At 68.5% G+C, this 56475-nt stretch carries 54 protein-coding genes and 1 tRNA gene (1 of these 55 only partly in view); 20 read left to right on the top strand and 35 right to left on the bottom strand.

Annotated features, from left to right (window positions below):
• Positions 1–940: the 5' portion of a M18 family aminopeptidase gene (locus NAM01S_RS29110; protein ID WP_067791331.1), read on the bottom strand. 344 nt of this gene lie to the left of the window's left edge; 940 of the gene's 1284 nt are visible here — the first part of the coding sequence; the start codon lies at positions 938–940; its stop codon lies off the left edge, out of view.
• A 133-nt stretch (positions 941–1073) separates the two neighbouring features.
• On the opposite strand from NAM01S_RS29110, the gene NAM01S_RS29105 reads away from it, so the two are divergent.
• Complete coding sequence (locus NAM01S_RS29105; protein WP_067791329.1) at positions 1074–2144, top strand: ABC transporter substrate-binding protein; 1071 nt, start codon at positions 1074–1076, stop codon at positions 2142–2144.
• Between the two features lie 60 nt (positions 2145–2204).
• On the opposite strand, the gene NAM01S_RS29100 is transcribed toward NAM01S_RS29105, so the two are convergent.
• Entirely contained in the window at positions 2205–2630 is a 426-nt protein-coding gene (locus NAM01S_RS29100; protein WP_067791327.1) for a MarR family winged helix-turn-helix transcriptional regulator, read from the bottom strand.
• A 53-nt stretch (positions 2631–2683) separates the two neighbouring features.
• On the opposite strand from NAM01S_RS29100, the gene NAM01S_RS29095 reads away from it, so the two are divergent.
• A complete protein-coding gene (locus NAM01S_RS29095) occupies positions 2684–3760 on the top strand; it encodes a substrate-binding domain-containing protein (protein ID WP_067791325.1) in 1077 nt (358 codons plus the stop codon).
• Between the two features lie 188 nt (positions 3761–3948).
• Here NAM01S_RS29095 and purQ read toward each other — a convergent pair whose 3' ends face one another.
• Positions 3949–4626: a phosphoribosylformylglycinamidine synthase subunit PurQ gene (gene purQ, locus NAM01S_RS29090; RefSeq protein WP_067791323.1), complete on the bottom strand. Its 678-nt coding sequence runs from the start codon at positions 4624–4626 to the stop codon at positions 3949–3951.
• A complete protein-coding gene (gene purS, locus NAM01S_RS29085; RefSeq protein WP_067791321.1) occupies positions 4623–4859 on the bottom strand; it encodes a phosphoribosylformylglycinamidine synthase subunit PurS in 237 nt (78 codons plus the stop codon). Before purS ends, purQ begins: the two co-directional genes overlap by 4 nt.
• 112 nt (positions 4860–4971) lie before the next feature.
• Between purS and NAM01S_RS29080 the strand changes: the two genes are divergently transcribed.
• Positions 4972–5616, top strand: coding sequence for an MBL fold metallo-hydrolase (locus NAM01S_RS29080; RefSeq protein WP_067791319.1), 645 nt, complete (start codon positions 4972–4974; stop codon positions 5614–5616).
• 54 nt (positions 5617–5670) lie between these two features.
• On the opposite strand, the gene NAM01S_RS29075 is transcribed toward NAM01S_RS29080, so the two are convergent.
• The gene (locus tag NAM01S_RS29075; protein WP_067791367.1) at positions 5671–7032 is read right to left on the bottom strand and encodes a dipeptidase; all 1362 of its coding nucleotides are present in this window, start codon (positions 7030–7032) and stop codon (positions 5671–5673) included.
• Between the two features lie 374 nt (positions 7033–7406).
• Here NAM01S_RS29075 and gad point away from each other — a divergent pair, with 374 nt between their 5' ends.
• The gene (gad, locus tag NAM01S_RS29070; RefSeq protein ID WP_067791317.1) at positions 7407–8801 is read left to right on the top strand and encodes a glutamate decarboxylase; all 1395 of its coding nucleotides are present in this window, start codon (positions 7407–7409) and stop codon (positions 8799–8801) included.
• Positions 8802–8888: 87 nt separating this feature from the next.
• Here gad and NAM01S_RS29065 read toward each other — a convergent pair whose 3' ends face one another.
• The 3 genes from NAM01S_RS29065 to NAM01S_RS29055 form a co-directional block, all read right to left on the bottom strand.
• Positions 8889–9590, bottom strand: a complete 702-nt coding sequence (locus tag NAM01S_RS29065; RefSeq protein ID WP_067791365.1) for a DUF2334 domain-containing protein — start codon at positions 9588–9590, stop codon at positions 8889–8891.
• Positions 9591–9692: 102 nt separating this feature from the next.
• On the bottom strand, positions 9693–11843 hold the full coding sequence (locus NAM01S_RS29060) for a S9 family peptidase (protein ID WP_067791362.1): 2151 nt from the start codon (positions 11841–11843) through the stop codon (positions 9693–9695).
• Between the two features lie 10 nt (positions 11844–11853).
• A complete protein-coding gene (locus NAM01S_RS29055; RefSeq protein ID WP_067791315.1) occupies positions 11854–12261 on the bottom strand; it encodes a MerR family transcriptional regulator in 408 nt (135 codons plus the stop codon).
• A 54-nt stretch (positions 12262–12315) separates the two neighbouring features.
• Between NAM01S_RS29055 and NAM01S_RS29050 the strand changes: the two genes are divergently transcribed.
• Complete coding sequence (locus NAM01S_RS29050; protein ID WP_067791313.1) at positions 12316–13404, top strand: alkene reductase; 1089 nt, start codon at positions 12316–12318, stop codon at positions 13402–13404.
• A gap of 15 nt (positions 13405–13419) precedes the next feature.
• Here the strand turns inward: NAM01S_RS29050 and NAM01S_RS29045 are convergent, their stop codons facing one another.
• From NAM01S_RS29045 to NAM01S_RS29020, 6 genes are all read right to left on the bottom strand, one after another.
• On the bottom strand, positions 13420–14379 hold the full coding sequence (locus tag NAM01S_RS29045; protein WP_067791311.1) for an alpha/beta hydrolase: 960 nt from the start codon (positions 14377–14379) through the stop codon (positions 13420–13422).
• A 134-nt stretch (positions 14380–14513) separates the two neighbouring features.
• On the bottom strand, positions 14514–14948 hold the full coding sequence (locus NAM01S_RS29040) for an HIT family protein (RefSeq protein ID WP_067791309.1): 435 nt from the start codon (positions 14946–14948) through the stop codon (positions 14514–14516).
• Positions 14949–15340: 392 nt separating this feature from the next.
• Positions 15341–15871, bottom strand: a complete 531-nt coding sequence (locus NAM01S_RS29035) for a hypothetical protein (RefSeq protein WP_067791307.1) — start codon at positions 15869–15871, stop codon at positions 15341–15343.
• Positions 15872–15934: 63 nt separating this feature from the next.
• On the bottom strand, positions 15935–17356 hold the full coding sequence (gene purB, locus NAM01S_RS29030; protein ID WP_067791305.1) for an adenylosuccinate lyase: 1422 nt from the start codon (positions 17354–17356) through the stop codon (positions 15935–15937).
• Between the two features lie 6 nt (positions 17357–17362).
• The gene (locus NAM01S_RS29025; RefSeq protein ID WP_067791303.1) at positions 17363–18001 is read right to left on the bottom strand and encodes a TetR/AcrR family transcriptional regulator; all 639 of its coding nucleotides are present in this window, start codon (positions 17999–18001) and stop codon (positions 17363–17365) included.
• A gap of 129 nt (positions 18002–18130) precedes the next feature.
• On the bottom strand, positions 18131–19300 hold the full coding sequence (locus NAM01S_RS29020; RefSeq protein WP_218018475.1) for a pyridoxal phosphate-dependent aminotransferase: 1170 nt from the start codon (positions 19298–19300) through the stop codon (positions 18131–18133).
• A gap of 128 nt (positions 19301–19428) precedes the next feature.
• Here NAM01S_RS29020 and NAM01S_RS29015 point away from each other — a divergent pair, with 128 nt between their 5' ends.
• Complete coding sequence (locus NAM01S_RS29015; protein WP_067791299.1) at positions 19429–20388, top strand: M23 family metallopeptidase; 960 nt, start codon at positions 19429–19431, stop codon at positions 20386–20388.
• Between the two features lie 197 nt (positions 20389–20585).
• Here the strand turns inward: NAM01S_RS29015 and purD are convergent, their stop codons facing one another.
• Complete coding sequence (gene purD / locus NAM01S_RS29010) at positions 20586–21863, bottom strand: phosphoribosylamine--glycine ligase (protein ID WP_067791360.1); 1278 nt, start codon at positions 21861–21863, stop codon at positions 20586–20588.
• A 225-nt stretch (positions 21864–22088) separates the two neighbouring features.
• On the opposite strand from purD, the gene NAM01S_RS29005 reads away from it, so the two are divergent.
• The 3 genes from NAM01S_RS29005 (at position 22089) to NAM01S_RS34450 (ending at position 25236) form a co-directional block, all read left to right on the top strand.
• The gene (locus NAM01S_RS29005; protein ID WP_067791298.1) at positions 22089–22466 is read left to right on the top strand and encodes a PH domain-containing protein; all 378 of its coding nucleotides are present in this window, start codon (positions 22089–22091) and stop codon (positions 22464–22466) included.
• A gap of 31 nt (positions 22467–22497) precedes the next feature.
• A complete protein-coding gene (locus NAM01S_RS29000; protein WP_067791296.1) occupies positions 22498–22923 on the top strand; it encodes an HIT family protein in 426 nt (141 codons plus the stop codon).
• Between the two features lie 573 nt (positions 22924–23496).
• The gene (locus tag NAM01S_RS34450) at positions 23497–25236 is read left to right on the top strand and encodes a glycoside hydrolase domain-containing protein (RefSeq protein ID WP_253798608.1); all 1740 of its coding nucleotides are present in this window, start codon (positions 23497–23499) and stop codon (positions 25234–25236) included.
• Positions 25237–25295: 59 nt separating this feature from the next.
• On the opposite strand, the gene NAM01S_RS28990 is transcribed toward NAM01S_RS34450, so the two are convergent.
• From NAM01S_RS28990 to NAM01S_RS28970, 5 genes are all read right to left on the bottom strand, one after another.
• The gene (locus NAM01S_RS28990) at positions 25296–26354 is read right to left on the bottom strand and encodes an XRE family transcriptional regulator (protein WP_372511642.1); all 1059 of its coding nucleotides are present in this window, start codon (positions 26352–26354) and stop codon (positions 25296–25298) included.
• Positions 26355–26391: 37 nt separating this feature from the next.
• Positions 26392–27114, bottom strand: coding sequence for a hypothetical protein (locus NAM01S_RS28985; protein WP_157107966.1), 723 nt, complete (start codon positions 27112–27114; stop codon positions 26392–26394).
• A 292-nt stretch (positions 27115–27406) separates the two neighbouring features.
• A tRNA-Thr gene (locus tag NAM01S_RS28980) sits at positions 27407–27478 on the bottom strand.
• A 111-nt stretch (positions 27479–27589) separates the two neighbouring features.
• The gene (locus NAM01S_RS28975; RefSeq protein WP_011207082.1) at positions 27590–27832 is read right to left on the bottom strand and encodes an MbtH family protein; all 243 of its coding nucleotides are present in this window, start codon (positions 27830–27832) and stop codon (positions 27590–27592) included.
• Between the two features lie 152 nt (positions 27833–27984).
• Entirely contained in the window at positions 27985–28818 is an 834-nt protein-coding gene (locus tag NAM01S_RS28970) for an alpha/beta fold hydrolase (protein WP_067791291.1), read from the bottom strand.
• A gap of 181 nt (positions 28819–28999) precedes the next feature.
• Here NAM01S_RS28970 and NAM01S_RS28965 point away from each other — a divergent pair, with 181 nt between their 5' ends.
• The 4 genes from NAM01S_RS28965 to NAM01S_RS28950 all read left to right on the top strand — a co-directional run bounded on the left by NAM01S_RS28965 (position 29000) and on the right by NAM01S_RS28950 (position 33466).
• Positions 29000–29191: a hypothetical protein gene (locus NAM01S_RS28965; protein ID WP_067791289.1), complete on the top strand. Its 192-nt coding sequence runs from the start codon at positions 29000–29002 to the stop codon at positions 29189–29191.
• Between the two features lie 171 nt (positions 29192–29362).
• Positions 29363–30943, top strand: a complete 1581-nt coding sequence (locus tag NAM01S_RS28960) for an alpha,alpha-trehalose-phosphate synthase (UDP-forming) (RefSeq protein ID WP_253785756.1) — start codon at positions 29363–29365, stop codon at positions 30941–30943.
• A gap of 64 nt (positions 30944–31007) precedes the next feature.
• The gene (locus tag NAM01S_RS28955; protein WP_067791288.1) at positions 31008–31742 is read left to right on the top strand and encodes a response regulator transcription factor; all 735 of its coding nucleotides are present in this window, start codon (positions 31008–31010) and stop codon (positions 31740–31742) included.
• Positions 31743–32011: 269 nt separating this feature from the next.
• Positions 32012–33466, top strand: coding sequence for a sensor histidine kinase (locus NAM01S_RS28950; RefSeq protein ID WP_067791353.1), 1455 nt, complete (start codon positions 32012–32014; stop codon positions 33464–33466).
• A gap of 34 nt (positions 33467–33500) precedes the next feature.
• On the opposite strand, the gene NAM01S_RS28945 is transcribed toward NAM01S_RS28950, so the two are convergent.
• The 12 genes from NAM01S_RS28945 to NAM01S_RS28890 form a co-directional block, all read right to left on the bottom strand.
• Entirely contained in the window at positions 33501–33989 is a 489-nt protein-coding gene (locus NAM01S_RS28945; protein ID WP_067791286.1) for an Rv1363c family protein, read from the bottom strand.
• Positions 33986–34903: an Rv1363c family protein gene (locus NAM01S_RS34445; protein ID WP_157107965.1), complete on the bottom strand. Its 918-nt coding sequence runs from the start codon at positions 34901–34903 to the stop codon at positions 33986–33988. Before NAM01S_RS34445 ends, NAM01S_RS28945 begins: the two co-directional genes overlap by 4 nt.
• Positions 34900–36318 (bottom strand): MCE family protein, encoded by a 1419-nt coding sequence (locus NAM01S_RS28935; RefSeq protein ID WP_067791284.1) that lies wholly within the window; start codon positions 36316–36318, stop codon positions 34900–34902. Before NAM01S_RS28935 ends, NAM01S_RS34445 begins: the two co-directional genes overlap by 4 nt.
• Positions 36315–37562 carry an MCE family protein gene (locus tag NAM01S_RS28930; protein ID WP_067791282.1) on the bottom strand — a complete coding sequence of 416 codons (1248 nt, stop codon included), beginning with the start codon at positions 37560–37562 and terminating at the stop codon, positions 36315–36317. The genes NAM01S_RS28935 and NAM01S_RS28930 overlap by 4 nt, the downstream gene beginning before the upstream one ends.
• Complete coding sequence (locus NAM01S_RS28925; protein ID WP_372511648.1) at positions 37562–38818, bottom strand: MCE family protein; 1257 nt, start codon at positions 38816–38818, stop codon at positions 37562–37564. Before NAM01S_RS28925 ends, NAM01S_RS28930 begins: the two co-directional genes overlap by 1 nt.
• A 2-nt stretch (positions 38819–38820) precedes the next feature.
• Complete coding sequence (locus NAM01S_RS28920; RefSeq protein WP_067791277.1) at positions 38821–39885, bottom strand: MCE family protein; 1065 nt, start codon at positions 39883–39885, stop codon at positions 38821–38823.
• The gene (locus NAM01S_RS28915) at positions 39882–40907 is read right to left on the bottom strand and encodes an MCE family protein (RefSeq protein WP_084483398.1); all 1026 of its coding nucleotides are present in this window, start codon (positions 40905–40907) and stop codon (positions 39882–39884) included. Before NAM01S_RS28915 ends, NAM01S_RS28920 begins: the two co-directional genes overlap by 4 nt.
• Positions 40904–42073: an MCE family protein gene (locus tag NAM01S_RS28910; protein ID WP_067791275.1), complete on the bottom strand. Its 1170-nt coding sequence runs from the start codon at positions 42071–42073 to the stop codon at positions 40904–40906. Before NAM01S_RS28910 ends, NAM01S_RS28915 begins: the two co-directional genes overlap by 4 nt.
• A gap of 6 nt (positions 42074–42079) precedes the next feature.
• A complete protein-coding gene (locus tag NAM01S_RS28905) occupies positions 42080–42931 on the bottom strand; it encodes an MlaE family ABC transporter permease (protein ID WP_067791274.1) in 852 nt (283 codons plus the stop codon).
• Between the two features lie 4 nt (positions 42932–42935).
• Complete coding sequence (locus NAM01S_RS28900) at positions 42936–43700, bottom strand: MlaE family ABC transporter permease (RefSeq protein ID WP_067791272.1); 765 nt, start codon at positions 43698–43700, stop codon at positions 42936–42938.
• A 298-nt stretch (positions 43701–43998) separates the two neighbouring features.
• Positions 43999–44904 carry a 3-oxoacyl-ACP reductase gene (locus NAM01S_RS28895; protein ID WP_067791270.1) on the bottom strand — a complete coding sequence of 302 codons (906 nt, stop codon included), beginning with the start codon at positions 44902–44904 and terminating at the stop codon, positions 43999–44001.
• Positions 44905–44948: 44 nt separating this feature from the next.
• Positions 44949–45137, bottom strand: coding sequence for a ferredoxin (locus tag NAM01S_RS28890; RefSeq protein ID WP_067791268.1), 189 nt, complete (start codon positions 45135–45137; stop codon positions 44949–44951).
• Positions 45138–45288: 151 nt separating this feature from the next.
• Between NAM01S_RS28890 and NAM01S_RS28885 the strand changes: the two genes are divergently transcribed.
• The 4 genes from NAM01S_RS28885 to NAM01S_RS28870 all read left to right on the top strand — a co-directional run bounded on the left by NAM01S_RS28885 (position 45289) and on the right by NAM01S_RS28870 (position 48546).
• Positions 45289–46482 carry an acyl-CoA dehydrogenase family protein gene (locus tag NAM01S_RS28885; RefSeq protein WP_067791266.1) on the top strand — a complete coding sequence of 398 codons (1194 nt, stop codon included), beginning with the start codon at positions 45289–45291 and terminating at the stop codon, positions 46480–46482.
• A 19-nt stretch (positions 46483–46501) separates the two neighbouring features.
• The gene (locus tag NAM01S_RS28880) at positions 46502–47605 is read left to right on the top strand and encodes an acyl-CoA dehydrogenase family protein (RefSeq protein WP_067791264.1); all 1104 of its coding nucleotides are present in this window, start codon (positions 46502–46504) and stop codon (positions 47603–47605) included.
• A gap of 126 nt (positions 47606–47731) precedes the next feature.
• On the top strand, positions 47732–48196 hold the full coding sequence (locus tag NAM01S_RS28875; RefSeq protein WP_067791262.1) for a hypothetical protein: 465 nt from the start codon (positions 47732–47734) through the stop codon (positions 48194–48196).
• Complete coding sequence (locus NAM01S_RS28870; RefSeq protein ID WP_067791260.1) at positions 48193–48546, top strand: hypothetical protein; 354 nt, start codon at positions 48193–48195, stop codon at positions 48544–48546. The genes NAM01S_RS28875 and NAM01S_RS28870 overlap by 4 nt, the downstream gene beginning before the upstream one ends.
• A 24-nt stretch (positions 48547–48570) precedes the next feature.
• Here the strand turns inward: NAM01S_RS28870 and NAM01S_RS28865 are convergent, their stop codons facing one another.
• Complete coding sequence (locus tag NAM01S_RS28865; RefSeq protein ID WP_067791258.1) at positions 48571–49158, bottom strand: TetR/AcrR family transcriptional regulator; 588 nt, start codon at positions 49156–49158, stop codon at positions 48571–48573.
• 101 nt (positions 49159–49259) lie between these two features.
• Between NAM01S_RS28865 and NAM01S_RS28860 the strand changes: the two genes are divergently transcribed.
• Positions 49260–50441: an FAD-dependent monooxygenase gene (locus NAM01S_RS28860; protein ID WP_067791256.1), complete on the top strand. Its 1182-nt coding sequence runs from the start codon at positions 49260–49262 to the stop codon at positions 50439–50441.
• Between the two features lie 139 nt (positions 50442–50580).
• Here the strand turns inward: NAM01S_RS28860 and NAM01S_RS28855 are convergent, their stop codons facing one another.
• Positions 50581–52230: an acyl-CoA synthetase gene (locus NAM01S_RS28855; protein WP_067791254.1), complete on the bottom strand. Its 1650-nt coding sequence runs from the start codon at positions 52228–52230 to the stop codon at positions 50581–50583.
• A gap of 60 nt (positions 52231–52290) precedes the next feature.
• Here NAM01S_RS28855 and NAM01S_RS28850 point away from each other — a divergent pair, with 60 nt between their 5' ends.
• Entirely contained in the window at positions 52291–53073 is a 783-nt protein-coding gene (locus NAM01S_RS28850) for a crotonase/enoyl-CoA hydratase family protein (RefSeq protein WP_067791252.1), read from the top strand.
• Positions 53074–53131: 58 nt separating this feature from the next.
• Here NAM01S_RS28850 and NAM01S_RS28845 read toward each other — a convergent pair whose 3' ends face one another.
• A complete protein-coding gene (locus NAM01S_RS28845) occupies positions 53132–53551 on the bottom strand; it encodes a VOC family protein (protein WP_067791250.1) in 420 nt (139 codons plus the stop codon).
• A 178-nt stretch (positions 53552–53729) separates the two neighbouring features.
• Here NAM01S_RS28845 and NAM01S_RS28840 point away from each other — a divergent pair, with 178 nt between their 5' ends.
• Positions 53730–54722: a sigma-70 family RNA polymerase sigma factor gene (locus NAM01S_RS28840; RefSeq protein WP_067791248.1), complete on the top strand. Its 993-nt coding sequence runs from the start codon at positions 53730–53732 to the stop codon at positions 54720–54722.
• Positions 54723–56475: the final 1753 nt, after the last annotated feature.

Genomic DNA, 56475 nt, shown 5'->3' with positions numbered 1-56475 from the left:
GGTGGGTGGCGTGCGCCATGTCGCCGGACGCGCAGACCGAACCGGCAAGGGCCGCAAGGTATTCGGCGCGACCGCCACCGCGGGCGAGCACGATCCGCTCCAGCACGGCGGGCAGCAGATCGGACTGGGCTCCGCGATCGGACTGGCTGCCGACCTCCTCGTGATCGAACATGGCGAGCACCGGGGTCGCCGCGCCGGGATCCTCCACCGCGGCGAGGAACGCGCGCAGTCCGGCGTAGCAGGTGCCCTGGTTGTCCAGCCGGGGCGCGCTGACCAGATCGCGGTCCCGTCCGACCAGCCTGCTCTGCTCGAGATCGTGCGTCATCAGCTCCCAGCCGAGCACCGCGGCCGGATCCACCGCCGCGCTCTCGGCGACGAAGGCGAGGAACGAGCGCGGCGTGTCACCGACGCCCCACACCGCGTTCACGTGCCGCTGCGGGTCGAGGGTGACGCCGCGCCGGTCCTCGGAGAGGTGGATGGCCAGCTGCGGCACCCGCAGGATCGGGTCGTCGACGCGAATCAGCTGCTCGCGCACCCTGTTTCCGTCTCGCACCGTCAGCCGGCCGGAGATGCCGAGCTCGCGGTCCAGCCACGAGTTCAGCCATGCGCCGCCGTAGGGCTCGAGCCCGACGAGCTGCCAGCCCGCGGAGGCCAGATCCGGGTGCTGCTTCACCCGCAGGTTCGGGCTGTCGGTGTGCGCGCCGACGACACGGAACGGGGCGTCTTGGCCGGTCCCCGACCAGGCGACCAGCGAACCGCCACGCACCACGTAGCGGCGTCCGATCGTCTCGTCGGGCCAGACCGACGCCTCCTCGAGCCGGGTGAAGCCGTGCAGGTCCAGTTCCCGCGCGACCGTGCGGACCACGTGGAACGGCGAGGGCGAATCATCGATGAACGCGCACAGACCATCGGCCGTGGCGGCGGTGGCGGAAACCGGCATGGACCGATCCTAGGGCCCGCACCGCCTCGGCCGCCGACATGGATAGGCGGCAACTTCCGCCGACGCCGCTAAACTAGCCCCCAGGCTGCGAACGAGAACATCCAGCAATCTCGCGTGAAGGGCAGGGGTTCGCATGACACTGCCGAGCGGGCGGCACGACGCCGTCGAGATCGTCAACATCGCACCCCTGCACGGCGCCGGCGCCATCATCGGGCCGTCCTGCGTGGCCGCCGCGAACCTGGCCGTGGCCGAAATCAACAGCGGCACCGGCATTCTCGGACGCGAGGTATGCGTGACCACGATCGACGGCGGCGGTCCGCCGCAGCGCGTCTACGACGAGGTCTCGGCCCTGCTGGCGACCGGCATGGTGCACGCCGTCACGGGCATCCCGATGCCGGAGAATCGCGCCGCGATCATGCGCGCGGCGGCCGGTCGCGCGCCGTGCCTGTTCGGTGTCGGCCACGACGGGCTCGCCGCAGAAGAACCGGGCGTCTTCATGATCGGCGAGCACCCCGGCATCCAGACGCTGGTCGCGGTCGACTGGCTCTACCGGGAGTTCGGCGCCCGGCGCTGGGCGGTGGTTGCCAGCGACTATCTCTGGTCGCGCCGGATCGCGCCCGCGCTGCGCGAGGTGCTCGCACCGCGGCACTCGGTGGTCGCCGAACACTTCGTGCCGATCGGCGCCGAGGACTTCGACGCCGTGCTCGACGATCCCCGGCTGGACGCGGCCGACGGGGTGATCCTGCTGCTGATCGGCGCCGACGCGGCCCGCTTCAACCGGGCCTTCACCGCGGCGGGACGCGCCGACCGCCAGTTCCGCACCGGCCCGACCATCGACGAAAACGTCCTGCTCGCAGGCGGACTCGACGTCAACCGCAATATCTACGTGCCCTCCAGCGTGATTCCCGATCGGCGCAGCGCGGGCCACCGCGATCTGCTCGACCGGTACCTGCGGCTGCACCACGGATTCGCCCCAGCCTTCAGCAGATTCGCCAACGGCGCCTACCGCTCGCTGCACGCGCTGCGGACCGCGGTCGACACCGCGGGCTCGTTCGAGACGGCGCGCATCCACCGCGCGCTGGCCGACCGTCCGGTGCTCGAAGGCCCGTCCGGCGAGTTCACCTTCCGCGGCGATCAGATCGTGCAGCCGACCTTCGTCGCGCGGGCGGCGGGCGTCGACTTCGAGACGCTCACCGTGGCGTGAGCAACCCCCCTTGACGTTTCTCCGTCGCGACGACCGTGCACGGGCGGACGACGGCGCCGACTACCCCTCGGCGACCAGCTCCAGCAGCCGCTTGAGCTCGGCATAGCGCCGCGCGCCGATCTTGTTCTGCAATTGACGCTCCGCGAGCTCCTCCTCGGCGCGCACCGACGCGACCAGCTCGGCCCCCAGCCTGCTCAGCCCGATCAGGATGCGCCGCCGATCCTCCTCCGCCGCCACCCGGAAGATCAGGCCGCGCTCGGCGAGGAAGTCGGCGTGCCTGGTCGCCGAGGACGGCGCCAATTGCGAGCGGTTGGCCAATTCGCTCATCGTGATGCCGTTTTCGGTCGACAGATTGCACAGCATCGACCACTGATCCGGCGAAAGCTGCCTCGCGCACAAAGCGGCATCGAGGTTGCGTAGCCAACGTCGTTCCGCGGCACGCAGCGCCCCATGCAGCGTGACATATCCGCTTAGAATGGTCGTCATTGATTTTCCCCGCCTGCTTTTGAATTCGTTCGAACCAGAAGAAGAGTACCCGAATGTCAGCGGTCGGCGAGAGCCCAGACGGCACGATAGAGATCCTGAACATAGTTCCCATGCAGGGGCCAGGCGGTATCTTCGCGCCTTCCTGCGATGCCGCCATTTCGCTGGCCACGTCCGAAATCAACCGGGGCGCCGGAATTCTGGGTCGCGAAATTCGTACCACGAATATCGATGGCGGCAGGCCGCCCGCGGAGGTAGCGACCGAGGTCGCCGCGCTGCTTGCCACCGGCATGGTGCACGCGATCACCGGCTGGCACACCTCCGCGGTGCGGCGGGCGGTGGCCAAGGCGAACGACGGTCGGGTGCCGTATCTGTTCGCGGTCAGTCACGAAGGTCTGCCCGACGAACTGCCCGGCGTGCTGCTGGTCGGTGAGCACCCGGCGGGCCACACCGTCGCCGCGGTGCGCTGGCTCGGCAGGGAACTCGGCGTGCGCCGCTGGGCCGTCATCGGCAACGACTACATCTGGCCGCGCGAGACGGCGAAAGCGGTGCGGCGCAGCCTGATCGACCCGGATGCCATCGTGCTGGAACGATTCGTCCCGCTCGGCACGCCGAGCTTCGGCGAATTCCTGCTGCACCCGGATCTGGACCGCGCCGAGGGCGTCATCATCCTGATGGTCGGCGCGGACGTCTCGCGGTTCAACCGCCAGTTCTGCGCCATGGGCCGGGCCGCCGACCAGGTGCGGGTCAGCCCGGCCGCCGACGAGAACGTGCTGCTCGCGGGCGGCGCGGGCGCCAACCACAATCTCTACGTGCCGTCCAGCTTCTTCCTGAACGAGAAGCTCACCGACGGCAGGGACCGCAAGGCCCGCTATCGCAGGATGCACGGCAGCTTCGCGCCCGCCCTCACCACCTTCAGCAACGCGACCTACGAGGCCATCCACGCGCTGCGCGGGTTGGCCGAGACCGTCGGATCGCTGGACGTGCCGAGCCTGCAACGCGCGCTCGCCGACGGCGTGCACTTCCAAACACCGGGCGGCCCACGGGGATTCGTCGGCAACCAAGCGATCCAGCCCGGCTATCTCGCAAGGGCCGACGGCGTCGAGTTCGACATCATCGACCGGATCTGGTGAGCCGCGGACCACCCGGACAGACCGGATCTGGTGAGCCGCGAACACGAACCACTCGGACAGCCCGGCTCCCGACGCGGAAAGCGAAACGGCGCCGGATCATCCGGCTGTGGGTGCCGAAACGCGAAACGGCCCGGATCGACCGGCTTCCCGATGCGGGAGCCTGGATCAACCCGGGCCGTAGTGTCGCGTCAGGCCGAGACCAGCGTGTCCAGCACCGAGAGGAACAGTCCGAGACCGTCGTCACTCGGGCCGGTCAGCGGCTCGGTGGCGTGCTCGGGGTGCGGCATGAGACCGACGACCCGGCCGTTGGCCGAGGCGATGCCCGCGATGCCGCGCTGCGAGCCGTTCGGGTTGTCGCCCGAGTAGCGGAAGACCACCCGGCCCTCGCCTTCGAGCTCGTCGAGCACGGCGGCCGAGGCCTGGTAGCGGCCCTCGCCGGACTTCAACGGGACAAGAATCTGCGCACCCGGCTCGTAGCGGGACGTCCACGCGGTGGAGACCGACTCGACGGTCAGCCACTCGTCGCGGCAGATGAAGTGCAGACCCTCGTTGCGGGTCAGCGCGCCGGGCAGCAGACCGGCCTCGCACAGCACCTGGAAGCCGTTGCAGATGCCGAGCACCGGCATGCCCTGGCCCGCGGCCTGCACGACCTTGCCCATCACCGGCGCGAACCTGGCGATGGCACCCGCGCGCAGGTAGTCGCCGTAGGAGAAGCCGCCTGGCACGACGACTGCGTCGACTTGCTTCAGATCGGCGTCGGCGTGCCACAGGTTGACCGCCTCGGCGCCGGCCAGACGCACCGCGCGCACGGCGTCGACGTCGTCGAGCGTGCCGGGAAAGGTGATGACCCCGATGCGCGCCGTCATGGGAGGCGAACCACCTTCCACTCCTCGATCACGGTGTTGGCGAGCAGGCCTTCGGCGATCTGCTCGAGCTCGGCGTCGCTGACGCTCTCGTCCACCTCGAGCTCGAATCGCTTGCCCTGCCGCACATCACCGATCCCGGCGAATCCCAGGCGCGGGAGCGCGCCGACAATGGCCTGCCCCTGCGGATCCAGGATTTCGGCCTTCGGCATCACCTCGACCACGACTCGTGCCACGCGTTGCTCCTCAGGTGGTGTGGGGGGTTACCTGAGCAGCCTAGTTGCTCAGGGTGGGCGAGCTACCTGCGGGGTCGGGTGAAAATCGACACGCTGCCAATAGCATGGCGGAATGCGTATAGCCCATTTCGGCCACTCCTGCATCCTCGTCGAGCTGCACGGCGCGAAGGTGCTCTTCGATCCGGGCACGTTCTCGCACGGCTTCGAGGGCATCACCGGCCTGGACGCCATCGCCGTCACCCACCAGCACCCCGATCACATCGACCCGAACCGCATCGACGCGCTGCTCGAGGCCAATCCACAGGCCAGGGTGCTGTCCGATCCGCAGACCGCGGCCCAGCGCGGCGGGCGGTGGGAGGCCGTGCACGCGGGCAACGTGCTTCGGCTCGGCGACCTGCAGATCACCGGAGGTGGCGGCAGGCACGCGGTGATCCATCCGGACATCCCGGTCATCGACAACACCGTCTTCCAGCTCGGCACCGCCGACGACCCCGCCCAGCTCGTGCACCCCGGGGACTCGCTCTGGGTGCCGCCGGTCCAGGTCGGCGTGCTCGCCATCCCCGCCGCCGCGCCGTGGATGCGGATCAGCGAGGCCGTCGACTACCTGCGCGCCGTCGCCCCGCGCACCGCACTACCCATCCACTACGGCATCATCCAGCCCGACGCCCGCGGCATCTACTTCGGCCGACTCGCCGAAATGGGTCCCGACGGAACCGAATTCACCGTCCTCGAACCGGAGAACCAGCGCGAATTCTGAACGACGGCCGACCGAAGGTCACCTCCAGCCCGTCACGCACGGTGCGGGCAACCTTCAGTCGCGACCGTAGCTGGTCAGGAAGATGGCTTCCGCCAGTGCCATGTGTTGGATTTCGGAGGGGTCCACACTTTCGTTGGGGGCGTGGATCAGGCACTTCGGCTCCTCGACGCCGATCAGCATGATCTCGGCGTCGGGGTAGGTGTCGGCGAAGACGTTGCACAGCGGGATCGAGCCGCCCTGGCCCTGGGTGGTGGTGGGCCGGCCGTAGGAGGCGGCCAGCGCGGCGTCCATGGCCGCGCGGGCTGGGCCGCCGCTCGCGGAGCGGAACGGCGCTCCTTCGCCCTCCAGCTCGATGGTGAGCTTCGCGTGCAGCGGAGTGTTCGCCTCCAGGTGGGCGACCAGGGCGCTGTGCGCGTGCTCGGGCGTGATGCCCGGCGGAATGCGCAGGTTCAACCGGGCGCGGGCGGCCGGCTGGATCGCCGCCGTCGAGCCGACCACCCGCGGCGCGTCGATCCCGAGCACGGTGAGAGCCGGTCGGGCCCAGAGCATTTCGGCGACGGTACCGTCGCCGGAGAGCTCGACGCCCGCGAGCACGCCCGCGTCGTTGCAGAAGCGCTCGGAATCGTATTGCACCCCGTCCCAGGTCTGCCGGTTGTCCAGCCCGGCGACGGTGGTGTTGCCGTCGACGTCGCGCAACGTGGCGAGCACCTGGATCAGCGCGGCGAGCGCGTCCGGCGCCGCGCCGCCGAACATGCCCGAATGTAGCGGTCCCGCAAGGGTTTCCACCGTGACGAGCACATTCACGTTGCCGCGCAGGGTTTCCGTGAAGGTCGGCACGCCCGCCGCGAAGTTGCCGCAATCGCCGATCACGATGGCGTCGGCGCGCAACAGATCCGGGTTGGCGACGACGAACTTCTCCAGACCACCGGTCCCCTGCTCCTCCGAGCCCTCGGCGACCAGGATGACGCCGACGGGTAGCTCGGAACCGATGGCACGCAGGGCCGTCAGGTGCATGACGATGTTGCCCTTGCAGTCCGCCGCGCCGCGCCCGTACCAGCGACCGTCCTTCTCGGTGAGCTCCCAGGCGGGCGTCCGCCACGCGGCCTCGTCCAGTGGCGGCTGCACGTCGTAGTGGCAGTAGAGGAGCACGGTCGGCGCACCCGGCGGCGCGGGACGCGAGGCGATGACGGTCTTGCTGCCGTCCGGGGTCTCGTGCAACCCGACCTTGGTCAGCCCGACCGCGGCGAACGCGTCGGCCACCCACTGCGCGGCGCGCTCGCACTCCTCGGCGGGGAACTGCCGCGCGTCGGCCACGGACTTGAACGAAACCAATTGCGCGAGATCGCGTTCGGCTTGCGGCATCAGCGCCGCGACGCGCGAGCGCAGGTCGGCGGTATGCGGATCGTCGGAAGTCATGGGCAGCGGCCTCGCTTCGTCGTGTCGGGTCGTTCGCACCTCGTCGAGGTTGGTGCCGAGCCGGTCCGCACGGCGCTGGATCCGATTCGCGCACCGCGCGGGAGCCGATTCGACGGCGATCACCGTATCGCGATCACTGTTCACCGGGCGGTTGCCGGGGCCAGGCGCGCCGTTAGTGCTCGCTCGATCCAGGCTCGGGCATCGGCGCTCTCCGGTCCGACCCGTACTGCGTCGGACCTATCCGCCGAACCTCGAGTGTCTGTCCAGCAAACGCCTGGCCGTCTCGAATTGCCCGCTTGTACAAGCGAACCATTGCAGAATGGGTCGACACCCGAGCCGCGGCAATCTATGAGCAGCCTTGCTGGGAGGCCCTGATGCCCGTTGAACCGGAATTCGACGATCTGTTCGCACTGCCCGCGATCGACCATCCCGCGCCGAAAGAGAGCTTCCCGGACAAGGAAGTACTTCCGCAGGTCGCCTATCAGATCGTGCACGACGAGCTGCTGCTCGACGGCGTCTCGCGGATGAACCTCGCCACCTTCTGCACCACCTGGGTCGACGACCAGGCGCGCAGACTGATGAACGAGTCGCTGGACAAGAACATCGTCGACAAGGACGAATACCCGCAGACCGCGGAGCTGGAGCGCCGCTGCGCGCGGATGCTCGCCGACCTCTGGCACGCCCCGGATCCCGCGACCACGCTCGGCACCTCGACCACCGGGTCCAGCGAGGCCGCGATGCTCGGCGGACTCGCCGCCAAGTTCCGCTGGCGCAAGCGCGGCGGCTCGGGCACGCCGAACTTCGTCTGCGGGCCCGTGCAGGTCTGCTGGGAGAAGTTCGCCCGCTATTTCGACGTCGAGATTCGCCAGGTGCCGTTGCGCGGCGACCGGCTCACCATGCACCCCGACGACGTGGCCGCGCACTGCGACGAGAACACCATCATGGTGGTCGCCAATTTCGGGCAGACCTACACAGGGCTTTTCGAGGACGTCGCGGGCATCGCGCGTGCGCTCGACGATCTCCAGTCAGCGAAAGGCCCGGACATCCCGCTGCACGTGGACGCGGCGAGCGGCGGTTTCCTCGCCCCGTTCACCGCACCCGACGTGGTGTGGGACTTCCGCCTGGAACGGGTGAAGTCGATCAACTCCTCCGGCCACAAGACCGGTCTCGCCCCGCTCGGCGCGGGCTGGGCCATTTGGCGCACGGCCGACGATCTGCCCGCGGAGCTGATCTTCGACGTCGACTACCTCGGCGGCAGCATGGCCACCTTCAACCTGAATTTCTCCCGCCCCGGCGGGCAGGTGATCACTCAGTACTACGACTTCATCCGGCTCGGCAGGCTCGGCTACACGCGGTTGCAGGAGGCGATCTACCGGGTCGCCGGGCACCTGGCGGCCGGGTTGGCGAAATTCGACGGGTTCGAACTGATCCACGACGGCGATCCCAATCGCGGCATCGCGGCGGTGTGCTGGCGGCTGACCGGCTCGCCCGGCTTCAACCTCTACGACCTGTCCGATCGGCTGCGCACCCGAGGCTGGCTGATCGCCGCCTACCCGCTGCCGCCCGACCGCGGATCGGAGACGGTCATGCGGGCGGTGATCCGGCACGGCTTCACCCACGACATGGTGGACCTGCTGCTCGCCGACATCGACCGCAGCGTGCGGCAGCTCGCCAGCCACCCGATGAAGGTCTCGCTGAGCAGGGCGGAAGCGGGCGGCTTCACCCACAACGCGAAGCCCAAGGTCCCTGGCAACAAGCCCACGACATAAACCCGCCGGGGGAAGCCCCCGGACTGAGGTACGCCCGCCGCCATCGATCGCCATTCCCGGCGGCGGGCGTACCTCGGCCCGCGACCTTCAGGCCGCGCGCACCAGGTCGAACGGCTCCCACCGATACACATCGCTCACCGCGCCGTGGAACAGCGCCAGATCCACCGCGTCCACCATCGCCAGGCGCGGACCCGAACGCTGCAACTGCGCCCCGGAGATCGCCAAGCGCAGCACGCCGCCGCGCCGCGCGGTCCTCGCCGCGCCCATCACCAGGGCGCGGCACCACCACGGCTCGGCGCGGAAGCCTTCGCCGATGCCGTAGACGCGCGACTTCTGCGCCGCGTTGCGCTCCAGGTCGAGGATCGAGGTGAGCCCGAGTGCCAGCCGGAAACCCGTCTCGGGCAGCGCGGCGATGGCGCCCGCCGAGGCGTCCCAGCGCGGCGCGGCGAACAGCCGGGTGCGCAGTTCGACCTGCTCCAGCACCCGGTCGGCCGCGGTGAGCCGCAGCTTGGCCTCGTGCTTGGGCAGCGTGGCGAACTCGGCCCTGCGCCGCTTGGTCGCCGCCTGGTCGTAGCCGTGCAGCACGATGGCGTCGCCGCGGGCCCGCCTGCCGCGCAGCCATGCCTGCGTCGCCAGGTCGTCGACCAGCCGGTACTTGCCCTTCAACCGCGGCGCGACCAGCAGCGACAACCGCACGTCGCGACGATCCATCTCGGCGGCGAATTCGATCGCGGCGTCTCGAGTGGTGTCCCGAATACCCGACACGGACACGATCAGCTCAGCGTTCATGAACCAACGGTGCCCGACGCAGGTGTCATTCATGTGCAGCGAGCATGACCAGGGGACGAACAACCGAAGCACCGTCGGCGACCGGGCTACGCCCCCCGGCGTTCACCTCTCGGCGAGGCCCACCGTGTCGAGCACCCAGGCGTGCTCGAACGCCACTTCCTTCCACTTCTCGTAGCGCCCGCTGACGCCGCCGTGGCCCGCGCTCATCTCCGTCTTGAGCAGCAGCGGCGCGTCGCCGGTCTTGGTCGCGCGCAGCTTGGCCACCCACTTGGCGGGCTCGACGTAGAGCACCCTGGTGTCGTTCAGGCTGGTGACGGCGAGGATCGCCGGGTAGTCCTTGGCCTCGACGTTCTCGTACGGCGAATAGGACTTCATGTACTCGTAGACGTCCTTGTCCGCCAACGGGTTACCCCACTCGTCCCACTCGATGACGGTGAGCGGCAGCGACGGGTCCAGGATCGAGGTCAGCGGGTCGACGAACGGCACGTTGGCGAGAATGCCCTTGAACAGCTCCGGCGCCAGGTTCGCCACGGCGCCCATCAGCAGCCCGCCCGCGCTGCCGCCGTCGGCGACCAGCCGATCGGGCGCGGTCCTACCGGTGTCGATCAGGTGCCGCGCGCAGGCGACGAAGTCGGTGAAGGTGTTCTTCTTGGTGAGCGTCTTGCCGTTCTCGTACCAGAGCCTGCCCATCTCGCCGCCGCCGCGCACGTGCGCGACCGCGAACACCATGCCGCGATCGAGCAGCGAGAGCCGCGCGACCGAGAAGGACGGGTCCATGCTGGCCTCGTAGGAGCCGTAGCCGTAGAGCAGCAGCGGCTTCGGCTCGCCCTCGGGGACCGCGCCCTTCTTCCACACCAGCGAGATCGGGATTCGGGTGCCGTCGTCGGCGACCGCCCAATCCCGGTGCTGCTCATAGTCGTTCGCGTCGTAGCCGCCGAGCACCGGCTGCTCCTTGCGCAGCAGCAGCGCGCCGGTGGCAGGCACGTAGTCGAACACCTGCATCGGGGTGATGAACGAGGTCAGGCCGATGCGCAGGGTCGGCTGGGCCCACTCCGGGTTCGCGCCGGAGCCGACAGCGAAGAGCTCCAGATCGAATTCGAGTTCGCGCCGCTCGCCGTAGCCGGACTCGGTGAGCGGCCAGACCGCGACCCTGGTCAGCGCCTCGCGGCGGTAGCTGAGCACCAGGTGATCGGCGAACGCGTCGACGTCCTCGAGCCGCACGTCGTCGCGGTGGCCGATGAGCAGTGTCAGGTTCGACGGGTCGGCGACGGGCGCCTCGGCGAGCACGAAGTTCTCGGCCTTGACCCCGTCCACGACGTCGTTGTGCAGGATGAGGAAACGGTCCTCGCCGCCGATCACGGCGTGCTCGGCCGAGTATTCGACGCCCTCGCGCCGCGGCATGATGATCCGGAAATCGCCCTCGGGGTCGTCGGATTCGAGCACCCAGCCCTCGGTGGTGATCTTGGAGCCGACCCAGATCATCAGGTATTTCTCGGAGCGGGTCGAGCCGATGCTCACCCAGTAGCGCTCGTCGGGCTCGTGGAAGACCTTCACGTCGTCCTCGGTCGCGGTGCCGAGCCGGTGCCGCCACACGGTGTCGGGGCGCCAGGACTCGTCGACCGTCTGATAGAAGACGTGGCTGCCGTCCAGCGACCAGGTCGCGCCCGGCGCGGTGCCGGTGATCTCGTCGGCGAGCGATTCGCCGGTGCGCAGGTCCTTGAAGCGCAGGGTGTAGCGCTCGTCGCCGACCGTGTCGACCGAGTAGGCGAGCAGGTTGCCGTCGTGGCTCACCGAGAACGCGCCGAGGGCGAAGTAGGCGTGGCCCGCGGCCAGCTCGTTGCTGTCCAGCAGCACCTGTTCGCCGGGGATCTCGGTGTCGACCTCGAGTCGCGGCGGAGTCCACGCGTCGATGCCCTCGGCCTGCGCATCGATGGGGCAGCGGCAGTGCACGCCGTACTGCTTGCCCTCGTAGCTGCGCGAGTAGTACCAGAACTCGCCCATCCGAGTGGGCACCGAGAGGTCGGTCTCCTGGGTGCGCGACTTGATCTCCTCGAAGAGCTTCTCGCGCAGGTCCTGCAGGTGCGCGGTCTGCGCCTCGGCGTAGGCGTTCTCGGCCTGGAGGTGGGAGATGACCTCGGGATCCTCCTTGTCCCGCAGCCACTCGTACTCGTCGACGAAGACGTCGCCGTGATGGACCCGCTCGGTCGGCACCGTCTTGGCGATCGGGGCCGCCACCGCACTTTCGACAGACATGCGGTCCACCCTACTTGCGGGTCGTCGAATCCCCCGCGCGATGGAACTCCGCGGGCGGCGCCTCGCCGCCCGCCGCGCGGATGACGCCGTCGAGCACCTCGCAGGTGCGATGCAAGTCGCGCAGCGCGCGGTCGATCCTGGCCCGCTCCTCGGTCAGCTTCTCCACCAGGAACGGGGTGGCCTCGGCGCTGGGTGAGCCGTCGGTGTCGTGGATGCACGGGAGCAGTTCGGCGATGGTGTCGCTGGTCAGCCCCGCCGCGAACATCTCCTGGATCCGGTGCACTCGCTCGACGGCCACCTCCGGATACTCGCGCTGCCCGCCGGAACTGCGGGCGGCGGCCAGCATGCCCTTGTCCTCGTAGTACCGCAGCGACCGGACGCTCACCCCGGTTCGCTCGGACAGTTCACCGATGCGCACGTCACTCCTCGAGCTCTTGACCTGACATTGATGTCAGCTTCTAGCGTACCTCCTATGCAACTTCTGACGCCCTACCGCGACCACGAACTCGCCCTGCCGAACCGGATCGTCATGTCCCCGATGACCCGCCTGCGTTCGCTGCCGGACGGCTCCCCCACACCCGACGTCGTCGACTACTACGCGCAGCGCGCCACCGCCGGGCTGATCATCACCGAAGGCATCTGGCCGCATTCGACCGGCCAGAGCGAGGCGTGGGCGCCCGGCCTGCAAACCGAAGCCCACGTCAGCGCATGGCGGCGGGTCACCGACGCGGTGCACGCGGAGGGCGGGCGGATCTTCGCGCAGCTGATGCACGGCGGACGCAAGAACCATCCGCGCGGCCGCATCGACGGATCCTGGCCCGCCGGACCTTCCCCGGTGCTCGATCCTGACCGGGTACATCTGATCGAAGGCGGCAAAGCCGATCCGATCAGACCGCGAGAGTTGAGTCACGCCGACATCGCCGCGGTGATCGGCCAGTACGCGGCCGCCGCACGCAACGCGATCGCCGCGGGCTTCGACGGCGTCGAAATCCACGGCGCCAACAGCTATCTGATCCACCAGTTCCTCGCCGACAACACCAACCGACGCACGGACGAATACGGCGGTTCGATCGACAACCGGATGCGGGCGCCGCTGGCAATCGTCGACGCGGTAGCCGAGGCGATCGGATCGCGCCGCACCGCCATTCGGCTCTCGCCGGGCAATCCGCAGTTCAACATGTACGAGGCCGATCCTGCGCAGCTGTACCGAAAGCTGGTGTCCGAGTTGGATCGTCGTGAACTGGCCTACCTGCACCTCATCGACAACCACGACTACCCGGCGCTGACCGATCTGCGCCCGCGCTGGCGCGGCACGCTGATCGCGAACATCGGCGAGAACCGCGAGCCGACCACCGCCGCGGAAGCGGAAGCCGTATTGCGGGCCGGCACAGCAGATCTCGTCTCGTTCGGGCGGGCGTTCCTCGCCAATCCCGATCTGGTGGAACGGATCGCGCGTGACCTGCCGCTGAACCCGATCCGCGAGGAAGGCCTCTACGGGCGGGGCGCGAAGGGCTACACCGACTATCCGGCCTGGTCGGAGAGCGTGTTGTCCCGGGCGTAGGTGGGCAGCGCCGGGTCAGGCGCCGATGGCCGAGCCGATGGTTGGCCACGAGGCGTGCAGTGTGTCCTGCCAGTAGGACCAGGAGTGGGTGCCGACCGGGCTGTAATCGATGCGGGCCGGAATGGCCAAGCTGCGCAGGCGCTGCTCGAAGGTGATCACACAGGTGTTGATACCCACCTCGACAGGGCCGCCGAGGAAGACGTTCTCGGCGAGCTGCGGCTTGATCTCCGTCTCGTGCGGACCGGGGACGCCGGTGCCGGTGGACAGGTAGATCGTCTTGCCGCGCAAGCGCTCCGCCAGCAACGAGGGGTCGTGCTCGGCCCACGCGCTGGTGCCCGGCGCGCCCCACATATTGATCGGGTTGCCGCCGCGGTTGGCGATCGAGAACATGACGCCGCCCGTGGCCAACCCGGTGTCCGGGCAGGCGCTGTAACCCGCGATCGCGCGGTAGAGGTGCGGGTGGCGGGCGGCCAGGATGAAGGCCGCGGTGCCGCCCATGGAGAGTCCGCCGATCGCGTTGACGCCGTTGCCGTCGAAGTTCTCGTCGATGAGCGGCGGCAGTTCGCGGGTCAGGAAGGTCTCCCACTTGTAGCGGCCGAAGCGCGGGTCGTCCTGCTGCCAGTCCGTGTAGTAGCTGGCCTGGCCGCCCACGGGCAACACCACATTGACGTTCTTGCCGCGGAAGAACGCCTCGGCGTCGGTCGCGTTGGTCCAAGTGCTCTGGCCGACGCCGGGGTCGAGCCCGTCCAGCAGGTAATAAGCGGGCCTGGCGCGGCCGCCCGCCGGGTGCAGCACTTGAACCTGAACCGTTCGGCCCATGGCCGGGGAATCGATGAAGACCGAGGAACGGGTCGGGCTCAGGGAATCGATCCGCACGATCTGGGCGGCGGAGGCGGGGGCCGGTGCGGCGACCAGCAGCCCGAGCATGGCGATCGCGCTGGCAAGCACTGCAACAGCAACTCTGGTACGCCGCACGTCCCACCCTCCATCACCGCGTGAAACTGGGATACAACGTAACTCAGTCCATGGAGTTGCGGAAGGGATCCGAGATCTCGGCTCTTTTACAGCAAACTGCCCAGTACGTAATGGATTTCACGCGGCCCCACCTGTCACAGACCTCCGGCGCGCGCCAGTGCCCCGCGGATGGAGCCTGCGAGATAGTCCAAGTCGGCGCGGGGCGGGGTGGTCGGCCGCCCACGCAGACCGAACCCGTCACCCGGCGTGCGCGGAATGACATGCAGGTGCACGTGAAACACCTCCTGCCCCGCCGTCACACCATCGGCGAGAAAGAAATTGACCCCGTCACACCCCACCTCACTCGCCCGCAGCGCCCCCGCCAGCCGCTGCCCCACCTGAAACAGCTTGCCCCCGATCACCGGATCCAGCTCCGCCAAACACCGCGCCGCCACCCGCGGCACCACAAGCAAGTGCCCAGGCGTCATCGGCCGAATGTCCATGAACGCGACGACATCGTCGTCCTCGTACACCTTGGAAGCCGGCGCCCGCCCGGCAATGATGTCGGCGAATATCGAGTACGGATCCATCCCCGCACCCTAACCGCCCCACCGCCGCCATCGAGCCAGCGCATGCCCCGCTCGACGGGCCCGGCGCCCCGCGCAATCAATTCGGTGTACCGCGATGACGCCTGCTCGTAGGATCAAGCGGCCCCTGGCACTAGCCGGAGGAAGTGGGCGCAGGTCCTGGCCGGACGACCAGCATCTGCGTTCCGCGTGGACCCGGCTCTTCACCGGACGGTGGGCAGCCGGGTTTCGCGCAATTCCACGCCTCTTCACCTTGGCAGCGCCAACGATATCGATGAACGCAATTACGTTGCGTCAGTGCAACGGTGCAGTACAATTGGGGCAGCCCCCGGCACTAGCTAGGGGAAGTGAACCCGACTCTTCTCCGGACGGTGGGCAGTCGGGTTTCGCGCTATCTAGGGCTCTTCGACCTTTCGATGAAGCTGAACCATCGGAAGCACGAGCGTTTTCCACGCCCCGCCTGCTCCGAACGCCCACGCGATCGCGTCCGGCCACCACAGTCCCGGCTCGTTGTGCGGCGGTACGTGCGCGTATGGCAGCTCAGCCGAAGCCTTGTGTAGAACCGCAGCGATGGTGTGCCTATCACGCTGATCCTGAGCTTCCCTCGACTCGACGATCAAACGCTCGGCACGAATATCCACGAGGTAGGTCAGCAGTGCGGTCAGGCACTCGTGCCGAGCCCGGACCTCGACGCCGCGTGCCTCGAACATCGCCACGTTCGCGGTGCCCGATCGCTTCATGGCGGACAGAATGTGGCGCCGCCGCTGATCCGGTTCCTTGGCGAAATGCCAGCGCCGCTGCCCGGGGAGGCAGAATTCGCGGACCAGGCTCCGCGCCTGCGGAACCCGACCCGCGGGAATCAGCGCAGCACACAACAGGTACCGATCTCGACGAACCGACTCGTCGACGAAGGCGTGGATGGGCACCGCAGGACGATACCCGCTCGCTATCGCTCACACGAGCGAATTGCGCCGAGATCGCTACGGGCTCTACAGGATCGGGGAGGGGGTGTAGCGGGCGGCTTCGGGGTAGGTGTCGACGAGTTTTTGGACCTGGGCGATGACGTCGGCGGTTTGGGCGCCCGCGGCGCCGATGAAGGCGGACTTGTCGGCGAGGGCGGTGTCGAGGGCCGTGCGGTCCAAGGGGAGGCGGTGGTCGGCGGCGAGGCGGTCGAGCAGGTCGGGCTCGCGGCCCTGTTCGCGCATGGCGAGGGCGACGGCGACGGCGTGCTCCTTGATGACCTCGTGCGCGGTCTCCCGGCCGACGCCCGCGCGCACCGCCGCCATCAGGATGCGGGTGGTGGCGAGGAACGGCAGGTAGCGATCGAGCTCGCGGGAGATGACGGCCGGGTACGCGCCGAATTCGGCGAGCACGGTGAGGAACGTTTCCATCATGCCGTCGATGGCGAAGAACGCGTCCGGCAGCGCGACTCGGCGCACCACGGAACAGAACACGTCGCCCTCGTTCCACTGCGCGCCCGACAGCTCGGCGGCCATCGAGGCGTACCCGCGCAGCACCACCTGCAGACCGTTGACGCGCTCGCAGGACCGGGTGTTCATCTTGTGCGGCATGGCCGAGCTGCCCACCTGCCCGGGCTGGAAGCCCTCGGTGACCAGCTCGTGTCCCGCCATCAGGCGAATGGTGTGCGCGAACGAGGACGGGCCCGCGCCAACCTGCACCAGCGCGGACAGCACGTCGTGATCCAGCGATCGCGGATACACCTGGCCGACGCTGGTGAACACCGTCGCGAAACCGAGATGCCGGGCAACCTGCTGTTCCAGGGTTGCCAGCTTGGCCGAGTCGCCACCGAGCAGGTCGAGCATGTCCTGCGCGGTGCCCATCGGCCCCTTGATGCCGCGCAGGGGGTAGCGGTCGATGAGCTCGCGCAGCCGGGTCAGCGCGATCAGCAGCTCGTCGGCGGCCGAGGCGAAACGCTTGCCGAGCGTGGTGGCCTGCGCCGCCACGTTGTGCGAACGGCCCGCCATGACCACGGTCTGGTACTCGGCGGCCCGCTCGGCCAGCCGCGCCGCGATGGCGACGCCGTGCGCGTGCACGTGCTCGAGCGAGAGCCGGATCTGCAACTGCTCGACGTTCTCGGTGAGGTCGCGGCTGGTCATGCCCTTGTGCACGTGCTCGTGGCCGGCCAGCGCGTTGAACTCCTCGATGCGCGCCTTCACGTCGTGGCGGGTGACCCGCTCGCGCTCGGCGATGGAGGCGAGGTCGACGTGGTCGATCACCCGCTCGTAGTCGGCGATCACCCCGGCCGGGATGTCGATGCCGAGCTCCGACTGTGCCCGCAGCACCTCCAGCCACAGCCGCCGTTCCAGCACGATCTTGTGCTCCGGCGACCACAGGTGCACCAGTTCGGGACTGGCGTAACGGGTGGCGAGGACATTCGGGACGAGACTCACGTCTGGTCAGTCTAGTGCTCGGAACCTGTCCGCTTGCTGCGGCGTCGCCGGGGCGACGATATCGATCACCTCGAGCAGCGCGCCGCGCGCCATCCGCCGGGGTTCCGGGTTGCTTTCGCTCAGCGCCGCGACCACCGCGCCGTCCACCACCGCGACCAACCTGCGTAGCTGTTCGGGCCGCACCATCCGGTCCGAGCGCCGCAGCACGTCGGCGAGCAGCTCGTCGAGTTGCGCGCGCAGCCGTAGCTGGACCTCGCGTAGTTCGGGATGTCGCGCCGAGGCCACCGAACGCTCGTAGCGGGCGATCAGCTGACCGCGCGCGCCCTCGTCGGGTCCGTCGGAGCCGACCAACAGGTCGAGCACCAGGTCGACGGTCGCCTCGGCGCCGCGGCGGCGGTGACTCACCTCGCCGACCCTGCGGCGCATCGCGTCCAGCTCCGCGTTCCCACTGAACTCGACCGCGCGGGCGATCAGGTCTTCCAGGGACTCGAAGTAGTACGTGGTCGAGGCGAGCGGTAGATCCGCGCGCGTGGCAACCGAGCGATGCCGCACCGCATCGAATCCGCCTTCGAGTAACAACTCGGCGGCGGCCGCTACCAGAGCCTGGCGACGCCGTTCGCCTTTCGGGGTCGTCGCGGTTATCACCGTGCCATCGTGCCAGTCGTCATCAGTTCATCCGTGCGAAATCGAGAGTCGAAAGCCAGCAATCGTTGTTTTACCTCATCTGGGCGTTCCCGGTGCCGAACTGTGGAAACTTGTTGTCGGACTTGAGGTTCAGGCGCCCAGATAGTAGCCGAGCCGGAGCAGCGCCGCTTCGATATCCGCGGTTGCGCCCGCAAACGAGAAGCGAACGGTGCGATGCCCGGCCACGGTGTCGAAGTCGATGCCGGGCGCCAAGGCCACTCCGGTGTGCTCGAGCACTTCGGCGCACCACTTGCGCGAATCGTCGGTCAGGTGGCCGATGTCGGCGTAGGCGTAGAACGCGCCGTCGGCGGGCGCCAGCTCGGTGATGCCCAGCCTCGGCAGGCCGTCCAGCAGCAGCCGCCGGTTCACCGCGTAACGCTGGACGTGGCCGTCGAGCTCGGTTTTGGCCTCGGCGCCGAAGGCGTGCAGCGCCGCGTACTGGGAGACGGCGGGCGGGCACACCGTCATATTGGAGGCCAGCCGCTGCAGCGCGGGCCGCAGCCTGCTCGGCGCGAGCATCCAGCCGAGCCGCCAGCCGGTCATCGAGAAGTACTTGGACACCGAGCCGATAACCACGGATTCGCGAGAGGTCTCCCACGCGGAGGAGGTCTGCGCCGCCGAGCCCGGGGTCTCGTAGGTGATGCCGTGATAGATCTCATCGGAGATCAGCAACGTCCCGTGCGTGTCGCACCAGCGGGCGAGTGCGGCCAGCTCGGCCGGGGTGATCATGGTGCCGGTGGGGTTGGCCGGGCTGGCGACGACCAGACCGGCGGGCGGCTCGGGCAGCGCTTCGAGCATGGCGACGGTCGGCTGGAAGCGGGTCTCGGGGCCGCAGTCCAATTCGACCACCCGGCAACCCAGGGCGGTGAGCGTGTTGCGGTAGGCCGGGTAGCCGGGCCGGGCCACCACTACGGTGTCGCCCGCGTCGAAGGCGGCGAGGAAGATCAGGGTGAACGCGCCGGACGACCCGGTCGTCACCACCACCTCGTCGGGGTCCACGTGGTAGCCGTAGGTGTCCAAGTGGTGCTCGGCGATCGCCTCGCGCAGCTGCAGGATGCCGAAAGTCTCTGTGTAGCCGAGCAATTCGGCGTCGATCGCGGCTTTGGTCGCGCGCAGCACCGGGGCGGGAGCGGGCGTCGAGGGCTGACCGGCCGCGAGCACGAGCACGTCGCCGTGGGTTCGGGCGCGCTCCGCGGCGGCTTTCCAGACATCCATCACGTAGAAAGGTGGAATGGTCGACCGGCGAGATTCTCCTGACACCCGACAGACGGTAGACCCTCGCGCTCGACGGCAGGTCGCCAACGCTCGGCTTTCGTCGAAGAGCTTTCTCGGCCGACACCTGCCCACATCCGCGCCTGCGGCCCGCGCGCACCGCTAAGGTCGGCGTAATGCTTGAAAAGGCTCGCCGCGCGGGGCTCGATCGGGTACGCGGAGTGGGTGGCATCGGCGTCATTCCACCGGATTGGCGTGCCAAGGTGCGGGAGCGGTCCGATCGTGACCCGCGCCGCCTACTCCGCCGCGCCCGCACCGAATTCGCCGAACTGCGTCGCCGCCCCAGACCCGACCTGCGGGAACTGTGGACCGAACAGAAGCGGCAGGACTATCGGGCGCTGCTGCGCAAGCATCGGGTGCTGATCGCCGGGCTGGCCGCGACACTGGTGCTCGCGGGGGCCGACACACCGTTCGACTGGGGCGTCAGCCACCGCGACCCTGGCCCGGACGAAGCCATGCGGGTGTTCTTCGCCCATCCCCAGGAAATGCAATCGACGCCGCCCTCGGTGCGCCGCTATCTCAACGCCATCGCCAGCGGCGAGCGGCGGCGCGAACAGGCCGTTGTCGCCGCCGCGGCGCGAGCGACTCTGGAGCGAGCCAAGGCCGAAGCCGCCGCGGCCGCCGCGGGCGAATGGCAGCCCTGGATGGGTGGCACCGCACCGCTGCCGCCCGGCTCGATCCTGCCCGGCGCCGGCGGTTTCGTTCTGCCGACCCGCGGCACCTTCACCTCCGGATTCGGTTCGCGCTGGGGCACTTTCCACAACGGCATCGACATCGCCGCGCCCATCGGCACCCCGATCTACGCCGTCGCCAACGGCACTGTGATCGACGCGGGCCCGGCCCAGGGATTCGGCCTGTGGGTGCGTATCCGCCACGACGACGGCTCGATCACCGTCTACGGGCACATGTACGACTTCTTCGTCTCCGTCGGCGAACGCGTCCCGGCGGGCATGCAGATCGCCCGCATGGGCAACCGCGGCGACTCCACCGGCCCGCACCTGCACTTCGAAGTGATCGTCGGCGGCCGCCACGTCGACCCGCGTGCCTGGCTGGCGCTGCGCGGGCTCAACTTCTGACCAACGGCACGAAGCTCACAGACCTTTCGCACGCTTCACACAGTCGGTGCCTATGTGAAGCGTGTGAAAGATCTGTGGTGCAGGCATCTTCGCCGGGTGTGCCTGGGTGGCGGGCCTCGCTTCGCACAACTTTTTCACGCTTCGCAGAGGGTGTGCACCCTCTGCGAACAGCGTGATTGCCCTGCGAAGCGGCCGACTTATCGGTTGGGGACTGCGATCCGGTTCTCGACGGCGGCGAGGCCGATATCGGTGCGGTAGTGGCTGCCGGGGAGTTTGATCGAGGCGATGCGGTCGTAGGCCTTGGCGCGAGCCTCGGCGAGGTCGGCGCCGACGCCGACGACGCTCAGCACGCGCCCGCCCGAGGAGACCAGCGCGCCGTCTTCGCGCTGCGCGGTCCCGGCGTGCAGCACGGCCGCGTCGTCGGGCGCGCCTTCGCCGACACCGGTGATCACGTCACCGAGACGCGGACGGCCCGGGTAGTTCTCGGCGGCGACAACCACAGTGACGGCCGAGCCGTCCCGCCAGCGCGGCGGCGCGACCTCGGCGAGAGTGCCGGTGGCGGTGGCGTTCAGCAGCTCGCCGAGCGGGCTCTCCAGCAGGGCGAGCACCGCCTGGGTCTCGGGATCGCCGAAGCGGCAATTGAATTCGACCACCGCAGGCCCGGCCGCGCCGATCGCCAGACCGGCGTAGAGCAGACCGGAGAACGGACAGCCGCGGCGCACCATCTCGGCGGCGACCGGCTTCACCACGTCCTCGACGATGGCGGTGGCGGTCTCCTCGGGCAGCCAGGGCAGCGGCGTGTACGCGCCCATGCCGCCCGTGTTCGGGCCGGTGTCGCCGTCGCCGACGCGCTTGTGATCCTGCGCGGGCAGCAGCGGCACCACGGTCTCGCCGTCGACCAGGCAGAAGAGCGAAACCTCCGGCCCGTCGAGGAACGACTCCAGCAGCACCGGGTGACCCTGTTCGAGCAGTTCCGCGCCGTGATCGCGGGCCGCGAGCCGGTCGGCGGTCACCACGACGCCCTTGCCCGCGGCGAGACCGTCGTCCTTGACGACCCAGGTGGGTCCGAAACGATCCAGCGCCGCGTCCAGCTCGGCGGGGTTGTCGACGACCTCGCTGTGCGCGGTCCGCACGCCGGCCGCCGTCATCACGTCCTTGGCGAAGGCCTTGGAACCCTCGATCCTGGCAGCCGCGGCCGACGGGCCGAAGCAGGCGATACCCGCCGCGCGCACCGCGTCGGCGACGCCGAGCACCAGCGGCACCTCGGGCCCGATCACCACGAGGTCGGCGGCCAGCTCGGTGGCCAGCGCGACGACCGCCTCGGCCGAGGACGGGTCCACCGGACGCACCTGCGCGTGCTGCGCGATGCCCGCGTTGCCCGGCGCGGCGTAGAGCGCGCTCACCGCGGGGTCGCGGCGCAGGCTGAGGACGAGGGCATGTTCACGGGCTCCGGAACCGATGACGAGTACGCGCACGGCCAACAGCTTAGGTGAAGCGACTACCCGCCTCGTCGGGCATCGGCCTTCTGGTCGGCTCGCGTTCGGCGGCCGTTCGCCCAGCGTTCGGCAACCGCTCGCCGTCCGATCGCGAATTCGATTGTCGCCTTTCACCCCTCGCGACCGCGTCGCGTGGATCATGGGTGGGGAGGGTTCGGACCATCCGCCGACCCGCCTCTTCCCACCGCGAAGGACGTACAGATCATGGGTCTGATCGACGGACTGATGGGCAACGCCGGGCGCATAGATCCCGGCCAGGCACAGCAGGAGTACGCGAAGCTGCTCGGCAACGGCGAGCAGATCTACTCCGCCTACCTGCTGGTGCGCGACGCCCTCCTGTTCACCAACCGCAGGCTGATCTTGGTGGACAAGCAGGGCCTGTCCGGCAGGAAGGTGAGCTACCACAGCATCCCCTACCGCTCGATCACGCACTTCGCGGTGGAGACGGCGGGCACCTTCGATCTGGACGCCGAGCTCGTCATCTGGATCGCTGGCACGCACGAGCCGGTGCAGAAGCGGTTCAACCGGCAGGTCGACATCTACGAGGTGCAGGGCATCCTGTCGCACTTCGTGGCGGTGTAGCGCGCGGCCGTCCGCGGACTACGCTGCGGATATGGCTTCCGTCTTCAGTGCGATCATCGCAGGTCAGATCCCTGGTCGATTCGTATGGCAGGACGACGAATTCGTCGCCTTCCTGACCATCGCGCCGGTCACCCAAGGCCACACGCTGGTGGTGCCGCGCAAGGAAATCGACCACTGGCAGGACATCGACGCCGAGACCTTCGCGCGGCTCAACGGCGTCGCGCAGCAGATCGGCAAGGCGGTGCGCGCCGCGTTCGACGCGCCGCGGGCCGGTCTGCTCATCGCCGGCCTCGAGGTGCCGCACCTGCACGTGCACGTCTTCCCGGCCTACAGCCTCGGCGATTTCAATATCTCCGGCGCGGACCCGAACCCGTCGCCCGAGTCGCTGGACGAGGCGCAGGCCAAGATCAAGCAGGCGCTGCGGGATCTGGGCCACGGGGCCAACGTGCCGGACTGAGGCGGTCGGCGCGACGCTCGCCCACAACGACCCAGGGCGCTCGGCTTCGAAACCGAGCGCCCTATTCCGGTTTCATGACTGTTCAACGAACTGCTCTGTCCCGCAGCCGCACTGCTCTACACTGGACGGATAACCGTACCGTTGCTCGAAGACGGCGTTCAGACGTTGCAGCTCCGCACGAAACGAGTGGTGTCATGGGCGATAACCACGAGCAGTTCCCCGCTCCGGCAACAGCATTGCGGCTTCTCCGGAATCTTCTCCCGCGTCGCGGAAGACCCCTCGCCACCGACCGACTATCGACCGTCGGTCCGGCGCATCCCGCAAGGCGCCCTTGACGCCGCGCCGAAGGTGCCCTCCCCTCTCGCACTTTCACATATCCGCGCGCATCGCTCGGCCGCCGCTCGGCGGTAGCCCTCCGTGACACAGGCACGCTCGACGCCGCACTGAAGCGGCGATGCCCTGGCGATCCACGCACCTCGCGGCAGATCGGCTTGCGCACACCGGTCGATCCGCCGCGCACTTCCGCAAGATCCGGATTTCCAATCGCCCTGGAGGGCAACGATGGTCACAGCAGTGGATTACGCAGCACGCCAGATCGACCCGCGAGCCATCCGAGACGCCGGGCACGTCGCGGTGCTCGCCTACGTCTCGACCTCGCGTCCCGGCTCGAACTTCGGGGCAAAACCGCTCACCCGCGAGTACGCCGACCGCATCCGCGCCGCGGGCCTCGACATCGTCTCGATCTGGCAGTACGGCAAACCTGGCAATCCCGAGGCCCCTTCCGACTACACCCTCGGCTTCGAGGGCGGTGCCCGGATGGGTCACGAGGCCAGGGAACGGCACTTCGCCGCGGGCGGTCCCGGCTACTGCCCGATCTACTTCGCCGTCGACGAGGACATCGACGAGCACACCTGGAACACCAAGGCGGTGCACTTCTTTCGCGGCGTGAACAACGCCATCGGCCAGGAGTGGACCGGCGTCTACGGCCACGACGAGGTGTGCCTGTGGGCGATTCGCGACGGCGTCGTCGGGCGGTCGACCACGCCGGGGCGGTACTGGGCCTGGCAGACCAAAGCGTGGTCGGAAGGCGATATCGCCGAGGGGATTACGCTCTATCAGCGCATCGTCGACACCCCGTCGACGCCAGGTCCGAAGATCGACGGCACATCCGTCGACGTGAACGACATCTACGCCGCGGACTACGGGCAGTGGTCGATCGACCGCGCGCCGAGGCCGGTGGCCAAACCCGAGTACGTCGAACTCGACCGGATGGGCAACTCGCGCAGCAGCCGCCACGGCGCGCGCGTCACCAACTTCCTGCTGCACACTCAGGAGGGCAACGGCACCGCGGAGTCGCTGGCGAACTACCTGAACAACACCGCGAACGGTGTCTCCTACCACTACACCGTGCGCGACGGCATCGTGTGCGACGTCGTCGACACCGACTACGCCAGCTGGAGCGTGCTCGACGCCAACCCGTTCACGATCAACCTGTGCTTCGCCGGCTCCCGCGCCGGGTGGAGCAGGGCGCAGTGGCTGGAACGCGAGGACGATGTCCGGATCGCCGCGTGGCTCGCGGTGCAGGACGCGCGCAAGTACGACTTCGAACCGGTCGTCATCCCGCCGCCGTACTGGCGCGGCGAGGGCATCTCGGACCACAAGTACGTCACCGAGGAACTCGGGATCGGCACGCACACCGACGTCGGCTACAACTTCATCTGGGACCGGCTGGAAACCTTCGTCAACGAATACGCGGGCGGCGGACCACCGCCCGGCCAGGGCAACGCCATCAACGACGCTGCCGCCGCCGCGCCGTGGCTCGGCAGGCGGATCACCCCGGGCGAGATCCCGACCCCGGACGGCGTCGGCCGCCGCGCCGAATTCGAGAACGGCCAGGTGTATTGGCATCCGAACACCGGCGCGCACGCCATACCCACGCGGTTGTTCGAGAAGTTCGCCGAACTCGGTTGGGAGACAGGCCCGCTCGGCTGGCCGATCACCGACCTGACCATCCTCACCGACCCCGCGGGCACCCGCCTCGGCGAAGTCCAGGGCTTCCAGGGCGGCGCCCTCTACCTCCGCTACGGCGCCGACCGCCCGCCGGTCTGGGTACACGGCGCGATCCGCGACCGCTGGAACCGCTCCGGTTTCGAAAACGGCCCACTCGGCTGGCCCATCGCCGACGAACAACCCTTCGACGGCGGCGCCTACCAGCGCTTCGAACACGGCACCATCTACTGGCCCGGCCGCCGCAACACCGTCGCCCTACTCGGCACCGACGGCCCGGACATGCCCCTCCCCGACCGCGATTGAGATAGCGCAGAGCACGCGCCGCACCGGGGCGATGCGTGCAGCTTCGCAGGATCGCGCGGTCAGACCGCCCGCAGGCGGTATCGGCCGGACGGTCGGCTGCGGTTCCCGTCGCTGGTGACCTCGGTCTCCTGCGCGGCCCGCAGTTCGGTGCCGAATGTCAGTGCGTGAACATCGCCCAATGGCAGGTCGAGTTCGTCGGCGATGATCCGGGCGGTCACCTTCTTGGTGTTGGACCGGCTCAGCACCTGCGGGAAAACTCGCGACATCTCGTAGTTCGGCATCCCACCGGGTTCGGATGATCGGAACCCCCGCGTGGAGAGCTCGATGCATACCTGACGGTAGATCCAGTCGCTGATGCGACCGGCCTTGTGCGCGGCGAAGGCCAAGGCCATAGCGGACACCTTGAACTGGTCGCGCACCTGGAGTATGTCGTCGACCGAGGGGGTCGGTGCGAGGTATTCGACGATGCTTGCCTCAGGCATGAGGAATTCCGAGGCGAAGGCGTCGGCTTCACGTTCGACGGCGGCTGTCGCGCAGGGTTCGCCATCGTGCAAAACGAGATGCCCGATCTCGTGGGCCAAGTCGAACCGTATCCGTTCTGGAGATTTGCGACGCGCCAGGAACACGTACGGGATATCGGATCGCCACATCGAATACGCATCGACCGCATCGGCCAACGGCGGAAGGCTGTAGACGCGAACCCCGCGAGATTCACAGAGCTGCACAAGATTCGGCAGCGGCTTGGTCCCAAGGCCCCAGAAGCCTCGCAGCAACTGAGCGGCCGTTTTCGGGTCGTTGCCCGCCAACGAGGGCAGCGATACCTCAGGCAGCACGAACCGCGCGGAGATCCAGCGGTCGATCTCCATACCGGCAACCCCGGCCGCGACCGCCGCATCACGTTCGCGCGCAGTTGCTCGCCGCGCGGCGCGGAAGCGAACCTCAGTCGAATCGAATGCCGGTGCTCCACCACGAAGGAAGTACCCGGCCGGAAAATCCAGCGTTGCTGCGAGCGCCGCGGCAATTTCCCGCGGCGCCTCACCTGCTTCATATCGAGCGATCGTGCGAGGGATGACCGAAAGTTCTCGTGCCAGCTCGACTTTCGTCATTCCTCGACGCATACGTGCGATCCGGACTCGGTCCGGTTCGAGGTACGCCTCAGCCGACTTCGACGACTTGGAAGTCGACGTCCTGCCCTCCGATATCGCGCGGCGTGGCGCTGACAATTTCCGGCCTCCATTCATCGAGGATGACCCGCACTCTCCAACCTGTGAATTGACCGTCCTCGAAGCCTAGCGGCAGCGAGATTTCCATCCGCACCGACTCCTCGGCGCGGTGGTACAGGAGAAACCACCCACCGTGAGGTGGCCTGGTCCTGCCATCGCCGTCGCGGTCCACGACGCCCGCTCGCAGTGATTCGACAGTGATGAGCGGCGCGGTGCCATTGACCGCTTCGGCGGTGGCTCTCCCTTTGCGCCGCGCGGCGAAGGGGCCCCTCGGGTGGTCGGCGATGCCGGTGACCTCGTTACCCCCGACGGTGGACAAGGTGTACGGCTGACCGATCCGCTGGGAAATCGGCCGATTCTGCGGATCGTCGCCGATCCACAGGTTCGTCCCGGCCAGACGCTCACGCAATGTACCGACAACATAGATCCACCGGATGAGACCTGCGGCGGTCACCGGATGATGCCGGGTCATGTTTCCCGCCCAGGTCTCGCCCGCCTCGACGGCGTCGAGAACATCCGGAACTGCGATACCCATGTGACTGAGGTACGCGGCCGCGTCCGGGGGCTCGATGACGATCGGATGCTGAATCGGCAGTGGCCTGCTCATGCGCTGACACCTCCGGTACGCCTCAATTTTCTGTTGAAAACCGGTCAATCACCAGGTCACGGGCAGGTTAGCACACACACGAAGCATGATCGGCGAATCACGTGAGAACAGCGGAGCCAGAAGCGAATGGTGAAAATAGCTCGCGCACTGCGGTTCTCAGCGAGCGATCCCCAGAACGCCCTGCCGGGGGCAGCATGGGCGATACCTCGGCGGTCGGGTCGATGCTGACCCGTCATGCACCGGAGCCGTAAGGACCGGCAGGGCTCTACCGCTGAGCTCGGCCGCGAAGCGGACGCACAAAGGGCGCCCGGTACGAAACCGAGCGCCCTTCGAGTCTACGAGCCCCCTGTCAGGATTGAACTGACGACCTTTCGCTTACAAGGCGAGTGCTCTACCACTGAGCTAAGGAGGCGAGAAGCGGTGCCAATCATAGCCGGGCTCGCCCGCCGCGTGACACCGGCTTTACGGTGTCACGCGGTGGCGGCTCAACGAGATGTCCCGGCGCAGTATCGGATACCGCGGTTCAGGACTGGGCGCCCTGCCGGGCCGCGTCGTCGGCGGCCATCGCATCGCGCAGACTCTTCGGACGCATATCCGTCCAGTTCTTCTCGACGTACTCGACGCAGGCAGCGCGGCTGTCCTCACCGAACACGACTCGCCATCCGGCCGGAACCTCGGCGAACGCGGGCCACAGGGAATGCTGTTCCTCGTCGTTGACCAGGACGAAGAAGCGGCCGTCTTCGTCATCGAAGGGGTTGGTGCTCAATTTCACCTCACTGGATACTGGCGCTGTGTACGGGATCTGCTCCAGGGTCCGTCCGGCGCGGCGACCGTGCTGATCACGAGTCGTACACCGGAAGAACTCCCCGAGCGTTGTGTCGACCCTAGCAAGGGAGACGTTACGTGTAGGTGGTTACCTCAGGCCGCGAAGAAATCCAGGAGGATCTTGTTGACCGCCTCCGGCCGCTCCAGGTAGCCGAAGTGCCCGGCGTCGGGGATCTCCTGGTAGCGGGCGCCGGGGATGGCGTCGGCCACCTCCCTGGTGAGGTACGGGGGAATCATCCGGTCGTCGGCGAATCCGACGCCGAGGCACGGCACCGAGATCGCGCGGTAGGCCTGCACCCGGTCGAAATCGTGGTCCATCTTGCGCTGGGCGCGGATGCCGGGGGTGACCGGTCCGCCGGTGAATTCGAACAGGTCCAGCCAGTCGCGCGCGGAGTTGGTGTTGGCCATGGTGGCGGGCGAGAGGTTCATCACGGCGGTCACCGCGGCCTCGTACTTCGGCGGCAGTTTCACGCCGCTGGCGTCGAGATCGTGTTCGCCGAGCGAGAGCGTCTTCTGGAACTGGTCGAGCCGTCCGTGCCCGGCCATGAAGACGGCCTTGCGCACCAGGTCGGGGCGGGCGAGCGCGAGTTCCTGCGCGACGCGCGCGCCCATCGAGGTTCCGACGACCAGCGCGGGACCCTCGTCGAGCAGTTCGATGAGGCCCGCGGTGTCGGCGACCAGGTCGTCGATGGTCATGCCGGAAGCCGCCTCGAAGGACGGCGCGATGCCGCGGTTGTTGAAGGTGCAGACCCGGTATCCGGCGGCGACCAGCGCGGGAACCTGGTGCAGTTCCCAGACCCGGCCTGGGCTGCCGGTGCCCATGATCATCACGACGAGCGGACCGCCGCCCTTGACGTCGGTGCCCTTCGCCCGGTCACCCTTGACCTGGTAGTTGAGGGAAATTCCGTTCACCGTCGCCAGCGGCATCTGTGGACCCTTTCGTGTGGTTTATGCTGCGCCCCACGGTATAGGCAAGGGGGTGAGGGTGCACCAGGCACTCGAGATAAGCGGGATACTGGTGCGGCGGCGCCGTTCCATACCGTGAAGCGGCTCCGAGGCCTCGGAGGCCGGGGTCGCTTACCATTGACTATTCGTACGCACGAGCGTAATGAGCCGGGAGGACAAGAAGATGGCCGCGAAGGGCAGCGCGAACGATATCGCGGACGACGAACTGGAACCACTCGCCGACGAGACCGCACGTCAGGCGCAGCGGGTCGTCGCGGCCTACGCCGAGGACGCCGACGAATGCCGGATGCTGCTGTCGATGCTCGGCATCGGCCCCAGCGGACGCGGCGAGTAACGCCCGACCCCTCGCTCGACGACAACGGCGCCGTCGACTCGACAGATCAACTCCAACGCCGAATCAGCGACGCGTGACCGCGGCGAGAGCGATGGGCCCGACCGGGAACCCGCGTGACCGCGAAGACACCGCGAACGCCGCCAACCAAATAAGGATGCGTGAGTGGACCAGATGACCGAACAGCCGTCCGACGACTCCGAGCACGCCCCCGAACTACCCGAACCCGACCAGCCGGAGTCCGGCGCACCGCGCGCCGTATCGATCGCTCCGGAGGGCGCCGGTTCGGGTTTTGTCGTTGTGGCCAACCGTCTGCCCGTCGACCTGGAGAAACTGCCCGACGGAAGTACCCGCTGGAAGCGCAGCCCCGGCGGCCTGGTGACCGCGCTGGAGCCAGTCTTGCGCAACAACAAGGGCGCGTGGGTCGGCTGGGCGGGCGTGCCCGACGTCGAGGTCGAGCCGATCATCGAGGACGGCCTGGAGCTGCACCCGGTGCCGCTGTCGGCGCAGGAGGTGACCGACTACTACGAGGGCTTCTCCAACGGCACGCTGTGGCCGCTGTACCACGACGTGATCGTCCGGCCGACCTACGACCGCAGGTGGTGGGCCGCCTACGTCAACGTGAACCGCAGGTTCGCCGAGGAGACGGCCAAGGTGGCCGCCGAGGGTGCGACCGTCTGGGTGCAGGACTACCAGCTCCAGCTGGTGCCCAAGATGCTGCGCATGCTGCGGCCGGATCTGACCATCGGCTTCTTCCTGCACATCCCGTTCCCGCCGGTCGAGCTGTTCATGCAGATGCCGTGGCGGACCGAGATCATCGAGGGTCTGCTCGGCGCCGATCTGATCGGTTTCCACCTGCCGGGCGGCGCGCAGAACTTCCTGTACCTGGCGCGGCGACTGGCCGGGCAGCCGACTTCGCGCGGGACCGTCGGCGTGCGCTCGAAGCTCGGCGTCGTGCAGGTCGGTTTCCGCACCGTGCGCGTCGGCGCGTTCCCGATCTCGATCGCCTCGGCCGAGCTGGACGAGCACTCGCGGCGCCGCTCGATCCGGGAGCGGGCGGCCAAGATCCGCGCCGAACTGGGCAATCCGAAGAACATCCTGCTCGGCGTCGACCGGCTCGACTACACCAAGGGCATCGACATCCGGCTCAACGCGCTGGAGGAGCTGCTGATCGACGGCCGCGTCGATCCCGCCGAGACCGTCATGGTGCAGCTGGCCACCCCCAGCCGCGAGCGCGTCGAGAGCTACATCCAGATGCGCGGCGACATCGAGCGCCAGGTGGGACGGATCAACGGTGAATTCGCGAGGGTCGGCTACCCGGTGGTGCACTACCTGCACCGGCCCATTCCGCGCGACGAGCTGATCGCCTTCTTCGTGGCCGCCGACGTCATGCTGGTGACGCCGCTGCGCGACGGCATGAACTTGGTCGCCAAGGAGTACGTGGCCTGTCACAGCGGACTCAACGGCGCCCTGGTGCTCAGCGAGTTCACCGGCGCGGCCGCCGAACTTCGCCAGTCCTACCTGTGCAACCCGCACGACCTGGACAGCGTGAAGGACGCGATCGTCTCCGCGCTGGAAGACAACCGCGACACCAAACGCCGCCGCATGCGCTCCCTGCGCCGCCAGGTCCTGGCCCACGACGTGGACCGCTGGGCGCGGGCCTTCCTGGACGCCCTCGCCCAGGACCAGGTGGCGGGCAGTGCGCTGCTGACCGACGAGGACGTCTACCCGGAGTCGGAAAACCCCAGCCGCTGACGCCCACAGCTGGTTCCCAGGAATCCTCCAGCGTCCTCGCAGATACGTGGCGCACCATGAACGCATGAGTGGTGCGCCCGTGGAGCGGTCCCCCGAGGCCAGGGTGCTGGTGGTGGACGACGAGCCGATGATTCTCGAGCTGCTCTCGGTGAGTCTGCGCTACCAGGGCTTCGAGGTGGAGACGGCGATCGACGGTGCGCAGGCGCTGGATCGGGCGCGGAGTTTCCGTCCGCAGGCGATGATCGTCGACGTGATGATGCCCGGCATCGATGGCTTCGGCCTGCTGCCGCGGCTGCGCGCCGACGGCATCGACGCGCCCGTCCTGTTCCTGACCGCCCGCGACGACGTGCAGGACAAGGTGGCGGGGCTGACCCTCGGCGCCGACGACTACATCACCAAGCCGTTCAGCTTGGAGGAGGTGGTGGCGCGGCTTCGGGTGGTGTTGCGCCGCGCCGGGCACAGCGCGCCCGCGAAGGAGAGTTCGCGCCTGCGCTTCGAGGACATCGAACTCGACGACGACACCCACGAGGTGTGGAAGGCGGGCGAGCCGGTCGCCTTGTCCCCCACCGAGTTCACCTTGCTGCGCTACTTCATGGTCAACGCCGGAACCGTGCTGAGCAAACCGCGCATCCTGGATCACGTGTGGCGCTACGACTTCGGCGGTGAGGTCGGGGTGGTAGAGACCTACGTGTCGTATCTGCGCAAGAAGGTGGACACCGGCGAGCAACGCCTGATCCACACGTTGCGCGGCGTCGGCTACGTGATGCGGGCGCCGCAGCGCGGTCGCACGGGGCAGTGAGCGCGGATTCGGCGGACCCGCAGCGCGAACGGAAAGCGCCCGCCGCGAAGCGAACTCGACCGTCGCCCGCCCGTCGTTCAACAGCTAGCCCGTCGGCAGCGCGGGCATCGACGGCCGATCCGTCAGCAGGGCGCCCCAGAGGTCGGTCGGCACAGCCAGGCGCCAAGGCGGCGCAGCGTCCCGGCGATAGGTCGACACGTCGCCGCACGACCGGCGAAGCAGGCCGGATCCGCCGAGTCCGGGAGACGATCGGGCAGCGGCTGGCCGCGATCCCCCTGCGGGTGACGCTGGTGCTCGCACTCGTCGCGCTGGCGGGGCTCGGCCTGGTGGCTTCCGGCATGGCGGTCACGTCGTCGTTGGAGAGGTCGCTGCTGAGCCGCACCGATCAACAGTTGCGCGATGCCGCGATGACCCGCGTCCGGATGACGCGCCCGCCGCTGCCGCCGCCGAGTCCGCCAACGGATCAGCGCAGTGCGCCGAGCCCGTTCTACATCTTCACCGAGAACCACAACGGCACTGGCTCTTTCGTGTTGCAGCCCTTCGATGTCGAGGCCGCCCCCGCGCTGCCGGATCCGCCGTCGGCGCGACCGGTGACGGTGGGTTCGGCGGGCGACGCCGACGTCGAGTGGCGCGTGATGACCGTGCAGAGCCAGGAAACGACCACCACCATCGCGCTGCCCCTCACCCAGAACCAGGAGACCGTGCGTCGACTGGTGATGCTGCAACTGGTGATCGGTCTCGCCGTGCTCGCCGCGCTGGCGCTCGCCGCCTATTTCGTGATCCGTCGCAGCCTGCGCCCGCTGCGCCGGGTGGAGAACATCGCGGCGGCCATCGCGCGGGGCGACATGCACCGTCGAGTTCCCGTGCGCGGCACCAACACCGAGGTGGACCGGCTGTCCCGTTCGTTGAACGGCATGCTGGCGCAGATCCAGTCCGCATTCGCCGCGACCGAGGCGTCGGAGGCGGCGGCCAAGCGCTCCGAGGCGAAGATGCGCCGTTTCGTCGCGGACGCCAGCCACGAATTGCGCACGCCGCTCACCACCATTCGCGGCTTCGCCGAGCTGTACCGGCAGGGCGCGACCACCGATCCCGCGATGTTCATGGACCGGATCGAACGCGAGGCGCAGCGGATGGGCCTGCTCGTCGAAGACCTGCTGATGCTGGCGAGGCTGGACGCGCAACGTCCGCTGGAGACCGGCACGGTGGATCTGCTCGCGGTCGCCAGCGACGCGGTGCACAACGCGCGCGCCGTCGCCGCTGCCGCCGACCCGGACGGGGCCCGCCGCCCGATCGCACTCGAAGTGCGGGAGGGTGCAGGCACTTTGGAGATCCAGGGCGACGAGGCCAGGTTGCGCCAGGTGCTGGCGAACCTGCTGAACAACGCACTCACTCACACTCCGCCGGACGCCGAGGTGACCGTTCGCCTCACCCCCGCCGACGACGAGGTGCTGCTCGAGGTGGCCGACACCGGCCCCGGTCTGCCGCAAGAGGAAGCCGATCGAGTCTTCGAACGCTTCTACCGCACCGACACCTCACGCGCCCGTGCCAGCGGCGGCACCGGGCTCGGACTCTCCATCGTGCAAGCGCTGGTCGTCGCGCACGGCGGCACCGTGCGGGTCGCGAGCGTGCCCGGCGAAGGCGCCACCTTCACGGTGCGGTTGCCACGCGGCGACCATGCCAGCCGCAACGACAACGCGCGCGACAGCCGGACCCGCGACCACTGATCGGGCCGGTGCGGACGTACCTACCGCAGGCGCGCTAGATCGGCGTCACCGCATCCACGAGCCAGCGATCGTCGGTCTTGTCCAGCGTGACTCGCACCCGACTGCCGGTGGTCGTGCCCTGCGGTGATTCCTTGCTGGTGGTCACCTGATTCAGATACAGGAGCACCACCGCGTGGTCACGGTCGGCGGAGACCACGCCGCTCGCCTGGGTGGTTGCCTTGACGGTGAGCTGCTTCTCCTTGGCGCCCGGCGCGATGGCCTGGGCGATCAGCTTCAGGTAGTCCTCGCGGAAGTCGGCGGACAGGTTGTCCGCGGCCTTGGGCAGCTCGGTGTCCACGCTGGCGAAGTCGTAGGTGAACATGGCCGAGACGGCTCGGTCGGCCGCGGTGACCGCGTCCTGTCGCGCCCGCTCCTCCTGCCGATCCGACCAGTACCCGAATCCGTTGATGGCCATGACGATCACCGCGGCCAGCGCCACCGCGCCCGCGGCGCCCGCGGCGATCAATCCCCGTGTTCCACTCATGGCACGAACTCCACATTCGAGGCGGACAGGCCGGAATCGGTGCGGCTCACGGTGACCCGGAACCGGTAATACCGCGTCTGCGGCTCGGCCTGACCCGCATTGGTCAGAGTCTGTTTGGCGGCGACGAGCACCTTCGCCGAATCGTCGGCGTCGCTTTCCAAGGCCGCCTCGACGATCTCGCCGTTGGAGACGACCTTGGCCTGCTGCACCACACTCAGGAACGGGTCGACCCGGCCGTCGAATTCGGACTTGAACTGGCCGGAGGCCATCGAGAGGATCCGGTCGATGTCCTCCTTGGCGGAGTCGGCCCGGATGGTGGTCAGGTTCAGAATCGCCTGCCGCGCGGTCTGCACGTATTCGGTGCGACGCGCGTCGCGCCGGTCGGCGGCGTTCGCGAGGAAGGTCGTGACGACAGCGCCCACCACCAGCGCGAGCACCAGGACCGCCGAGGCCGCCATCGCGAGGATGCGTTTGAGACCGAGCTGGTCGCGGCCGGTCGACTTCGCGATGTCGTCCGAGTCGGCGGCGGTCTCGTCCGCGGGCGTCGGCTCGTCGGCCTCCGGCTTTCCGAGGTCGACCGATGGAGAGCCGGAGGAACCCGAAGCCGCCGAACCGGCCTCGGACAGCTCGCCGCTCTTCGCCGAGTCCATGGACTCGGCACCCTTCGCCAGCTCGACGGTTGCGGCAGCCCGCACGGCACCCTCCGGCGGCCCGACCGACTCGGCAGTCCGCACCGGCGCGGCACTTTCGGCACCGCCCTTCGCGGACCCGGTGCCTACCGCGTCCTTGGCCGTCCCGGAACTGATCCGCTCGGTGACCTTCCCCGTCACCGAGGACGCGTCCTCCACCGGCGGGCCTGCCGACCGACTGGCCCGCCTGCGCGCGCGATGTGCATCTCCGTTGATTTCACTCATCGTTGCTGCTCCTCGAGCATCGCCTGCCAGCTCGACGGTACCGTGCCGGAACCGCCCGGTCCGATATCTCCCTGTCGATAGGTGCGGCCGTCGGGACCGATGTACACGCCCGTGGCCGGATCGTAGGACTTCGCCGCCGCCGGCGTCTTGAACGACGCGGGCGCGACCTCGGTCCCTTCGGGCGCGGAACCGCTCGCGGGCGCCACCGGCTGCGGCGGGCCGAACGGCGGGTTGTCGCCCTCGGGCACGTAGCCGGTGCGGCACAGCTCCGGCGTCGGCGCGCGCACGCCCGGGTATTCCATGCACGGCGTGTTGCGGATGCCGCGCACCTCGATGGGCGAGTCCTGCGGGATCTTGCAGTACAGGCCGGGCGGGGTGTCCACGAAGTCCAGTTCGCTCGGCGAGCGGCGCTGGTCCTCGGGCAGGAAGCCGGTGGTGCACGCGGGCGGATCGTTCACGGTCATCATGAAGTCGACGAGCACGCCGTATTCGACCGGGCCGCGCACCGCGGTCATCAGCGCGGCGACCAGCGGCGGATACACGACGAGCAGCTGCTCGAGGCCCGCGTGGTAGATCGTGGAAACCTGACCGACGCTGACCAGGTTCGCGAGCACCAGCGGCAGTGTGGGTTTCAGATCCTGGAACTGTGTGCTCACCCGCTGCATGGCGGCCGGGCCGTCGCGCAGGATGCCGGTCAGCGCCGGGTCGTGGGCGCGCAACTGATCGGTGACGGTGGCCAGGTCGGCGGTCCACGACCGGATCGCCGCGTCCGAACGGATCTGGGTGTCCAGCAGCGGACCGATCTGCTCGATCAACTTCTTGGTCGGCTCGGAGCTGTTCTGCGCCTCCTGAACCAGCAGCGAGGCCGAGTCGATGAAGCGCTGCAAGTCCGGGCCCGCCCCGTTGAAGGCGCGGAAGGCCTCGTCGATGACCTGCCGCAACCGCGTGTCGGCGACGCTGGAGAGCAGGCGATCGGTCTGGTCGAGCAGCGTGCCGACGTCTTGCGGCAGCTTGGTGCGGTCCTCCGGAATCACCACGCCCGCGGCCAGATTGCCGCCCTTGGGGCTCTCCGCGGGAATCAGGTCGACGTACTGTTCGCCGATCGCCGAGACGCTGCGCACCCAGGCGTCGACGTCGGCGGGAATCTTGTAGTCGCTGTCGATGGACAGCTTCGCCTCGACACCCTCCGGCGTGAGCCGGACCTCGTCCACCTTGCCGACATTGGTGCCTCGGTAGGCGACGTTGGCGTGCGGGTAGAGGCCGCCGGTCGCCGCGAGCTGCACGGTGACGTCGTAGCGTCCGATGCCGAACATGGCGGGCAGTTGCACGTAGGTGCCCGCCATGATGGTCAGGCCGATCACGGTCAGCACGGCGAAGATGCCGAGCTGCACGCGGACGAATCGGGTCAGCTTCATCGGCCCGGACTCCCTTGCGGCGCAGTGTTTCCCGCTCCCGGCAGCGGCACGGTCAAACCTGGAATGGCAGGCAGACCGGGAATCGGCGGCAAGCCGGGGATGGTCGGCGTCGGCTGCTGGCCGGGCGCCGGGGTCTGCAACGGTCCGGTCGCCGGGTTGCCGCTGTCGCTCGCGGTGGGCGGGGCGAAGCTGCCGACCACGCCCTCGACGCCGCCGAACCGGCCGCCGAGCGGGGTGCCGGTGAGCCAGTTCGAGTCGAGGCGTTTGCCCGTCATGTCCACCGTCATGAACAGATTCAGGTAGTCGCCCTTGATCGCCTTGTCCAGGTTCTCCATCGGGAACGGGAAGGTGAGCAGGATCTTCAGCGACTCGATGAGGTTGTTCCCGGTGTCGGACAACTGCCGAAGCACCGGCTCGAGGCTGCTCAGGTTCGCCCTCAGGTTCTCGCCGCTGGTGCTGACGACCCGCTGGGTCACATCGCTGAGCTCGCCGAGCGCGGTGATCGCGTGGGTGATGTTCGCCCGCCGGTCGGCGAGCACGGTCAGCGCCGGGTGGATGCGTTCGATCGCGCTGCTGAGGACGTCACGCTGCTGCGCGAGCTGCCCGCCGAAGCGGTCCAGCCCCTCCAGCGCGGCGATGATGTCGCCGGTCTGCGCCTGCAAGTTCGTGGTCAGCTCGTTCAGCTGCGGAAGCAGGTCGCGGATCGCGTCCTCGCGCCCGCTCAGCGCGGCATTCAGCTCGCGGGTGATGGTCTCCAGCTGCGCGACACCGCCGCCGTTGAGCACCACCGACAGCGAGGACAGCACCTGCTCGGTGGTCGGGAACGCACCGGCGCGGTCCAGCGGGATGACGTCGCCCGCCTTCAACTCGCCTTCCGCGGGCGCGTCGGTGGGTGGACCGAGTTCGATGTGGTTGCTGCCGAGCAGACTCGTCTGACCGATCTTGGCGACCGCGTTGGCGGGCAGTTTCACGTCGCGGTTCAGCGAGACGGTCACCAGCGCGTGCCAGTTCTCCACCTCGATGTCCGAAACCGTGCCCACCGGGACGTCGTCGACGCGCACCGGCGAATTCTGGGTCAGCGTGGTGACATTCGGCATCTGGATGCGGATCTGATACGAGCCCTCACCGGTGCCTTCGGCCCCCGGCATCGGCAGCGAGTTCAGTCCGTCCCATTGGCAGCCGGTGACGCCGAGGGTCAGCGCGACGCCCATCGCGAGGACGGCCGTCTTCCGCAGCGGTCGCATCATCGCCCTCCCCCCGGAATAGCCAGGCCCGCGAGACCTTCTGGCACGGTGATCGGCGCGGGCTGCGGCGTCGATGTCGGCGCGCGCTCGGCCAGCTCTGGCGAGCTGTAGACGATCTGGTTGGGGAAGGCGTGCACGCCGGTGGCCGGGTTGGTCATGATCGGCACGTAGTTCATCGCCAGCGAGTCGATCACCGGCGCGAGGTAGGTGGCGCACAGGTCGGCGGAGCGATCGGACTCGTTCTCCTCCAGCGCGCGCACCGAGCCGCACAGGAAGCTCAGTGGGTCGGCGGTGTTGTTCAGCGCGATGGCGCCGGTGAGTGAACCCTGGGCCGGCTTGTATAGCTGGTAGAAGTTCACCAGCGCCGTCGGCCCCGAATGCAGCACCCGTTCCAGCTCGGGACGCTTGTCCACCAGGATCTGGGTGACCTCGGCCAAGCGCTGCACGCCCTCGGTGAGCTCGGCTCCGCTGCCGTCGAGGAAGCGCTTGACGTCGGCCATCGCGATATCCAGATTGTCCAGTCCCGCACCGAGATCCGAGGAGACACCGGCCAGCACCGACGACACCGAGGCGAGCCTGCCGCCGAACTGCACGATCTGCTCGTTGCTCGCCGAGAGCACCTCGACGAACTGCTGCAGGTTGCGGATGGTGCCGAACAGGTCGGTGCGCCCGTCGGAGAGGGTGCTCAGGGTGGCCGAGAGTTCGCGCAGGGTCTCGCGCATCCGCTCTCCGTTGCCGTCGAGGTTGTCCGCCGCGGTGTTGACGAAGCGCCCGAACGAGCCCTGCTCGTCGTCCCCGACCGGTCCGAGAGTCGTTGCCAGCTTGGACAACTCGGCCTTGATGTCGTCCCACTCCACCGGAACGGCGGTGCGCTCGATCGGGATGGTCGCCCCGTCGGTCAGCGTGGGTCCGCCGGTGTAGGCCGGGGCCAGCTGGATGAAGCGTGCCGAGACCAGCGAGGGCGAGATGATCACCGCGCGCGCGTCGGCGGGGATGTCGATGCCGCGATCGATGGTGAATTCGACCCTGACCTGTTCGCGGCCGGGCTCGACCTTGTCGATCCTGCCGACGGCGACGCCGAGCACCCGCACGTCGTCGCCGACGTAGAGACCCGAGGTGGACGGGAAGAACGCGGTGACGGTGGTGGTCCCGATCTTGGTGATGCCGCGATAGGCGCCCAAGGCCACCAGCGCGACGACCAGCACGCCCGCGAGCACCAACGCCCAACGGGGGGTTTTCTGAACAACTTTCGGCATTTTCATCGCGGCGGCTCCTGGACCGCAGGCCCGATCGACGGGGGCGGGTTCAAGAAGAAGTTGCGCAGGTCGTCGGGCAGGTGCTGCGGCCACACCAGCGCGTCGACCAGCGGCTGCAGACCCACGGAGGTCGCGTTCACCACGTAGGCGTTGAACCACGGTCCGTTGCCGACCTGCTCGCCGAGCGCGGCGGCGAACGGGCCGAGTCCGTCGAGGGCCTGGGTGAGGTTGTCACGGTTGCGCTGGAGCAGACCGAGCACCGAATTCAACCGGTCCAGTGCGGGTTTCAGCTGCGCCTCGTTGTCGGCGACCAAACCGGACAGCTGCTGGGCGAGGCTGTTCACGTAGACGATCAGCTGTCCGATCGCGGTGCGGCGGCGGTCCAGCTCGCCGAGCAGTTCGTTGCCGTCCAGCAGCAGCGCGTTGATCTGGGTGCTGCGGTCGGAAAGGATCTTGGTGACGTTCTGCGCCCGTCGCAGCAGCTCGGACAGCGCCTCGTCGCGCGCGTTGATGCTGCGCGAGAGCTGGGTGACGCCGTCGAGTGCGGCGCGCAGCGGCGCCGGGGTGTCGGCGAAGGTGGCCGAGAGGGCGTCTAGGGTCTCGTCGACCTTCTGCATGTCCAGTCCATGCACCGTGCCCGCCAGATCGCCGAGCGCCTCGTTGAGCGAGTACGGCGAGGTGGTCCGGTCCAGCGGGATCGTGTCGTCGCGGCGCAGCGCGCCGGAGCCCTGCGGCAGCAGCTCCAACGACTTGCGGCCGAGCACGGTGTTGGTCTTGATGGCCGCGGAAGTCTTGTCGCCCAGGATGATCGACTCGTCGAGGGTGAACTTCACCAGCACCTTCGCGCCGTCGAGTTCGACGTCGTCGACACGGCCCGAGCGCACGCCCGCGACCTGCACCGGGTCGCCGGGCACCAGCCCGCCCGCGTCGGCGAAGTGGGCGGTGTAGAGGGCGCCGCCGCGGATGAACGGCAGCCGGTCGAACTGCAACGCCGAGAGCGCCACCGCTATCGCGACGACGATGCCGACGATGCCGATCGTCACGGCCGGGGATCGCTGCTCGTTCATTCCGGGGCACACCTTCCCGTGTCCTGCCCGCCGGGCATGTTGATGTGCAGCGGCTGTCCGTTCGGCCCGTCGATGATGAAGTTCGTGCTGCAGACGTAGAGCGCGAGGAACGAACCGTAGGAACCGATGCGGATCAGCTTCCGGTAGGTCTCCGGCAGCCGTTCCAGCACCCACTGAACGGTGTCGGAACCGTTGTCCAGGTTGGTGGCCAGGCGACCGGTCTGCTCGATGGTGCCGCGCAGATCCGGGCGGGCCTGCGCGAGCAGGTCGGTGAGATCGCCGGTGGCGCCCGCGATCCTCGGCAGCGCGTCGCCGATCGGATCGCGGTCGGCGGCCAAGCCGCTGACCAACCGCTGCAATTCGGTGAGCGTCGTGTCGAACTGCTCGCCGCGCTCGTCGATGGTGGCGAGCACCGCGTTCAGGTTGTCGATGACGCTGCCGATCAGCGCGTCGCGCTCGCCCAGCGTCTTGGCGAACGAGCCGCCGCTGTTGAGCAGCGAGACCAGCGTGCCGCCCTGGCCCTGGAAGATCTGCAGCAACGCGTTGGTCAGGTCGTTGACCTGGCCCGGATCCAGTCCGCGCAGCAGCGGTTTGAAGCCGCCGAGCAGCATGTCCAGATCCAGCGCGGGCGCGGTCTTGTCCGTGCCGATGGTGCCGCCCTCGCGCAACTTGTCGGCCGAGCCCGGCCCGTCGAGGAGTTCCATATACCGGTCGCCGACCAGGTTCTCGTACTTGATCGTCGCCCGGGTGCTGGTCAGCAGCTGGTACTTGCGGTCGACGTCGAACTCGACGTGCGCCAGGTTGTCCTTGCCCACCTTCACCGAGGTGACCGAGCCGACCGGCACGCCAGCGATGCGCACCTTGGCCCCTGGCAGCATGCCCGAGGAGCTGGTGAACACGGCGTGGTACCCGTACTCGCGCGCGAAGCGCACCTGGCTGAACACGATGACAAGTCCGGTGAAGACCAGCGCCATCACCAGGGCGAAGATGGTCAGCTTCACCGTCGTCGCGGTATTCCTCACGGCGCGCTCACCCCCGGCAGCCCGGCGAACAGCAGTTGGAACACCTTGGGGCCGTTGAATTCGATCTGCATCGAGGGCACGTACGGCGCGCCCTCGTTGGTGTCGGTGACGAGGTAGTTCGCGTGGCTGCCCGGCACTCGGTCGTCGAGCCCCTCGCAGCGCGGGCCACCGGTGGCGTTCACCTTCGGCAGGTCCTCCGGATACTTGTACGGGTCGGCGCCGAACATGAAGTTGGTGTTCATCGTGACGCCGGGCTGCCTGCCGCCGAACATGGCGTTCGCGACCGGCATCAGCCGTCCGATGGCGTTGATCATGCAGTTCAGGCCGGGCACGTACTCCTCGAGCAGCGCGGTGGTCGGGCGCAGCAGATCCAGCGCGGTGCCGAGGTTGTTCTCGTTCTCGCGCAGCACCGAACCCGTCGTGTCGGCGAGGCCGACCAGGTTGGCGAGCACGTCGTCGAGACCCTGCCGTTCGTCGACCAGCGTCTGGCTGGTGGTGACCGCGTTGTCCACGGTCCGCAGCAAATCACCAACGGTGTCCGCGTACAGGTTCGACACGTCGGCGGTGGCCGCGAAATCCTGTTGCAGCGTCGGCAGCGTCGGGTTCATCTCGCGCAAGTAGACGTCGAGGTTCACCAGCAGCTCACCGAGCGTCTCGCCGCGGCCTTGGAGCGCGGTGCCCAGCGCGGAGAGCGTGGCGTTCAGCTTCTCCGGCTCCACCTTGGCGAGCACGTCGGACAGGTGCTGGAACAGCGTGTTGAACTCGACGGTCACGTTCTCGGCGACCACCGTCGCACCCGGCTTCAGCGAATTCGACGAAGGCGCTTCCGGCACAACGAAGTTGACGTACTTCGCGCCGAACACGGTTGTCGACCTGATGTCGACGCCCGCGTTGGCGGGAACCAGCTTCAGCATTGCGGGATCGACCGCCAGCTTCAGCTGCGCCCGGTCGGCCTGCTGGGTCACCTCGGCGACCCGGCCGATCTCCACACCGCGCGCCTTCACCTTGGCGTCGGGGTCGAGCACGAGGCCGCTGCGCGGCGCTTCGACCAGCACCGTGGCGGTCTTGGTGAACCCGCCGACGAACATGGTCAGCGCGATCGCGACCACCGCGACCAGCACGAGCACCATGGCGAGGCCGGCGAGTTTGTACTTGAACTTTTCCATACCGCCCTACCCGGAAAGATGGAAGTTGCCGGAGGTGCCGTAGATGGCCAGCGAGATCAGCAGGGTCACCGTGACCACCGCGACCAGCGAGGCCCGCACCGCGTTGCCGACCGCCACACCAACGCCGACCGGGCCGCCCGCGGCGTAATAGCCGTAGTAGGTGTGGATCATCATGACCGCCAGTGCCATGAAGATCGCCTGGGCGAAGGACCAGAGGATGTCGCTCGGAATGAGGAACGTCGAGAAGTAGTGGTCGTAGACGCCCGCCGACTGCCCGTAGATCACCACGGTGGCGAACCGGGCCGCGACGAACGAGGCGATCACGGCCAGCGCGTAGAGCGGCACGATCGCGATCATCCCGGCCAGCACCCTGGTGCCGACCAGGTACGGCACCGGGCGGATCGCCATGGTCTCCAGCGCGTCGATCTCCTCCGAGACCCGCATCGCGCCGAGCTGGGCGGTGGAACCCGCGCCGATGGTGGCGGCGAGACCGATGCCGGAGATCACCGGCGCGGCGATGCGCACGTTGATGAAGGCGGAGAAGAAGCCGGTCAGCGCCTCGACTCCGATGTTGCCCAGCGAGCTGTAGCCCTGCACCGCGATGGTGCCGCCCGCGAACAGGGTCAGGAAGCCGACGATCACCACCGTGCCGCCGATGACGGCGAGCGCGCCGGTGCCCATGCTGATCTCGGCGATCAGCCGAATGGTCTCGGTCCGGTAGTGGATGAGGGCGCGCGGCATCGAGGCCACCGCCTGCGCGTAGAACACGGCGTGCTTGCCCACCGCGTCCAGCGAATCCGACATCCGGCGCACCCGGCGCACCGCGCGGGGGAAGCGGGACTGGATCACGAAGGCCATCGCGTCACCGCACCGTGAACTTGATGCCGACGGCGGTGACCACCACGTTCACCACGAACAGCGCCATGAAGGCGAAGACGACGGTCTGATTCACCGCATCACCGACACTCTTGGGACCGCCTTTGACGTTCAGGCCGAGGTAACAGGCCACCAGTCCGGCGATCAGCCCGAACAATCCGGCCTTCACTTCGGAGATGATCAGCTCGGGCAGTTTGGTGAGCAGCGTGATGCCGTTGACGAACGCGCCGGGGTTCACGTCCTGCAGATAGACGGAGAACAAGAAGCCGCCGACGATGCCGATCGTGCACACAAGGGCGTTGAGCAAGAGCGCGACGAACATCGAGGCCAGCACCCTCGGCACCACCAGCCGCTGGACCGGGTCGATGCCGAGAACGCGCATCGCGTCGATCTCTTCCCTGATGGTTCGGGCGCCGAGATCCGCGCAGATCGCGGTGGCGCCCGCGCCCGCCACGATCAGCACCGTGACGATCGGACCGACCTGGGTGACCGTACCGAAGGCCGCGCCGGCCCCGCTGAGGTCGGCCGCGCCGATCTCGCGCAAAAGAATATTCAGCGTGAAGCTCACCAGGACGGTGAACGGGATCGCGACCAGCAGGGTCGGCACGATGGACACGCGCGCGATGAACCAGGACTGATCGATGAACTCACGCGCTTGAAAGGGCCTGCGGACGCTCGCGCGGGCGACTTCCGCGGTGAGTTCGAAGAACCCACCGACGGCCCGCAACGGGACAGCAAGGACCTCGTTCATCCGCGATCCTCCTTGCTCAACTGCACGTACTGCTGCATGGCGCGACTCGGCACCATGGCCGCGTCGCCGGAATGATTAGAACATGTTCACATGGTCGTCGTGCGGTTTTCTTCACATTTGAACTGCACGTTTTCTAGATGACGGCCCTCGATTATGAAACGTGTTTCATACACAGGTGGTGACGCCTTTGTGAGGCGTCACACACCGATCACCCATGTCTACCAAGTGCCGGACTCATGATCAACAGCTGGACAGCTGATCAGTTGTCCCTTCGACGACCGCGGCGAGCGGTCGGCGATCAGCCGAGTTCGGTCAGCGAGGAGGCCGAGAAGGTCTGCCCCGCCGGTCGCTCGGCGAAGTATCCGGAGAGCGTGGCGGCGAGATCGCCGGAGTCCCACGCGTCGCCCGCGGCATCGAAGCGCCGCTCGACGACGGGCGCCGCCATCAGCGCCACCATCGGTCCGTAGACGACGAACAACTGCCCGTTGACCGCGTCGGCCGCGGGCGATGCGAGATAGGCGACCAGCCGCGCCACGTGATCGGGCGAGAGCGGGTCGATGCCCGCCTCGGGTGCCGCGCTGAACACGGCCTCGGTCATCGCCGTGCGCGCACGGGGCGCGATCGCGTTGGCCCGCACGCCGTAGCGCGACAGGGCCCGGGCCGCCGAGAGAGTAAGGGCGGTGATGCCCGCCTTGGCCGCGCCGTAGTTGGCCTGCCCCTCCGGACCGAGCAACCCGGCCTCGGAGGAAGTGTTGATCAGGCGGCCGTAGACCGGCGCGCCCGCCTCCTTCGACTTCGCGCGCCAGTAGGCGGCGGCGTTGCGGGACAGGAGGAAATGGCCGCGCAGGTGGACCGCGAGCACCGCGTCGAAGTCCTCGTCGGACATGTTGAACAGCATCCGGTCGCGGGTGATGCCCGCGTTGTTGACCACGATGTCCACGCTGCCGAACGCCTCGTTCGCGGTGCTGATCAGCGCGTCGGCCGTCGACCGTTCCGCGATGCTGCCCGCGACGAACTCCGCCTTGGCGCCGAGCGCCCGGATCTCGGCGAGGGTCTCGGCGACCGCGTCGGATTCCGCGAGGTCGTTGACCACCACCGACGCGCCCGCGCCCGCCAGTGCGAGCGCCTCGGCCTTGCCGAGTCCCGCGCCCGCGCCGGTCACGATCGCCACACGGCCCGCCAAGCTCAGATCAGTTTCGTTCACCGGCCCGACTTTAGAACGTGTTCCAACCTACTGGCAAGAAACTTTCACTGAAGCTTCAGCGCGGCTTTCGGGCACTGCGCCACCGCGTCCTCGACATCGCCGAGACGGTCGTCGGGCACGTCGGCGGTCAGGATGTGCAGTTGGTCCTCGTCATCGAGTTCGAACACGTCGGGGGCGATTCCGACACAGATTCCGTTCGCCTCGCACAGATCCAGATCAACGCTGACCTTCATGGAAACTCCTTTACTGCGACTCTTCTCGAAGCCTACAAGCCCGCGCTGCCACGCGCGCCGTCATCGGCCGGATTCCTCGGCAATACTGGAACATGTTTCAGTCGATATGCAATCATCGGGACAAGCGAATCGAAGGACACGAGGTTTTGCCATGCGCATTGCGTACACGCCGCAGCAAGAAGAGCTCCGCGCCGAGTTGCGCGACTACTTCGCGCGGCTGATCACACCGGAGCGCCGGGCCGCGCTGAGCGCGACGACCGGTGAGTACGGGCACGGCAATGTCTACCGCGAGATCGTCCAGGAGATGGGCCGCGACGGCTGGCTGACGCTGGCATGGCCCAAGGAGTACGGCGGCCAGGACCGGCCGACCATGGACCAGCTGATCTTCACCGACGAGGCCGCGATCGCGGGCGCCCCGGTTCCGTTCCTGACCATCAACTCGGTGGCGCCGACGATCATGCACTACGGCAGCGAGGAACAGAAGAAGTTCTTCCTGCCCAAGATCGCCGCGGGCGAGCTGCACTTCTCCATCGGCTACTCCGAGCCGGGCGCGGGCACCGACCTGGCCAGCCTGCGCACCTCCGCGGTGCGCGACGGGGACGAGTACGTGATCAACGGCCAGAAGATGTGGACCAGCCTGATCGCCTACGCCGACTACGTCTGGCTCGCGGTGCGCACCGACCCGAACGCCAAGAAGCACAAGGGCATCAGCATGCTCATCGTGCCGACCACGGCCGAGGGCTTCTCGTGGACGCCGGTGCACACCATGGCTGGCCCCGACACCAGCGCCACCTACTACCAGGACGTGCGCGTTCCGGTCAGCTCGCTGGTTGGGCAGGAGAACGGCGGCTGGGCGCTGATCACCAATCAGCTCAACCACGAGCGCGTCGCGCTCACCTCGGCCGGGCCGCTGACCGTCGCGCTGAACCAGACCCTCGAGTGGGCGCGCACCACCAAGGCAGGCGACGGCTCGCGCGTCATCGACAAGGAATGGGTGCAGCTGAATCTGGCCAAGGTGCACGCCAAGGTCGAGTACCTGAAGCTGCTGAACTGGGAGATCGCCAGCCGTGCCGACGCGGGCGGCGATGCGGCGCCGCGCCCGTGGGACGCCTCGACCTGCAAGGTGTACGGCACCGAGCTGGCCACCGAGGCGTACCGGCTGCTGATGGAAGTCCTCGGCCCGCAGGCCTACCTGCGCCAGGACTCCCCCGGCGCCGAGCTGCGCGGCCGCCTCGAGCGCTTCCACCGCGCTGCGCTGATCCTGACCTTCGGCGGCGGCACCAATGAGGTGCAACGCGACATCATCGCCATGACCGCCCTCCGCCAGCCCGCGGCCGCGCGCTGAGCAGAAAGCAGAGACCACCATGGATTTCACCCCCACCGAAGCTCAGCTCGACCTGGCCCGCCTGACCGGCGAGGTGTGCGGCAAGCTCGTCACCGCCGACCGGCTTCGCGCGCTCGACGTGGCGGGCCGGTTCGACGAGCCGCTGTGGAAGTCGTTGGCCGAGACCGGCATTCTGGCCGCGGCGCTGCCGGAGAACGTCGGCGGCAGCGGACTCGGCGCGCTCGAGCAGACCGCGGTGCTTCGCGAGCTCGGCAAGTCGGTCGCCGCCGTTCCCTACCTGTGGTCGATCGTGGTCGGCGCGGGCGCGCTGGCGCGGTTCGGTTCCGAAAACCAGCGGGCGCTCGCGGCTCGGGCGGGCGAAGGCGAGGCGATTCTGACCGCCGCGCTGGCCGAGGAGCACAACTACGAGCCCGCCAAGCCGACCACCGTCGCACGCGAGAGCGACGGCGCGTGGCTGCTGACCGGCGCCAAGACCACGGTGCCCCACGCCGATCGCGCGGCCCGAATCCTGGTGCCCGCCACGGTTTCCGGTGTGCCCGCGGTCTTCCTCGTCGATCCCGCCGACGCGTCGGTGTCGGTCACCGCGCAGCAGGTGGTGGATCTCAGCGCGGAGTTCGGCGTCGAATTCACCGACACCCCTGCCGAATTGGTCGGCACCGTGGACGGCGGCGCGGAGCTGCTGGACTGGATTCTCACCCGCGCCTGGCTCGGGCTCAGCGCCCAGCAGCTGGGCACCGTCGAGAAGGCGCTGGAACTGGTCGCCGATTACGCGCGCGAACGCGAGCAGTTCGGCAAGGCCGTCGGCAGCTTCCAGGCCGTCGCGCAGCGCTTGGCCGACGCCTACATCGACGTGCAGGGTCTGCGCCTCGCGGTCACCCAGGCGGCCTGGCGGCTCGCCGAGGACCTGCCCGCCGCCGAAGCCGTGCACACCGCCAAGTTCTGGGCCGCCGACGCGGGCCACCGCGTCGCCCACACCGTCGTGCACGTGCACGGCGGCGTCGGCATCGACCGCGACCACATCGTGCACAACTACTTCACCGCCGCCAAGCACAACGAATTCGCCCTCGGCGCCGCCACCGACCACCTCCGCGCCCTCGGCACCCTCCTCGCCACCCCGTCCTGAACCCCAGCGGCCACAACCGCCCCGAGACATCGGCCCGTCGGCACAACCGACGGGCCGATCGTCGTTACCGGCTCTGCGGCAGCCATGTTTACTGAACTAATTCAGATAAGTCGCTACACTGGCGTCATGGCAGCGAAGAACTTCCCGTTCAGCGACCTGATCCGCAAGCAGACGTCGGTGTTCCCGGCCCTGGAGAACGCCGATGTCATCCTGGAGCGTCGCGACGCGGAGAATCTGGTGCTGTCCAGGTCCGAACGCTTCGAGGCCAAGGACACGGCCGTGCGGCTGCTGGCGCGCACGATCGCGATCATCGCCAAGTCGAATCGCGGTCTCGCCGAGGAGGTATTCGCCGAGGAACTGCCGTGGCTGAAATGGCTACCCGAGACCGGCAGGAGCGAAGCGGTCGCGGAACTACTCGACCATCTCATCGCCGGTGCGGACACCGGCTTGTTCACACCGTTCGCGCGCGACCTGATCGCCTGGCAGCACACGGCCGAGATCTACGCGCAGCCGGAATTGGCACGACAGCTCTCCGGCCCCTTCGAGCTGTCGGACTTCGGCGAGGTGCCCCGCCCGGGAAGCGCGGAATGAAGCTGCGCAAGGGCGACGAGGTACCGCGACCCCGTCCGTGGCGCGTCGTCGTACACAACCTCAACGCGGCACGCGGCTGGTCCGAGTTGCTCGCTCAGGCTCCGGGCAATCTCGACCGGGCGTGGACCGACATCACCTCCGACCCGCGCAGTGTCGCGAACCCGGCTCGCCAGCATCGACTGAAGTACGACCTCGGTTCGGTCAAGGTGGGCGGCGCCGTACTCGACCAGTGGCAATACGAGATCACCGGCGGCGGGCGAATCTGGTACGCGATCGACGACGAGAACCGCACGCTGTACCTGACGCTCGCGGGCACCGGCCATCCCCGCCAAACCGACAGGCGCCGTTAGGCATACACGCGGAAACCACAACGACTACGCCGCGGGTGGGGACGAGGTCAGGTAGCGCTGGAGGGTGGGGGCGATGTCGGCGATGAGTTGGGGTGGGGTCATGGCGACGACCGGGGGTAGGCGGAGGACGTAGCGGCACAGGGCCAAGCCGAGGAGTTGGGTGACGACGAGGCCGCTGCGGCGGGGGGCGTCGGCGGGGTCGCCGAAGCGCAGGACCGCGGGGAGGACCTGTTCGGCGAAGACCGCGCGGAAACGGTCGGAGACGGCGTCGTCGGTGATGGACGAGCGCAGCAGGATCAGCAGGACGGTGTTCTGCTCGTCCTCCCAGATCGCGAGGAAGCGGCGGATCAGCAACTCGCCCAACGTGTCCGGCTCGGCGGCGGCCAGGTCCGGCAGTTCGAGATCAATGTCGACGGCCGCCGCGAAAAGGCCGTCCTTGCTGCCGAAGTAGCGCATCACCATGGACGGATCGATGGCGGCGTCGGCGGCGATGGCGCGGATCGTCGCTTTGCGGAATCCTTCGGCGGCGAAACGCGCCCGTGCCGCTTCGAGGATCGCGGCGCGGGTCGCGTCGGAGCGACGGGCGGGGGGCGGATCAGACGACTCTGTCATGCCAACGATTGTAGGCCAACAACTGTTGACTTCCGCGTCCACGCAGCCCTACAGTTGTGCCAACAAGCGTTGACCTACAGTTGTTGACATAGGAGCCAGTCATGAACGCCACCCCGCTTCCCGGCACCACCTCGGTACTCGTCGTCGGCGCCGGACCCGCCGGACTCACCGCAGCCATCACCCTCGCGGACGCGGGCGTCGACGTCGTTGTCCTGGACCGGCTCACCGAGGGCGCCAACACCTCTCGCGCGGCCGTGGTGCACGCGCGCACCCTCGAGGTACTCGTCGAACTCGGCATCGCCGACGAACTGATCCTGCGCGGCATCCAGGTTCCGCGTTTCACCGTGCACGACGGCGCGCGCACCCTCGCGACCATCGAGTTCGGCAACCTCCCGACCCCGTACCCGTACACCCTGATGACCCCGCAGGACACCACCGAGGCGGTGCTGCTCGAGCGACTGCACAAGGCGGGCGGGCGGGTGCACCGGCCGTACATCGTCACCAGCGTCGGGAACGAAAAGGACGGCGTCACCGTCGAATACACCGATGCCGCGGGTGTCGCGGGCACGATTCGCGCCGACTACGTCATCGGTGCCGACGGCATGCACAGCACCGTCCGCGAGCACGCGGGGATCGGCTTCACCGGCGACACCTACCCGGCCTCGTTCGTCCTTGCCGACGTGCGAATGACCTGGCCGATCGCCAGAGACGAAGTAGCGCTGCACCTTTCGCCGGAGGGCGTGACCGTCGTCGCTCCGCTGCCCGACGCCGCGGAACCCGACCGCTACCGGGTGGTCGCCACGGTGGACGATGCGCCGGAACATCCCACCGCCGACGATATTCAGGCGATCCTGGACGCGCGCGGCCCCGGCGGCGACATCCGCGTGCGAGAAGTGCTCTGGTCGTCGCGATTCCGTGTGCACCACCGGGTGGCGGACCGTTACCGCGCGGGCCGAATCTTGCTGGTAGGCGACGCCGCTCACGTGCACAGCCCGGCGGGCGGTCAGGGCATGAACACCGGCATCCAGGACGCGGCCGCCCTCGGTCCGCTGCTCGCGCGAGTGCTGGCCGGCGAGCCGCAGGCGCTTTTGGACGAGTACGAAGCCACCCGCCGTCCTGTCGCCGTCGGAGTGGTCGCGTTCACCGACCGCATGACGAAGATGGCCACCTTGCGCCCCCGCATAGCCCGGCTCGCGCGCAACACCGCGCTCGCGACGCTGAGCAGGATCCCCGCGATCCGCGCCCGCCTCGCCTTCCGCCTGGCCGAGCTGACGACCCGCTGACCGAAAGACACACCGGCGCCGCCGTATTCGACCGCGGCACACGACGAAAGAAGGCCGGATCGACGCGTCGATTGGGTAGCGCTCGGCGCATGACGAAGGGCCGCCGCGGTTTTCGCGGCGGCCCTCGATCGTGGTCGACCTACTTGGCGCTCGCCTCGGCGTGCTCGTCCGCCGGGCGCGCCTCGGTCTGCGCCTTGGCCCACCGGTAGTCCGGCTTGCCCGCGGGGGAACGCTTGATCTCGTCGACGAACCAGAGACTGCGCGGGAGCTTGTAGGGGGCGATCTCCTTGGTCAGGACCGGGCGCAGATCCTCCAGGGTGGGGCGGTTGTCGCCGCGACACTGCACGACCGCGACGACGCGCTGGCCCCAGCGATCGTCGTCGACGCCGACCACCAGGGCGTCGAAGATCTCGGGGTGCGACTTGAGCGCGCCCTCGACCTCCTCTGGGAAGATCTTCTCGCCACCGCTGTTGATGCTGACCGAACCGCGGCCCAGCATCGTGACGGTGCCGTCCTCCTCGACCCGCGCGTAGTCGCCGGGGATCGAGTAGCGAATTCCGTTGAACTCCTTGAAGGTCGCGGCGGTCTTGGCCTCGTCCTTGTAGTAGCCGAGCGGAATGTGGCCCTTGCGCGCGAGGATGCCGATCTGGCCGGAGCCAGGCACGACGGGGTTGCCCGCCTCGTCGAGCACCTCGGTGGAGGCGTCGATCTTGACCCGAGGCCCGCCGGTGTGCGCCTGACCCTTGGCGACCATGCTTAGCCCGCCGAACCCGGTCTCGGAGGAGCCGATCGAGTCGGTGATCATCCGGTTCGGCAGCAGGTCGAGCAGCTTCTCCTTGATGGCGGGCGAGAAGAGCGCCGCGCTGCTTGCGATCGCGAACAGCGTCGAAAGGTCGTACGGCTTACCGGTTTCCGGGTTGCCCTCGATCAGCGCGTCCAGCATCGGCCGCGCCATCGCGTCGCCGGTGATGAAGATGAGGTTGATGCCGTGGCGGTCGATGTGCTGCCACACGCCGTGCCCGGTGAACTCCGGGATCATCACGGTCTTGCCGCCGCCGAACAGGCTCTGGAAGGTGGCCCACTGGGAGCCGCCGTGGATCATCGGCGGAATCGGGAACCGGGTCATCGGCGGGTTGGCCGCGCCGAGCTTGGCCAGATCCCATTCGTCGGCGACGTATTCGCCGGTGAGGAAGTTGATGCCGCCGCCGAGCACGCGCCACACGTCCTCCTGCCGCCACATCACGCCCTTGGGCATGCCGGTGGTGCCGCCGGTGTAGAGCATGTACAGGTCGTCGGGGGACCGTTCGCCGAAGTCGCGCGCGCCCGAGGACTGCGCGAGGGCCGCCTCGTATTCCACCGAATCCGCTGCGGTGGGGATCGTGCCGGTCGTATCGTCGTCCACGACGATGACGGTGCGCAGCTTCTCGATCGCGGGGCGAACCGCGGCCACTTTGTCGCTGTAGCGGCGCTCGTGAATCAGCGCGACCATGTCCGAGTTGTCGAAGATGTATTGCAACTCGTTCTCGACGTATCGGTAGTTCACGTTGATCATCACGGCGCGGGCTTTGAACACCGCGACCATGGCCTCGACGGCCTCGATGGTGTTGCGCGAGTAGATGCCCACCTTGTCGCCCGGCTGAACGCCGTGTTCCAGCAGGTAGTGGGCCAGTTTGTTGGCGCGCTCCTCCAGCTGGGCGTAGGTCACCTCACGGCCGTCGTCGGCCAGCGCGACGCGATCGGGCATGAGGTCGATGGCATGTTCGACGAGGTCGGCTATGTTGTGGCTCACACGCTAAAAATAGAACGTGTTACTGTTCTTGACAAGGCTCGAAAGTCAGGAGAATCAGCAATGCCGCACTGCCTCGTCGAGAAGCGCGACCACGTTCTCATCGTCACCATGAATCGGCCGGAGGCCCGCAACGCGCTGTCGGCCGAAATGATGGCGATCATGCGCGACGCCTGGGACCAGGTGGACAGCGATCCGGACATCCGGGTGGCGATCCTGACCGGCGCGGGCGGCGCTTTCTGCGCGGGCGCCGACCTCAAGGCGATGACCGCCCAGCATCCGGGCGATTCGTTCAAGGGCGGCGGCTGGGACCTGTCCAAGATCGAGGCACTGCTCAAGGGCCGCAGGCTGACCAAGCCGCTGATCGCGGCGGTCGAGGGCCCGGCCATCGCGGGCGGCACAGAGATCTTGCAGGGCACCGACATCCGCGTTGCCGGCGAGAGCGCGAAGTTCGGTGTGTCCGAGGCGCGCTGGGGCCTGTTCCCGCTCGGTGGCTCCGCGGTGCGCCTGGTGCGCCAGATCCCCTACACGGTCGCGGCCGACATCCTGCTCACCGGCAGGCACATCACCGCGCCGGAGGCCAAGGAGATCGGCCTGATCGGGCACGTCGTCCCGGACGGCACCGCGCTGGACAAGGCGCTCGAACTGGCCGACCTGATCGCGGCCAACGGCCCGCTCGCGGTGCAGGCGATTCTGCGCACCATTCGCGACACCGAGGGCATGCACGAGGAAGAGGCGTTCAAGATCGACGCCGAACTCGGAACACAGGTCTTCAAGTCGGCGGACGCCAAGGAGGGACCGAAGGCGTTCGCGGAGAAGCGCAAGCCCACTTTCACCGGTCAGTAGCCGAATGCGGCTCGGCCCCCGGCGCGTTCGCGCTCGGGGGCCGCGTTGCGTTCGGGCGTCAGTTGGCGCCGGGGTAGTCCATCCAGAACGGCTCCCACTGGTGGCCGTCGGGGTCGATGAAGGTGCGGCCGTGCATGCCGACCTGGGCCTCCTGCGCGCGCTTCTCCTCGTTGACCTCCTCGGTCGCGCCCGCGGCGACGGCGGCGTCGGTCAGCTGGTCGACCTCCTGCGCGCTGGACAGCGACAGCGCGTAGGCGGCGGCCGTCGCCGAGACGGTGTCGGCGATCGGGCGCTTGCTGAAGGTGGTGAAGTATTCCCTGGTCAGCAGCATCAGGCAGATGTTGTCGTCGACGACGATGCAGGAGGCGTTCTCGTCGGTGAAGTCCTGGTTGACCTTCCAGCCCAGTGCCTCGTAGAAGGCCTTCGACCGGTCCAGATCGGTGACCGGAAGGTTGATGAAGATCATCTTGCTGCTCATGTTCTCGTCCTCTCGGGGCGCGTCGGCGTGTTCACAGGTAGAGACGAACCCGGCGGCGAGAACTCATCGCTCTAGCCGCGTGTGATCACGGCCACTCCCCTTTCGGTCGATCTTGGTGCAGGTGTCACCCGGTTTTCGGGCCTGTTTTGTGTCGGTGGGCTGTGGCATGGTGGCACCCATGACCGACTCGTCCAGCCCGTCGACCACTCTCTCCCCCGACGTTCTCGCGTCGTTCGAGGGTCACCGGCGGGAGCTGTGCGCCTACGCGTACCGCATGCTCGGCTCGTCCTTCGAGGCCGAGGACGCGGTGCAGGAGACCTTCACCAGGGCGTGGAAGTCCTACGGCTCCTTCGAGGGCAGGGCCAGCCTGCGATCCTGGCTGTACCGCATCGCCACCAACGTCTGCCTCGACATGCTCGACGGTCCCCAGCGGCGGGCCAGGCCGATGGATCTCCACGGTCCAGGCACTCCGGATTCGCCGCTGCCCCCACCGCAGCCCGACTACGTCTGGATCGAGCCGATCCCCAATGCCCTTGCCTTCGGGGCGGATCCGGCCGAACACGCGGCCACCAAGGACACCCTGCGCCTGGCTTTCGTCGCGGCATGTCAGCATCTGCCCGCAACCCAGCGCGCCATCCTGATCATGCGTGAGGTGCTGCGCTTCTCGGCGAGCGAGACCGCCGAGGCGCTGACCATGTCGCCCGCGTCGGTGAACAGCGCCCTCCAGCGCGCCCGCGCCACCATGTCCAAGGTGCAGCCCGACAGCACCGACGGCTACGACGAATCCGACGACGATCAGCGCAAACTCGTCGACGAGTTCGTCGCGGCCTTCGAGGCCTACGACATGGACGCCCTGACCACCCTGCTGAAAGCCGATGTGGCACTGTCCATGCCGCCCTTCGACCTGTGGATCTCCGGCCCGCAGAACGTCGCCGAGTTCATGCTCGGCACCGGCAGCGCTTGCGCCGGGTCCCGCATGGTGCGGCTGGAGGGTGCGAACGGCCTGCCCGCGTTCGGGCACTACAAGCCGAGCGAGGAGCCGGGAGTGTTCGTACCGTGGTCGATCACGGTGCTGGAACTCGACGGCGAGACGATCTCGGGGCTGAACTTCTTCTTGGATACGGAGCGGTTGTTCCCGCTGTTCGGGTTGCCGATGGAGTTGCGGGACTGAGTTGGTTGGCCGGGTCCGGTTTGGGTGGGCCGGGCGGTAGGTAGGGGGTGTGCCAGGGGGTGAGTTGTGGGGGCGGGGTGCGGGGAGTGGGTGGTTGGCGGCCCGGTGGGGCGCTGGTCGCGGGGTGGGTGGCGCCCGGTGGGGCGTTGGTCGCAAGGTGGGCGGCGGCCCGGTGGGCCGTCGGTCGCAAGGTCGGTGGCGGCCCGGTGGGCCGTCGGTCGCGAGGCGGGGTTGGCAGCGCGGTGAGCCACTGGCCGCAAGGTGGGCGGCGGCCTGGTGAGCCGCTGGCCGCGAGGTGGGGTGTTGGCCCGGTGGGCCGTCGGTCGCGAGGCGGGGTTGGCAGCCCGGTGAGCCACTGGCCACGAGGTGGGCGGCGGCCCGGTGGGCCGTCGGTCGCAAGGTCGGTGGCGGCCCGGTGAGCCGACGGGGTGGGTTAGCAGCCCGGAAGGCCACTGGCCGCAAGGCGGGGTTAGCAACCCGGAAGGCCACTGGCCGCAAGGTGGGTGGCAGCCCGGTGAGCCGCTGGTCGCCAGGTGGATGACAGCCCGGGCGGGCTGCGGGGAGTGGGTGGTTGGCGGCCCGAGGGGCGTTGGTCGCGGGGCGGGTGGCGGCCCGGTGAGCCGCTGGTCGCGAGGTGGGTGGCGGCCCGGTGAGCCGCTGGTCGCGAGGTGGGTGGCAGCCCGGTGAGCCGCTGGTCGCCAGGTGGGTGGCAGCCCGGTGAGCCGCTGGTCGCCAGGTGGATGACAGCCCGGTGAGCCGCTGACCGCAAGGTGGGTGGCAGCCCGGTGAACCGTCGGTCGCGAGGTGGATGACAGCCCGGGCGGGCTGCGGGGAGTGGGTGGTTGGCGGCCCGAGGGGCGTTGGTCGCGGGGCGGGTGGCGGCTCGGTGAGCCGCTAGTCGCGGGGTGGGTGACAGCCCGGGCGGGCCGCTGGTCACAAGGTCGGTGGCGGCCCGGTGAACCGTCGGTCGCGAGGTGGGTGGCAGCCCGGTGGGCCGCTGACCGCAAGGTGGGTAGCGGCCCGGGGAGCCGCTGACCGCGAGGTTAGCGTGACGGCCCTCGCGGGGTGGGGGGTGGCGCCCGGTGGGCCCGCTCATCGCGGGGTAGGGGTGGCGGGCCGGTGGGCCCTGGTCACGAGGTGGGGTGACGGCCCGGTGGGCCGCTGGTCGTGGGCCATGAGTCGGGTGGTCGTGGTGGGTCGTTTGTCACGCAGCCATGTGTCGGCCCGGTGGGCCGTCGAATGTTGGGGTCGTGGTGACCGCGCGTTCGGGCGGGTGCGGGGTCGTGGTGACCGCGCGTTCGGGCGGGTGCGGGGTCGTGATCGATGGGTGCGGCGGTCGGGCGGATTCCGACCGGGGCGGCAGGTTGGGTCGGCGGTCCGGTTGAGTCACGTGAGCCCAGGTCGATGTGCCCACATAGTCTGCCTACCAGTGTTTTCCTCGAACGGTGCTGGGCACGTTGAGTGCCGTACCCGGCTTACCTCCCGCAGTTGAGGAGCGTGGGCACGGCTTCCGGCGTGGTCATCTGGCTGTGGCTGCGTCTAGGGAGGGCAGTGAGCGGGAGTTGGCGGGTGGAGCTGCGGTGTTGGGTTGTCGTCGCGTGCAGGTCGCGTGCAGTTATGCACAGTGCTCACACGAGAACTGGCGCTGCGCGGCGTCGGCAGCGGTCGCGAGCTGGTCCGATGCGAGAGCAGTGCGCCCGATGCGGGCGCGGGGAACCCGCGAAAATCGACGGTAGTCAAATGGTTGCTATTT

The organism is Nocardia amikacinitolerans NBRC 108937, from assembly GCF_001612615.1.
GTDB lineage: Bacteria > Actinomycetota > Actinomycetes > Mycobacteriales > Mycobacteriaceae > Nocardia > Nocardia amikacinitolerans.
Note: the sequence above shows the minus strand (reverse complement) of the source record. Positions and strands in the feature narration are given on the sequence as shown.

Bases quoted from the DNA above. Each gene is read 5' to 3' on its own strand.
- NAM01S_RS29105 (WP_067791329.1), top strand. From the start codon at position 1,074: ATGACACTGCCGAGCGGGCGGCACGACGCCGTCGAGATCGTCAACATC.
- NAM01S_RS29100 (WP_067791327.1), bottom strand. From the start codon at position 2,630: ATGACGACCATTCTAAGCGGATATGTCACGCTGCATGGGGCGCTGCGT.
- NAM01S_RS29095 (WP_067791325.1), top strand. From the start codon at position 2,684: ATGTCAGCGGTCGGCGAGAGCCCAGACGGCACGATAGAGATCCTGAAC.
- purQ (WP_067791323.1), bottom strand. From the start codon at position 4,626: ATGACGGCGCGCATCGGGGTCATCACCTTTCCCGGCACGCTCGACGAC.
- NAM01S_RS29080 (WP_067791319.1), top strand. From the start codon at position 4,972: ATGCGTATAGCCCATTTCGGCCACTCCTGCATCCTCGTCGAGCTGCAC.
- NAM01S_RS29075 (WP_067791367.1), bottom strand. From the start codon at position 7,032: ATGACTTCCGACGATCCGCATACCGCCGACCTGCGCTCGCGCGTCGCG.
- gad (WP_067791317.1), top strand. From the start codon at position 7,407: ATGCCCGTTGAACCGGAATTCGACGATCTGTTCGCACTGCCCGCGATC.
- NAM01S_RS29065 (WP_067791365.1), bottom strand. From the start codon at position 9,590: ATGAACGCTGAGCTGATCGTGTCCGTGTCGGGTATTCGGGACACCACT.
- NAM01S_RS29060 (WP_067791362.1), bottom strand. From the start codon at position 11,843: ATGTCTGTCGAAAGTGCGGTGGCGGCCCCGATCGCCAAGACGGTGCCG.
- NAM01S_RS29050 (WP_067791313.1), top strand. From the start codon at position 12,316: ATGCAACTTCTGACGCCCTACCGCGACCACGAACTCGCCCTGCCGAAC.
- NAM01S_RS29040 (WP_067791309.1), bottom strand. From the start codon at position 14,948: ATGGATCCGTACTCGATATTCGCCGACATCATTGCCGGGCGGGCGCCG.
- NAM01S_RS29015 (WP_067791299.1), top strand. From the start codon at position 19,429: ATGCTTGAAAAGGCTCGCCGCGCGGGGCTCGATCGGGTACGCGGAGTG.
- NAM01S_RS29005 (WP_067791298.1), top strand. From the start codon at position 22,089: ATGGGTCTGATCGACGGACTGATGGGCAACGCCGGGCGCATAGATCCC.
- NAM01S_RS29000 (WP_067791296.1), top strand. From the start codon at position 22,498: ATGGCTTCCGTCTTCAGTGCGATCATCGCAGGTCAGATCCCTGGTCGA.
- NAM01S_RS28990 (WP_372511642.1), bottom strand. From the start codon at position 26,354: ATGCGTCGAGGAATGACGAAAGTCGAGCTGGCACGAGAACTTTCGGTC.
- NAM01S_RS28970 (WP_067791291.1), bottom strand. From the start codon at position 28,818: ATGCCGCTGGCGACGGTGAACGGAATTTCCCTCAACTACCAGGTCAAG.
- NAM01S_RS28965 (WP_067791289.1), top strand. From the start codon at position 29,000: ATGAGCCGGGAGGACAAGAAGATGGCCGCGAAGGGCAGCGCGAACGAT.
- NAM01S_RS28960 (WP_253785756.1), top strand. From the start codon at position 29,363: ATGACCGAACAGCCGTCCGACGACTCCGAGCACGCCCCCGAACTACCC.
- NAM01S_RS28955 (WP_067791288.1), top strand. From the start codon at position 31,008: ATGAGTGGTGCGCCCGTGGAGCGGTCCCCCGAGGCCAGGGTGCTGGTG.
- NAM01S_RS28945 (WP_067791286.1), bottom strand. From the start codon at position 33,989: ATGAGTGGAACACGGGGATTGATCGCCGCGGGCGCCGCGGGCGCGGTG.
- NAM01S_RS34445 (WP_157107965.1), bottom strand. From the start codon at position 34,903: ATGAGTGAAATCAACGGAGATGCACATCGCGCGCGCAGGCGGGCCAGT.
- NAM01S_RS28935 (WP_067791284.1), bottom strand. From the start codon at position 36,318: ATGAAGCTGACCCGATTCGTCCGCGTGCAGCTCGGCATCTTCGCCGTG.
- NAM01S_RS28930 (WP_067791282.1), bottom strand. From the start codon at position 37,562: ATGCGACCGCTGCGGAAGACGGCCGTCCTCGCGATGGGCGTCGCGCTG.
- NAM01S_RS28925 (WP_372511648.1), bottom strand. From the start codon at position 38,818: ATGCCGAAAGTTGTTCAGAAAACCCCCCGTTGGGCGTTGGTGCTCGCG.
- NAM01S_RS28920 (WP_067791277.1), bottom strand. From the start codon at position 39,885: ATGAACGAGCAGCGATCCCCGGCCGTGACGATCGGCATCGTCGGCATC.
- NAM01S_RS28910 (WP_067791275.1), bottom strand. From the start codon at position 42,073: ATGGAAAAGTTCAAGTACAAACTCGCCGGCCTCGCCATGGTGCTCGTG.
- NAM01S_RS28905 (WP_067791274.1), bottom strand. From the start codon at position 42,931: ATGGCCTTCGTGATCCAGTCCCGCTTCCCCCGCGCGGTGCGCCGGGTG.
- NAM01S_RS28900 (WP_067791272.1), bottom strand. From the start codon at position 43,700: ATGAACGAGGTCCTTGCTGTCCCGTTGCGGGCCGTCGGTGGGTTCTTC.
- NAM01S_RS28890 (WP_067791268.1), bottom strand. From the start codon at position 45,137: ATGAAGGTCAGCGTTGATCTGGATCTGTGCGAGGCGAACGGAATCTGT.
- NAM01S_RS28885 (WP_067791266.1), top strand. From the start codon at position 45,289: ATGCGCATTGCGTACACGCCGCAGCAAGAAGAGCTCCGCGCCGAGTTG.
- NAM01S_RS28880 (WP_067791264.1), top strand. From the start codon at position 46,502: ATGGATTTCACCCCCACCGAAGCTCAGCTCGACCTGGCCCGCCTGACC.
- NAM01S_RS28875 (WP_067791262.1), top strand. From the start codon at position 47,732: ATGGCAGCGAAGAACTTCCCGTTCAGCGACCTGATCCGCAAGCAGACG.
- NAM01S_RS28870 (WP_067791260.1), top strand. From the start codon at position 48,193: ATGAAGCTGCGCAAGGGCGACGAGGTACCGCGACCCCGTCCGTGGCGC.
- NAM01S_RS28865 (WP_067791258.1), bottom strand. From the start codon at position 49,158: ATGACAGAGTCGTCTGATCCGCCCCCCGCCCGTCGCTCCGACGCGACC.
- NAM01S_RS28860 (WP_067791256.1), top strand. From the start codon at position 49,260: ATGAACGCCACCCCGCTTCCCGGCACCACCTCGGTACTCGTCGTCGGC.
- NAM01S_RS28850 (WP_067791252.1), top strand. From the start codon at position 52,291: ATGCCGCACTGCCTCGTCGAGAAGCGCGACCACGTTCTCATCGTCACC.
- NAM01S_RS28845 (WP_067791250.1), bottom strand. From the start codon at position 53,551: ATGAGCAGCAAGATGATCTTCATCAACCTTCCGGTCACCGATCTGGAC.
- NAM01S_RS28840 (WP_067791248.1), top strand. From the start codon at position 53,730: ATGACCGACTCGTCCAGCCCGTCGACCACTCTCTCCCCCGACGTTCTC.